Origin of the sequence: Thalassovita mediterranea, from assembly GCF_001458435.1 — a bacterium.
Lineage (GTDB): Bacteria > Pseudomonadota > Alphaproteobacteria > Rhodobacterales > Rhodobacteraceae > Thalassobius > Thalassobius mediterraneus.
On sequence record NZ_CYSF01000006.1, the window covers coordinates 630836 to 688506 of the forward strand.

The following is a 57671-nucleotide window of genomic DNA, read 5'->3' on the forward strand; positions in this document are numbered from 1 at the left end:
ATGGATATGGAGAAACCCGAAGAGTTCTTCATGATCCACAACGGTGAAAAGACCGATCTGATGGACCGCGTTGCGCCTGCGATCTTCAAAGGCAAAGAAAACGAAGCTGCTGCTTTCACTGCATCGGTTCCGGTCAAGCGGTCGGGCGACTACGTCGTCGTCACCAAACCCGCGCCTTATTACGAGGAAAGCGAAGATATCTACATCCAGCAGATCACCAAATCGGTTCTGAACCGCAACACGCTGCCCACCGACTGGGACCAGCCCGTTGGCCTGCCGACCGAAATTCTGCCGCTGAACAAACCCTATAACGTCATCGTCGGCTCCACCTTCTCGGGTGTGGTTCTGTCCGAAGGCAAACCCGTTGCTGGTGCTGAGATTGAGATCGAGTACATGGCCGCCGAACCCGATCTGGCGGCCTTCGCCACCACCGAATCCACTGTTCAGCCGATGGCGGGTGGGTCGATCGTTGCGATCACTGATGCAAACGGCGTCTTCACCTTCGGCATCCCTGCTGCTGGTCACTGGGGTTTCGCCGCGCTGGGATCCGGTCCTGTGACCGAACACAACGGCAAAGAGCTGAGCCAGGACGCGGTCCTGTGGATCCACGCGACTGAGCTGAAGTAAGCCACCAAACTAAGGAAGCAGACCCGATGCATATCGTAGACGGAGCATTGTCAAACCCGGTTGTGATCGGCGGCGCGGTAGCTGCCGTCGGCGGTATTGCAATGGGCCTGCGCAACCTGCCGCTGGAACGTATTCCGGCGGCGGGTGTTCTTTCGGCCAGCTTCTTTGTGGCCTCGCTGATCCACGTGCCCATCGGCCCCAGTTCGGTTCACCTGATCCTGAACGGTCTGGCCGGTCTGGTGCTGGGCTGGGCCGCCTTCCCTGCGCTCTTTGTCGGCCTGTTGTTGCAGGCCGTTTTCTTCGGCTTCGGTGGCCTGACGGTGCTGGGCGTCAATGCAGTGAACATCGCCTTGCCTGCGGTTCTGGTTGGCCTTGCCTTCCGCCCAATGGTGGCACGCGGCAGCCCGATGCAGGGCGCGATCTGGGGCGGCATTGGCGGCGGTCTGGCGATTGCCGCAACCACGCTGGCCGTCGCCCTGTCGCTGGCCCTGACCGGCGATGAGTTCTTGCTGGCGGCCAAACTGGTCTTCTTCGCGCATATCCCCGTCATGGTGATCGAGGCATTGCTGACTGGCGCCGCCGTCATGCTGGCCCGCCGCGTGAAGCCAGAATTGTTTATCAATACCCCTGCGGGAGGTCTGTCATGATCCGCACCCGAGTTTTAATCCTAACCCTCGCCACCGCGCTGATGGCCCCGCTGCCCGCGCTGGCGCACAAGGTTATCTCCTCCGTCTTCCCCTCTGGTGACGCGATCGAGGGCGAAGTGGGCTTCTCCAACGGCGATATGGCCGTGGACCTGCAAATCGACGTTTTCAATGAGGCTGGCGAAAAACTGGGCGAGGCCCGCACTGATGCGGACGGTTTCTTCATCTACACCCCGACCACACCCGTCACCCACATCTTTCGCGGTGATCTGGGCGCAGGCCATGTGGCCGAGATGACCATGCCCGCTGACGAAGTGGCCGACATCATGGGCGTCGCTGCCGAAGCCACGCCGACTGTCGCGCCCACAGCAGACACCTCCGCCACCGGCCTGTCGCAAGATGCAGAGGCCGAGATAGCCAAAATGTTGCGCCGTGAACTGCGCCCGTTGCGTCAGGAAATCACCGCGCTGAAAAACGAAACGAATCTGCAGTCGATCCTTGGCGGGATCGGCTATATCGTCGGCCTGTTCGGGTTCGGCTTCTACATCGCGGCCCGCCGCCAGATCGGAGAGCAGAAATGACCCATGTGCTGACCCCGGATCACGTCACCAACCACGGGCTCAGCGCCCTTGGCCCCAAGGTGACGTCGCTTGATCCGCGCCTGCGCATTGTTCTCACAGCCCTCTTTGCGATTGTAACCGTGGCCCTCAGCCACCTCGGCGCGCTAACGCTGGCGCTGTTGCTGTCGATGACGCTGCTGACCGTTTCCGGCCTGCCCGCCCGCAAAACCCTGAAACGCATGGCGATGATGGACAGTTTCATCATCTTTATGCTGGTTCTGCTGCCCTTCACCATGCCCGGCACGCCGATCTTCACCCTTTGGGGGGTGGAGGCCAGCTGGGAAGGCCTGTGGCGCGCAGTCGAAATCGGCTTGACCGCCAATGCCGTCATCCTGATGGTGCTGACCCTGACCGGCACGATGGAACCGGTGACGCTGGGCCACGCCCTGCACGCGCTGAAAACGCCGGAACGTCTGGTGCATCTGATCATGTTCACCATCCGCTACATCGATGTCCTGCGCGAAGAATACATGCGCCTGCGCACCTCGATGAAACTGCGCGGCTTCCGCCCCGGAACCAACTGGCACACCTACCGCAGCTTCGGCTATCTGGTCGGCATGATGCTGGTGCGCGCGATGGAACGGTCTGAACGCATTCTGGCGGCGATGAAATGCCGGGGCTTTTCCGGCCGTATCATCCTGCTGGAAGAATTCCGCCTGCGCCGCAGCGACATCAGCTTTGCCGTGCTGTTCGCCCTTGCCCTCGTGGCGCTGGTGCTGATCGAGGTCACCCATGGCGCTGCTTGAGCTAAACGATATCCACTTCGCCTACCCCGGTCATGATCCAGTGCTTTCGGGCGCATCGATGCAACTGAATGCGGGTGAACGCCTGTCCATCGTCGGCCCCAATGGCGCCGGCAAGTCCACCTTGCTGAAGATCATAATGGGCCTGCTGCCCCCCACCAGCGGCCAGATGACCGCCTTTGGCAAACCCTGCCGGGTTGAAGGGGATTTCCACGAAGTGCGCCGCCGTATCGGGCTGGTGTTTCAAGACGCCGACGATCAACTGTTCTGCCCTACCGTCGCCGAAGACATCGCCTTTGGCCCACTGAACCTAGGTAAATCCAAGGCCGAGGCGTTGGAGATTGTGGACCGTGTACTAACCCAAATCGGCCTGATGCGCCTGCGCGATCGGGTGACGCACAAACTGTCAGGCGGCGAAAAGCGCCTAATCTCCCTCGCCGCCGTGCTGGCGATGGAACCCGAAGTACTGATTTTGGATGAGCCGACAAATGCGCTCGACCCCGAAAACTACGCCCGCCTGATCGACATCCTGCAAGGTCTGGACCAATCCATCCTACTGGTCAGCCACGACCCCGAGTTTCGCGCCAAGATCGCGCCAGAAGGCTATCAGCTGGTAAAGGGCGTGCTGACGCGGCTGTGATCCGCCAAGCGAGTAGGCCCCTCAAAGAGGCGCGCAAACAACCCCTGATCGAACGAAATGCGACAAAAAACAATCTTGATCTAAATTCGGCCCAAGGCGTTTATCCCCCACAGAGATCGCACGACGGCTGGGGATCGGTCGGGCGTCGGTCTATCGGATACTGAATGCTCCACAGGTAGAAGCTGGTTAGGCGGCGCGCACAACCGCTCTTGCGCCGCATTGACGCTCTGAAAGAGGAATTTTCGCGTATCATCTCCGTTGGAGAGCTTGGTGATGATGAAGATCCACTCGTAACTGTTATTTCTCTGCGGGAATGCAAGCAAGACGTGAAGAAAACTTTACCTATTCTCATCGCAAAGCATTTTTACGAGCGGCATAGAAGCGTCGTGACAAGCCCACCTTCGACTACTCTCCATCTGATCGTCGATGAGGCGCACAACATACTTTCACAGCAATCAAATCGCGAAGCGGAAAGCTGGAAAGACTATCGCTTAGAACTGTTCGGAGAGATCATCAAAGAAGGTCGGAAATTTGGTGTTTTCCTTACGCTTGCCAGCCAAAGACCAGCGGACATCTCCCCGACTGTCGTCTCGCAACTGCATAACTATTTCATTCATCGCCTTGTGAATGACAGAGATCTTGCGCTTTTGGAAAACACCATATCGACGTTGGACAGCCTTTCTCGAGGGCAGATACCGACGCTTCCCCAAGGTGCTTGCGTTGTAACTGGAACCAGTTTTGACATTCCGATGCTCATGCAAGTTGACAAGCTGCCGAAAGAGCAAGCACCGGACAGCAGTGATGAAAACCTCGTCGAACTTTGGGGCGGTGTTGATGGCTGACCTTCAATCTCTGGCGCCGATCTCACTAACTGCGGGCTCCAGCCTATTTAGTTGCCTTTAGATGGTACCTTCACAATATCCGGGTTGGGCCGTTTTGACTTTGCAAAGTCCGCTTCTTGCGCGTCTCTGACGTTCCGGCAAGATGCGGCGAAGGTCTACTTCCCGCCCGTACTGCAGATGGCGCCAAAGTATGCATCCGTAGAATGAAGGTCCAAATCGGACTGAAAGCAGTCATCTGGCGTGATCATCGTAACCGGCAGCTTCGGGCAGCCCCTACTAGATCGCACGATTTGGCGGCCCTTCATCCACGATTTTTGGAAGCACCGCTTTCCCTTCTCGGCCCCACTACACGAGCGGGCAGATCCCCACTTGCTGGCTGTCCTCGCTTGTGTGCCCGAACCCGCACTACTTTCCCATTGGAATACCGTCTTTCATGTTCAGCCACCCAGTGCTCAGTTGGCGCGGCTCGATTTTTGACATGTGACTGCTCAAAACGAAGCCTCGCCCTTTGCTCGGTCAAATGTCGTTTTCCTGCCGGTCCAATTCGCATAGTGACGTGGGACTTCAGCACTTCGGTCATCCAACCCTTGCCAAATTTCTGGGCTGTTTTGACCTGAGATCTCGATAGGCTTGCAACCTTTTGCGGCGTCAAATCATCCTCTCCCGCTGCAAGTGCAGCGAAGAGCATTACCTGCATTCCATGGAGTTCGCTTTGCGGAAACCGCGCTGCAGCAACCCCAAACACAACAAACGGCAGATTTGGGCCGTTTCAGCCACGACGGGCGGAAGCACTTTGCAGTTTGCAGGATCCGCTCTCTGCGCAAGAACTGAAAGATCTAACTAGACATCGGGTACTGAGCGCCCAAAAGGTGCCGCACACAGAAAAACGTGTGGTGATAACGTGTGGTGATCGGGAAAATCACACCCGCACAACATATTGTTTCTAAATGAAAAACCGCCATAGTATGGTGATGGCGGAGACGAAGGGAAGCGAACCCGTTTGGCAAATTCTCTTAAATAAACTGCAAAATATAGCTTACATCGCCCAAACGTGGGTGGTAACCGTGGGTGGTAGTCTGCACTTTTACGGGTCACAACATGCCTAAGTATCTAACTAAACGACGTAGGCGATGGTACGCCGTGCTGGAAATCCCTAAGCAACTACGAACCACCTTTGGCAAAAGTCGCTTCAAACAAAGCCTTCAGACTGAAAGCTTGTCGACTGCTGAAAGGCGGGTGATGCCAGTAATTGCTGAATGGAAGGCTTGGATAGAGTCTGCAAGGCTAGGGGATGCTAGTCTAAATTCCCGAGTGGCTGAATGGCGCGTTTTGGCAGAAGAGTCGCGTCAACAAGGTATGACCGACGAGGAAATCCGTAATATGTCGTTAGACCTCTCCATCCTGTCCCGACATGAAGACCCTGATCTATACGATGTTCACAAGATCACGTTTGGCGAGTGGATTGTGCTCACGGACCATATCGAAGCTTGGGTCGCAACACTGGAGAACGAACAGAAAACAATAGATATGAAGCGGACAGACGTCACACGTTTTGCCAAAAACTTTAGATATGCCCACGACGCTACCAACCGTGCAGTGATTGAATGGGTCGAGATGGATTTGATAGATCAAAGCAACCTGAGCTACGCCACCTGCCGACGTATTGTTTCTGCCTGTCGCGGTTACTGGACGTTCCTGCAAAGACGCCACAAACTCGACTGCCCAGCGCCCTTTGAAAACGTGGTCCCTAAGTCAAACAGTAAGTCAGGGAAAAAGGCGCATTCAGAGGCACGGAAGGGCTTTGACTTGCAGGACTACCGGAACCTCTTAAGTGGCGCTCAGGGCGGCTCACAGGACCTCTCACAGCTAATTCAGCTCGGGGCTTATACTGGAGCCAGAATTGAAGAGTTATGCTCACTTCCACTCACGAATGTAGCTTCTGATCGGCTGCATATTGAAGATGCCAAGACCGAAGCTGGTTGGCGGATCATACCGATACACCCTCACATCAGTGACCTTGTGGCGAACCTTAGTGAAAATAGCACAGATGGCTTTCTCCTTTCAGGCCTCACCTTCAATAAATACGACGACAGATCGAATGCTATCGGCAAACGCTTTGGGCGACTCAAAACCAAACTGGGCTATGGCTCCGACCACGTATTTCATTCACTAAGAAAGGGTGTGGCCTCCCAACTGGAAGCAGCAGGCATCCCCGAAAATGTGGCCGCTCGGTTACTGGGCCATGAGTTCAAAACAATGACCTATGGGCTTTACGCAGGGGGTAAGTTACCGTTTGCAGTCCTCAATGACGCACTGTGCAAGGTTGATTGGACCTGAGAGATTTCCAGTAGATAAATTCAATTTTTTCACATCCCTTTGGAGCAAACTATTCAGATGAACCGCGCCCAGCTGACCAGTTCGAAAACCAAGAGCAACAACGAAAACCCCGATCCGTTTTATACTCACCCTGTATTCAAACAGATTCTGTCACCGGTAGTAGAACCAGCAACAGATGCCACGGAAGCCAAGGTTGATCAGCTGTTAGAGGGTCTGGGATGTCTAAAGGATAGGCCCTCAACTAACGCAAAATTGCGAGTGTTGCTGTCTAGCTTCCTGTTACAGGCCCAGCGCCTACAGGATCGAATAGACCTTAAGGGTGGTAGTTTATTGATAGGCTGGCCGCACAATGAAGCCTATTGGCGGATACGCTCTAAGGTGGGCTACAAGGTGGCTAAGCAGCTCAGAGAGGCGATGATCGAACACGGATGGATTACTCACACGATACAGGCTGAGAGGGATGTCTATAACGGCACAGGGAATGCACATGGGTATCTTATCGCGGATGAAGTCCCAGCTAAAGCTAGAGGGCTTGAGTTCCAATCTAACGACAGCCTGATCTATGCCACCAAAGTAAAGGACAGTAACAAAAAGACTGTCGACAGCGTGGTTGATAACCGCACCAAGGCTTTATGGTCTCTCTGGAAGTCATCACCACTAACGTATGGTGATCTAAAGATGTGGACGGCTCAGAGATCATTCAGCGATGAGGCTTTGACCAAAGGTGGCAGGTTCTATGGGCCTTGGACATCGATGAAGCCGCAGTATCGGTTGCATTGCACGATAGATGACCAGCCTGTTGCCGAGGTAGATGTCAGCGGGATGTATCTCACGTTGCTATTTGCGATATCTGGTAAGTCGCCATTCCAAGACAAGTTCGCTGACCCGTATCAAATACCTGATCTGGATGGCATCACTAGGAAAGAGATCAAGGCTGTTATCCTCTCAGCTATTGGCGGTGGTACGACCCATCAAACCCAACCAACCAAGATGATCAAAGATGCTGGTATTGACCAAGACAGGCTGACCGAAATCCGCCGTGCTATAATCCCAGCTTACGAATGCTTGGATGCCCTCTGGAAAAGGGGAGCACCGAGAGAGTTCTACAGCGAGAACCTAGCCGTGCATGAGACCGAGATCATGATGCGGGTGGTCGAGACGCTACAGCAGCCAATCTTTATTCTGCACGACTGTCTGATCTGTCAGAGGGATGTCGCCAAGGATGTTGGGTTGGCTCTTCAGGATACGTTTTTAAGCTACTGTCAGGAGAACGGCTGGACGCCCACCAAACCAGCTTTCACCATTGAGTATTTGGCTGGAGATGCAGTCGATGAAGAGGTGGTGGAAGGCTGTTTCAATCCATATAAATAAGGTCTTTTAGAGAAAAGGCTTGCTATACCCCCTAATGGTCCCCCCCCCTAGGTATTAATCCCTCATAGTAATATACTCATAATAATTATCTTACATGAGTATTCGAAAGATAACTCTGACTGTCATCTGGTTCAGTTATTCAGGATTAGGACCAAGAGGTTGAGAACCAATCAGGGATAGCTCTCTAGGCTGAAATTCCTATCGGGGCATCTGTAGCAGCATGGGTGGTTTGATAGGGGTCGCTCTCTCTTGTTCCGAACGCACACTTTCCAGACGTGCGACTTCGACCACCTCACAAGCAGAACAGTTGACTGTTAATCAATTGGTCGTAGGTTTGATTGGCACCTATCTCATCAAGTAATTAGTCAATATTGTTTGTTTCATCAAAACAAGTTTGTGCCCTAATCATTTGGTCACCAGAAAACGTTCTATCTAGCCCCACTGAACAATAATAAAGCTTTTGATCATAGCGAATAACAAGCTCGAACCCCGCGTTTGGCTTTAAAAAGGCACGAGAGCCTATCACCTCCCCTAAAATTATAATCTCTCTGGATTCTTCATCATCGATCTCGGCAGCAAAAGCTGAAGTTGAAATTGATAAGTAAGTAATCAGTGATAAAACGAGTAATTTCATTGAGATTTTGCAGCCTTCTAAATGCCTTGAATGATTGCGGGGAAAAATACGGCTTAAGCCAGAAAGTTTCAATCGTATAGATCATCGATACTGAGGCGTCACATCAGGGTGTAGCCTAGTGACGCTGTTACCGTGTTACCGGTTTTGGGGTAACATATGACTCATTTTACTTCCTGTTGTTACCGAATCATTGTAGTCTAGTGTCAGATGTTACCAATGGAGAATGTTATGGCTACTATCGGATATCGTCGCGTCAGTTCAGAAGGTCAGAACCTTGATCGCCAAGACTTGGGTGAACTGGATAAGGTGTTTGAGGAAAAGCTCTCAGGCAAGTCCGCCAAGGACCGCCCAGCACTTCAAGCAATGATCGACTATGCCCGCGAAGGCGATAGCGTGGTTGTCTATTCAATCGACCGGCTTGCCCGTGACTTGCGCGACCTTCAGGACATTATCAGCACTCTGAACGACAAGGGTGTAGAGATTACCTTCAAGACTGAGCATCTGACCTTCAGCGCAGATGCAGATGATGCCTTTGCCAAGCTACAGCTTCAGATGATGGGGGCTTTTGCTGAATTTGAGCGTAATATCATCAGGCGCAGGCAGGCAGAGGGCATCGCAAAGGCAAAGGCGCAGGGTAAATTCAAAGGTGGTAAGCGCAGGATTAACCGCGACAAGGTTCAGCAGCTTCGCGATGATGGTCTCAGCACCTACAAGATCGCAGAAGAGATGGGTATCAGCCGCATGAGTGTCCACCGCATCCTAAATGGGTAAACCCTACTGACATACCGGCTTAGAGGCAAGCTTAGGTTGGGACCCCTAGAATTCTGAGGATACAACTTTGTAGCCGGCTGTTTTCATCTGGGAATCCAAAAGAACGTTTTTCGTTGCAGGGCGAATCCTTCGTCCCTTCACTTGGGGGAATTTGTGAAGATATTCATCTAGATGATCGCCGCGCTATTTTCCCCATGACGCCTTTCCAGATAAATTTCAGCAACTTGCGTAAGGTGAAGCTGCACTAAAAAATATGGGTCCAGCTCCAGTTCTATCGGCTGTTATTCATAGCGAAGTAAGGTCCGATTATAGTTCGTGCTTTCCATTACTTGCATACATTTTCTTGTAACCTGTTAAAATTGCCCTCCTCCTCATGTAACAATATGATTTTGTAGGTTGATACTACTCGCCGAAAACGCGTCACATACTGGCATTGGTAGCTAGGAAGTGGGGGTAGCCAGTTCAGTGGTCCATTAGCCCCTTTCTCGCGGTTTGCCCCTCGGTCAACAACCATTAGGTTGGCCTTATCGTTTGCAAAAGCCTCTCGTTTTTCAGCGGTCCAAGAATGAGCGCCCCGATCCCAGGCCCATTTCAGCGGCACCAAGTGATCAACGTCAACCTCGCGAGCATCCGTAAAGGTCTTTCCAGTGTAAGGATCATACCACTTACCTCGAACAACGGTGCAGTTGTTGCGAGCCAAAATTGTCGCGCCTGTAGACAGCTCTTGCAGAAGCTCTTGTCGGGTGTTTTGGCAGTCGTTATCAAAATCTGCCCATCCGCCGAATAGAGATCTGTCATAGCGGGCTATCTTGGCTTCCGCCTCGATCTCTTCCAGAAGAGACTGCCGGTTGGGTGTCGCGCTGAACACAACTCTGCGGGATGCTGCACGATCCTCTTCCCCATTTGCCAAGACGGGGCGCACTGATGAGTACCCGACCGCGATCAGGTGTTTGCGTGACCAATCCAGCAGATCGGGGTCCTTCACGTAATAAAGGCACGATCTCAATACCGCCTGAGACCTCAGTTGGCTCAAGTTAAGATTTCCCAGATATGCCGCGCGCGGTGACGATCCGGACCGCCACTCTGATGACGCGTGGCCTTCAATCTTCACTTCAGAAATGTCGACGCCTGACTGCTTCAATGTTGACAGCCACGGCTGACACGCTTGGGCCAAGAATTGTTTGAGACTAGGTCTGATCGTAGCGCTACCCTGCTGGAACAGAACGCCGTCCGGCAGGATAATGGCGCCGGTATCATCGATGTGCCCCCCCATACTAGAGACGATGCCGCCGAGCTCAGATCGTAGGGTGCCGACCAAAGCGGCCTCCTGCGCCTCGGCGTCTCTAATCTTTTCAGAGATTCCCTCTAAGCTCTGACCAGCTTTCTCTAGATCTTCAAGAGCAGCAGCGGTCGCGATCAATTCTTCAACGGATTTACCGCTAGCCGCCAATGACTCAAGGATTTGGGCTGTCTTCAAAATCTCATTTAGGTCATGACCGGCTTCATTTACCGCATCGATTGCGTCAGAAGCCGCCAGAATGTCATCCATCGATTTGCCGGAGTTTTCCAGAGATTCGATTATCTGTGCCGTCTGCAAGAGTTCCTCGACAGACTTCCCACTCTTATCGATAAGTTCGGATACCTGACTTGACGCGATCAGCTCCTCCACAGACTTCCCTGCATCGACAAGGTCCTCCAGGATCGCCATCTCACTCAGCATGTCTTTGGCCTTATCAGCCTCGACCATGTCCGCCAAATCACGCTGCATGTCTTCGGGAAGCTTCTGGGCCGCATCTATAAGACGTAGAACCTCATCCTGATCTACAAAACGCCACTTATCTTTTGGGTTCTCAACAGAAGCCGGAGTTGCGAAATCGACCCCCTGCTCCTTCAAATGAATGAATGCTTCGATGGAGCCATCTTGCGCCGACACTAGTACGGTCTGCCTCTGCTCATATGTCAGCTCTTTGAAAGCCACTACTTCTGGCGTGTTTTGCTTCTCCACTTCCCATTGCCAAAATGCAAACAATAGCAGAAGTGCAAAGGCAATCAGAATGAAAGCCTCAGCAATGGTCAGCCCCATAATGGCGCCACGGCGATAATTCCGATCAGAGTGTTGAACGTCAGACATTAGGTCTCAGACTTTGTATTGTTCCACGGACCAGAAGGACGTTTGACAGTTAACGGCTTATCTATAACCGACTGGAGGCTTTCTAGGGTATCCAAAGGCGGGGCAACGCCAGCCTCAAAGGGCGCATCCGCTGGAAGTCCATCGGTAGAGAAGCTTGGAAGCGCATCCAAACGTTCTTTTAGTGCGTCAAGCGCCGGGCCCATCCGTTTCGACATGGCATCCGCAGATCGCCTGGTGACCTTGATGTGTTCCAACATAGCTTCGGTGTGATTTTTGACCTGGGTCTCTGCGGAGGCCAATTCGGCGTTGAGCTGTTTTCGGCGTGCCGCCAGCTCCTCATAGGACTCAGTTTCCTGTTCGTTAAGGAGGTTTTTGAGGGCCTTAATGTCGGCTACCAATTCCTGAATTGCCTTCTGAGACTCTTTGTTGGATTCCACCATTGACGCCGTGATTTCGCCAATCGCCTTTTTAGACACCTCAGTAAAGGCTGTCTCTATATTCTTGGAAAGCTGATCCGCCGCAGCTTGAAGGGCTGCCTGATGGTCTTCCACGAAGCTCTCTGTCGATTCGCGAAGGCGCTTGTCGCGTTCGGCTGCATATTGAATTGATTCCGTGGAGAATGCCTTCATCTGCGACAGCACTCCTGAGAGGTTCTTGCGGAAAGCACCGTAGGACTTATTGAGATCAGAGCGAACAGCTCTGTCCTTGGCGACGAAATCCGGGCGCATCTGCATCATCAGGACGCGCAAAAACACTCCAAAAATTGTAGATGACAACGCCACACCGAAACCGGAAATCACTTCCGGTATATCTACCGGTTTCCCACCTGTCTTTGATGGGTCAGCCATTTGATAAAGGGTGAAGGAAAGGCTTGCCAATGTGAATAAAAATCCCAAGTAATAGCAGTTGTCCCCAATAGCCTCCGGCTCAATCTGAACCCGGCCTCCAGCCCATGCGACAAGCGCATAGGAAACTAAGACAATTGCAGAGAAACCTGCTGCAAGAAATGGATGGGCCCCAGCGAGTTTCAGTATGATCCCGCCAACGATCCCAACGCCGAAAGCAATAATAAAGGCAGCCCTGTCTAGATTCTCCCGAGGGCTGACGGCATGCATCTTTTTGTCTCGAATGGCCATGTTACAGATCTCCCAGAGAGCTGACAGATGGAGGCCGGCTTCCCTGTTTGTCAAAATAGCGGGTCCAGAAGCCTTCGGTGATCTCGTTGGATGGCGTTCTTCCTGAACGAGGGATACGCAAGATTTCTATGGTGACGCCGGCCAAGTTACCAGCCATACGCCTCTCCCCATTTTTCTCGACAAAGTAATCCCATCCCTGACCACGATAAAAACTCAGATTATCGCTGTGTTGCAGCATATCAGACACAATGATGATCTTACGGTGGCCTCTGGCTTGAGTGAAACTCGGTGTTGTAGAAACCAATGACTGGAGAGCTTCCATAATCGGAGACTGGTTTTCAGAAGCGCCGGTCAACATAGCTTGCAATGTAGACTGAATGGGCGCCGTGAATTCACGGTCGTAACGTGCCGCGATAATTGCCGGGTTTTCGTAGAGACCGTTGGCATCTTGTCCAGATGCCGGCTTACATTTGGCAAACATCGCACCCCAGCGTGAAGGGTCTTCACTAACGATCCCCAGCGCAATCATAGTGTCCACAGAAGAGCCGGACACTTCATTTGCGATAATTGTCTTGAGACGCGCTTGCTGGGTTGCACTCAGGGGGTCCGTCAGGTCCAACAGGACGGACGTGACATTTTGTGGACCACCCGAATGACATAAGGTGACTTCATCAATTTTGCCCTTCGCAATTAAATTCTGTGCGACAACCGCCACTCCCACGACCAGTCCCAGACAGCCTATGATGGTGATAATCCACAGCACATTGTTGTTGGACTGCCTGCCGCGTCCGCCAGAACGACGCGAAGGCTTGCGACGGGTACGGCGTTTTGCCATCAATCAGTCTCCTTCTTGTTGATGGTCTCGGGTTTCCCGTTTGTTCCAAAACGCGCAGCGCGGTCTATGTGGGTTCCTTCCAATTCGTCGATTTCGTAGTGCGCCTTTACGGCTTCATGAAAAACCTCAAAGATCTCCTGGATCGATGTGTTCACCAACTCACTAACCTCTTTGGCCTGCTCCTCTGCTTCCTGGCGACGTTCAATTTCTTCATCAGGAACTTTAAAAGGTTCGAAGGTGTACGAGGTGTTAAAGTATGCTGGCGGATTGTCGGTACGGGCGGCTTTGTTTGAATCGCGATAGACAGCGAGGATATAATTAGCCGCGATGTTGCACTGCTCCAAGAACGGATTCAAATTTGATTGAAGGGCCTTCTGGCCATAAAGGGCATCCACAGAGTCGTTGATGTTGCGATGAACTTCGTCATTAGCAGCACGAAGTCCGTTGACTGCGTCATCGCGATGCTCTGCCAGCGTCTCGATTGAGTCTTCCAAGTAATTTACATACTCTTCTCTGGCATCCACGACATCAGCCGCGACCTTGGAGTAGCCAGGATATGGGTCCGAGTGGTTATATCCCTTCAAAAAAGAAATGATTGAAATGAAGAGGCCCAGGAGGAATAAAACGTAGGACTCCATGGTATAGAGACCGAAAGGGCTTGATTGGATTGTCTGAATCGCGGTCGTTCCCGCTTCACGCCATTCACCATTTCGCTCAACTGCATCCCTGAAGTGGGCGACTCCAAGGTTGTAGACTAATGCAAACCCCAGCCAGGTCAGAAAGAATCCTAAGCCCACCAACTTTTTGAAAAAATTCACAAAGCCACGGCAATTGATGTACCGGCTTGCCATACCGAAAATGGTTGAGAGAGCAACATTACCAAGAGAAACTAAGAATGCTGCCATCAGGCCACCAAGCAGACCTAGAGTGTTCTTCTGCGCGAACAGATAAGCGTTTCCGGCCGACTCCAGAATGACCATCAAAAATGCCAGACCAAACAGGGCGATTAGGCTGCCCGCTTCTTTAGCGGGCCGCTCCAACTTGTTTATTTCTCTGAATCGATTGCGCCAGCGATAAGTCTCCTGAACCCGTTCACGAGGTGTGACCATCATGGATTTCCATTTTGTCACTTCCTCTGCGAATTTTGCCTTGGAATCGTTGGCTTCGGTCTCCACAAGCATTCGGGCTGAGACGGCCTTGTTTAACCGTTCAGCATATACGCGGCGATTTGTTTCGTAGTTCTCCAACCCCCGACGTCGTAGATCCTCAACCCGGGAAACAGCCTTCAACTCCATATGATCGAGTGTTTCGGCCGAAGTCTCGGGCTGGTTCGCTGCCCCTCTGGAGGCGGCTTCCTTTTTAAGGTCAAGGTCTTTGACTAAACGGTCCTTGTCGATATCGGGAAACACGGCCGAGCTCGGAAGGAACTCATCAGACCGAAACAAATCGCTTATCGGCTTCAACATCGATTTATCCATTCCCAATTCTATCGACAAACTTTTTGGCTAGGTTCATTCTTCAATCCTTACAGTAGCATCACTTCCTACCAGCACCATATTCCCGGTAGGTTCGGGAGTTTGGAAAAAATATTCAAGATCATCCCTACGCTATTTTCCCCATTAAACCAACTTGGCGAGTGCTTCATCCCAAGAAAGGTCGGGGTCTTCAGAAAGCATCTCAGCAATTGTGTCCCTTAAACCATACGGCGCTCTGGGCGAAGGTTCTGCTCTTAATTTACGTTCGTATTCTGCAACTCGCTTCCTCACACTAGCTTCTGCATACAAATCCTGCAGGTCCTTTGGAACAACCTTTGGCCCACTTACACCTTCTTCAATAATGTCCAGCAATTCGCGTGAGGTGAAGGCGTTTAGTTCCACGCGCATCGGCTGTTCATTGAACTCGTCCCAGTGCCTCCCCAGAAGGAAATCTATCGCTGTTTTCTCTATTCCATAACCTGCCAAAGTCTCGGCATAAGATACTCGTGTGTTGTATTTTTCTAACTCGACAGGCTCGGATTTCATTTGCCGATGTAGCTCCTGCGCTTGATCCCATGTCACACCCAGCTTCGTAGTATTCACTTCATTAGCGAATTGATAACGGTCTCGGTCGGTGACTAGGCTGTCAGCTAGAACACACCCATTAACATCGAAATCAGCCAGAACGTACAGCTGGAACCCATCAACAGTCCCGGCCAGATGATCAATCAAAGCCCGCGCGGCGACAACGGGCAACCCTTTCGAAGAAGCCATAGCCATGTCGTACCGCTCTAGAATCCCAGACTCCCGAATAAGCTGATTGAAACCCTCTTTTTCAACGAATAGCAGCTTGTTGAACCTCCCCTCCGCAGGCATGTTGCCGAAAACCATCGAAGGCCGCGCAGCCCTATCAAACCCGATATTCGCTGTTCTGCCCCTGTAGTTCTCAATCTCAACTGTCCCGAGCCCTACAGTCTGGCCAGTATGTGGTTCCTCCAGCGCGCCACGGTTATCATACGCAATTTTCCATTCCGGTCGTTGGAATATCGGGAGGTATTTTTGCGTCACGGTAGCGTCATCAAATTTGTCAATCTTGCACAGACGCAGGATGTCAGGCCGCATGGCATACATTAACTGGCGCGCGTTGGCCCAATATCGTCCACCCTCGGACACTTTTTCGTAGGCATCAGGCAGGAGCTGCTCGACAGCATCTTTAATCGTAATCCGCTTCTCTTTCGGCTTTCTCTTGCTGAGAGCAGTCTTGGCCTTTTTCCCAGCTGTCACGAATACGCGTATCAGGTCATAAACGAACTCTTCCATGTCGATAGCTTTGCCGGAGCTCACAATCGGGAAATATGGACTGCTGATCGAAAGTATCACGCGATAGTCAACGTTCTGACTTAGCGTAAATTTGTCACGATCTGATCCGCCTAGGTGAAATCTGTAGTTCTGCGTTACAAAGTTCACGCGCCCCTTCTTTTCTACATTCGCATTAACGCCAGTGAGGCTGACTGCCCTGTTAGTAACCAGCGTTTCAACACTTATGCTCCCGCTGCCCTTAGGTGTCGCTTTGACCCACGCCTCAACCACGTAAGGGATATTCTCGCGCTCTCCTCTTAACTGGGCATATTCCCAACCGGGCATTAAACCAGCGCCAACCTCACGAACTTTCGGCGTCCGCTCAAGGGTATGCTTTTGCATCTTGGCAAGCAGTTCGACCGCGTTAACACCTGTGAAAAGCTCATGAGGTTTGCAGGGCTGATAGCCAGTGCGGAATTGTCCAACGATCTCACTGACAGTTAAACCTTCCGCACTTCTCTGAATGTCCAGAATAGCCTCATCGTCAAACCACTCAGGTATCGCCTTGCTGGACTTTACCACTGGCCCCGCCATTTGCTCCGTTAACTTGAAGCTCAGTAGATCCGGCGTGTTTCCGATTTCATCACAATATACTCGCACCTTTGTGTCTGTGGTTTCACCTTGATCGACGTAAACGGTTTCCCCGTCATTTCCCACAAATACCTTGGTAGCTTTACCCTTGGCATGAACGACAAGGTGTCCGCCCAAACAGTATAGCGCCCCCATCACGGCCCTGAGACCATTGCCCAGCGCCCCACGCTCGCCTAGCCTCCAGTGTTTTGATGATATCAGTGCCCTTTTTATCGACAGCGCCTCAAGGGGAATGCCCGGACCATCGTCGTAGAACTCAAGCAGGTCACTGTCGACCAACCGCAAGCGCCCACCGCCGACGTCACAAGCATTGTCGATCAATTCCTTGATGATCATTTTTCTGAAGTGGTGCTTCGGCACACCCGCCTTTTCAGACAGGCCCTCTGGCGTCATAAAACGCTTCCAGTCCTCTTGGACCAAAGTAATCGGGGGCATCAGACACCTCAGAAATCAGCATGCGTAGAAGCAGCCTAGGATTTCGGTGAGATCGTTGCAAATCTGTGGTGCAGCCCGAGTTTCTCCAACAGGCAGTCTACAGTTTCATGCGCGAGGTATCTACTTAACCCGTTTGGGTCCCTCCAGATTATGTCATCTGGTCGGTCTAGGGCCTAATAGCTGGTCCTGAACTCGGGACAAAAACTACTTTATCCGCATGCGCTGTGGATTGAAGGTCAATGTAATTTCACGCCAGTGTTCGTACTTTTCTTTCGGCAAATTATACCCATTCGCGCCACAACGGATAATCGCTCTACGTGCCGCTTCGTAGGCCTGCCTTGCCGCCGCACCATTACCACCGGATGATTTTAATAGTTCAATCGAACTGGCAACCGGCCTTGCATCTTCGTCTAGTTGGAAACCAACGGTCACGGTCGTCCGAAGTGCCTCAGCACTCATCGAACCCACGTTCCAGCAGTGCTGAACTGATGCGCGCAAAGCAATTTTTTCACCAGCCGTGAGTGGCGCAGAAACTGTGGATCCTGAACCTAATGCTTTCTCAAGAGCTTGATTCACATCGTCTTCTGCTGAAACTGACGGGAAATTATGACTGCGTTCACTTTCTGGCTTGGCTTCGGTGTCTTGGTCAGTCACCCGGTTACTCTCTTGAGCATCCTCTCCCGAGTCGGCAAAATCACCGCGTTGTTGCATCGAGAGCAGAATGCCCAAGCTAGCAGCTAACGGTCCCGGCTGATATGGCTCTGTTGCTGGGGTAGGTGCATCCCAATCCAACAATTTGGTTACCATCACTCGTTCTTGGCATGAAATACGCGCATGTACCTTTTCACCATCAACCATAAGCCTGAATGTCGTGGTAGCAGCCCCAGCAATTTCTTCCGTCCAGACACTAGAAAATGGCATCAAGTCTGAAACCACTACCGCAGCATTGATGAACAATTGTAGTTCACTCAAACATGCTCGCTCAGTGTCATATTCTTTGATGTCTGACCCAACTTTGATGTCTGACCCAACTAAGTCGGAAAATCGCTCAGGGACCGCTTCAAGAAACTCCTCGGCAGACTTGGCGCTTTCTCTCGCAATACCTCCAAAAACACCACTACCGAGCTCCTGAGCGGTTACTTCGGTAACGCTTAAGAACAATCCAACCGACAAGGCTGTGACAAGTTTGATCATTCCTCAATTCTCACAGCAGTTCCACTGGCCACCAGCAATATCATATTCCCAGCGGCACTTAATTCCACATAATCCAAATCGACACCCACCACAGCGTTAGCGCCGACCTCGTAGGCTTCCTTCTTAAGTTCGTAGAGGGCGGTGCGCCTACTATCCCTAAGCGTCTTCTGGACCGCCTCTGAGCGCCCACCAACGATATCCCTGACACCAGCAAAAAGGTCTTTGAAGATATTCATACCGAAAGCACATTCAGCCGTTACTACTTCTATCCGCTTGGTGATCTTGAGGCCCTCAGGATAGGTTTCGGTGGTAAGGATAATCGCCTCAACCTGCTCATTGAACGCGCGCACGGCATTTTGTTGTTCTTCCTTTTCAGTGGCCGATTTGGCTCGCCTTAACTCTTCCTCAAGACGCCACGCGCAATCCATGCAAAGGCCATCTCCGCCTTTGTTAAGGAAGGTCAATTTCTTTCCACACTCTTCGCAATTCGCCAAACCGAAACCCCTCTAGCCCTTGCCGGTGCGTGGTGTTACCGCTTGGCATTCACCACATAAGTGATGACGAAAGACGCTTTGCCTTTCGCGCCACAGCTTGAGCACTTCAGCGTTTTGACTGCATTATGAACATTGATCTCATGTCCAAGCCTCTCGATCAACATTTTAACCGCCAACAGTGAGTTATGCCCACACATCTCACAGTGTAGCCCAAGATGGTTGTGCGTGATGCTGTCTAGTCGGATCATTAAGTGATTCACCTACAAACCTGTTCGACGTGGCCGAGTGGTCGAAGGCGCTCCCCTGCTAACGGGTATTGCTAGCGGCGCGTGGGTGGTTTCCGTGGGTGGTTGGCAAAAACACTCATTGCCTACATCTTTGATAGTAAAGATATTTTTTACGTCAAAAGAAAATGGCGGAGACGAAGGGATTCGAACCCTCGAGACCCTTCCGGGCCTACTCCCTTAGCAGGGGAGCGCCTTCGACCACTCGGCCACGTCTCCGCTGACCCGTTTATCTAGGCTTGGCGGCAGGGACAAGAGGAAAAACGCATCAATCTGCACAAAGCACCTCTGCGGCGCATCCCTGACATCGCAGAACCTATCAGACGACGCAACGATGGGATCTCGCAACAGAAAAGGGCCGCGATGATGCGGCCCTCTTGACGATACGACGGTGGGTTTCGCCCAAATCAGGTGTTGAACAGGAAGTGCATCACGTCGCCGTCCTGCACCTCGTACCCTTTGCCTTCAGCGCGCATCTTGCCCGCTTCTTTGGCACCCTGTTCACCGTTATTGGCAACATAGTCGTCAAAGGCGATGGTTTCGGCCCGGATGAAGCCGCGCTCAAAGTCACCGTGGATAACGCCAGCGGCCTGCGGGGCCATGGTGCCGACCTTGATGGTCCATGCACGCGCCTCTTTGGGGCCGACGGTGAAATAGGTTTCCAGATGCAACAGGCCGTATCCGGCACGGATCAGACGGTCCAGACCCGGCTCTTCCAGACCCATTTCGCCCAGGAACATCTCTGCCTCTTCGCCGTCGAGCTGGCTGATCTCTTCCTCGATGCGGGCGGAGATGATGACGTGGCTGTTGCCTTGCTCGGCGGCCATTTCAGCGACGCGGGCGGAATGAGCGTTACCCTCAGCCGACTCGTCCTCAGCCACGTTGCAGACATACAGAACCGGCTTGGTCGTCAGCAGCTGCAACAGCTTCCACGCCTTCTGGTCTTCGTCGTCAACTTCGACCAAACGGGCAGGCTTGCCATCTTCCAGCATCGCCTGTGCGGCGGCCAGCAGGCGATCCTGCTGCTGGGCTTCTTTGTCATTGCCCTTCAGTTTGCGCACCAGATTGGCGCGACGCTTTTCGATCGATTCCAGATCGGCCAGCATCAGCTCGGTTTCAATCGTTTCGGCGTCCATCACCGGATCAACGCGGCCCTCAACGTGGGTCACATCACCGTCCTCAAAACAGCGCAGCACATGGGCGATGGCGTCCACCTCGCGGATGTTGGCAAGGAACTGGTTGCCCAGACCTTCGCCCTTTGACGCGCCCTTCACCAGACCGGCGATGTCCACAAAGGTCATCCGCGCCGGAATGATGCTGGCCGATTTGGCGATCCCTGCCAGCGTGTCCAGACGCTGATCCGGCACGTTCACCTCACCCACGTTGGGTTCGATGGTGCAGAAGGGGAAGTTTGCCGCCTGCGCCGCAGCGGTTTTCGTCAGCGCGTTGAACAGGGTCGATTTGCCCACGTTCGGCAGACCCACGATACCCATCTTGAAGCCCATAGCCGGCCCTTTCTGAAATCCATGTTTTACGGGGCTTCTAGGCAGTTGCTGACGCCGTGGCAAGATGCGTGTTACCCTAACCCCCATCGCCTGACGGTGATGAGCGCGGATTACCGCGGCACACCCGCCCCTGAGGCCCAACCGGAGGAATGACTGTGACCTTTACCCCCTACTTATATTTCGACGGCCAAGCCGAAGCGGCCCTGCGCTATTATGCTGAGGTGTTTGGCGCCACAGATCTGACCCTGATGCCCTATCACGAAGCGCCCGAGCCAGAGGGGCTGCCGAAATCAGACCACATCATGTACGGCCATATCATGCTGGGCGATGCATGCCTAATGGCGTCCGATGTCATGCCGGGCACCAAGGCCGGGCCGCAGCAGGCTGTTGCGATCAACTTTCCCGTTGAAACCGTCGAAGAGGGACAGCACCTATTTGACCGTCTGTGCGAAGGTGGTGCGGTGACAATGCCCTATGGCCCAGTGTTCTATTCCAAGGCGTTTGGCATGGTGAAGGACCGGTTCGGCACCCATTGGATGATCGGCGTCCCACCCGAAGAGCCTGACGCATAATAAACGCAACACCAAGGCACGCCCAAGCGGCATTGATTTTCCGTCCCAAAGCAGGCACATGCAGGGGAGTGATTTTGAAGGACAGCCGCATGACCCGCATCGACGCCAAGTTCGCCGCCCTGAAAGCCGAAGGCAAAAAGGCCTTTGTCTCTTATGTCATGGCGGGCGACCCCGACTACGCCACCTCTTTGGAAATCGTGAAAGCCCTGCCCAAAGCGGGTGTGGACATCATCGAGCTGGGCCTGCCCTTCACCGATCCGATGGCTGATGGCCCGACCATCCAGCTGGCCGGTCAACGCGCGCTGGACGCAGGCCAGACCCTGCAGTCCACGCTGGATCTGGCGGCAGAGTTCCGCAAAGAGGATGACACTACCCCGATCGTGTTGATGGGCTACTACAACCCGATCTACAGCCGTGGCGTAGACAAATTTCTGGCCGACGCCAAAGAGGCGGGCATTGACGGCTTGATCGTGGTGGACCTACCGCCCGAAGAGGATGACGAACTGTGCATTCCCGCCCAGAAAGCTGGATTGAACTTCATTCGTCTGGCCACGCCGACCACCGATGAAAAACGCCTGCCCACCGTGCTGCAGAACACCAGCGGCTTTGTGTACTACGTCTCCGTCACCGGCATCACCGGTTCGGCAGAGGCGCAGGCTGGCAACGTTGGCCCAGAGGTCGCGCGCATCAAGGCCGCGACTGATCTGCCCGTCATCGTGGGCTTTGGCATCAACACGCCCGAGGCGGCGGAAAACATCGCCTCCGTAGCAGATGGCTGCGTTGTCGGCTCCGCCATCGTGAAGGAAATCGGTGAGGGCAAATCGGTCGAAGAAGTCAGCGCCTTTGTCGCCTCTCTGGCCGATGGTGCGCACCGCGCCTAAGCCCCTACCCTATCTATGAATGCTAGAAAACGCGCCCTCGTGGCGCGTTTTTCTTTGTCGCGCGCACTGATCACACAAACAAACCGAACCAATTCACCCTCAAAAACACGCAATTTCCATTGAATTGGTCACATTTTCAGGGAAAGGGATTGCCGCAAGGTCGCTCAGTCGGTAAAGAAACCTAACCAAAACTCAAGGTTTCGACTCATCATGCCTGTTATTACAAATATCGAAGACCTGAAACGGATCTACAAACGCCGCGCCCCGCGGATGTTCTACGACTACGCCGAAAGCGGCAGCTGGACAGAACAGACCTTCCGCGAAAACTGCTCTGACTTTGATCAATTGTATCTGCGTCAGCGCGTTGCCGTGGACATGTCGGGCCGTTCCACCGCGACACAGATGATCGGCCAGGATGTGTCGATGCCCGTTGCGCTGGCACCAGTGGGCCTGACCGGCATGCAGCATGCGGATGGTGAAATTAAGGCCGCCCGCGCCGCAGAAAAATTCGGCGTGCCCTTCACCCTGTCCACCATGTCCATCAACTCGATCGAAGACGTGGCAGAGGCAACAACCAAACCTTTCTGGTTCCAGCTCTACACCATGAAGGATCAGGATTTCGTTAGCCGCCTGATTCAGCGCGCCAAAGCGGCGAATTGTTCGGCACTAGTGATCACGCTGGACCTGCAGATCCTTGGCCAGCGCCATAAGGATCTGAAAAACGGCCTGTCCGCCCCGCCGAAACTGACCCCGTCGACAATCGCCAACCTGATGACCAAATGGACATGGGGCCTGCAGATGCTGGGCGCGAAGCGTCGCAACTTCGGCAACATCGTTGGCCATGTTGAGGGCGTATCTGACGCCGCGAACCTTGGCGCATGGACTGCGGAACAGTTCGACCCGACGCTGGACTGGGGCAAGATTGCCAAGATCAAGGAAGAATGGGGCGGCCCTGTGATCCTCAAGGGTATTCTGGATGCCGAAGACGCGAAAATGGCCATGTCCGTTGGCGCCGATGCAATCGTTGTGTCCAACCACGGCGGTCGTCAGCTGGATGGCGCGATGAGCTCAATCAAGGCGCTACCGTCCATTCTGGACGCTGTTGGCGATCAGGTGGAGGTGCATCTGGACAGCGGCATCCGCTCCGGTCAGGACGTGCTGAAGGCACTGGCAATGGGCGCCAAGGGCACCTACATCGGCCGCGCCTTTGTCTACGGTCTGGGCGCGATGGGTGAGGCAGGCGTGACCAAAGCGCTGGAAGTCATCCACAAAGAACTGGACACCTCGATGGCGCTGTGCGGGCGTCGTCGTGTGGATGAGCTGGACCGCGATATCCTGCTGATCCCCGAAGATTTCGAAGGCCGCTGGCAATAGCCGGCACCACCACTCACGGCCTAAGAACGGGAAGGCCCGGGGTTTTGACACCCCGGGCCTTTTTGGTGCAGGGTGCCCGCATAAGACAAAACACACTAAGAGGCTGGGCATGTTGGTTTTTGTTGACGCGAATATCGCGCTGTTTGCGGTGCCGAAAACCGGTTCCACCGCCTATCATCTGGCGCTGAAAAGCAAAGCAGACATTGCGCTAGTCGGCAAACAGGCGCTGAAACATATGCCCCTGCGCAAATACGATCAGCACTTCGCCCCTTTCCTGAAAGGGGCCTATGGCCTGACCCCTGAACGGGTCGCTGTGATGCGCCACCCCGTCGAACAGATCCGCAGCTGGTACAAATACCGTAGCCGCGACAAGGTACGTGGCGCCAACGCCGTGCCAGAGGGCATGAGTTTTGATGATTTCGTCGCTGAAGTGATTTCCCGCAATCCAGCACCTTGCGCCAAGGTGGGCAGTCAGTTCACCTTTCTCACCAATGACGCGGGCGAATTGCGCACGGACCACCTCTTTGCCTATGAACGGCCCGTGCAGCTCATCCGCTTCTTGCAGAACCGGATCGGCAAACCCTTTGAAACGCAGAAAAAAAACGTCTCCCCCCACCGCGACGCACCGTTGAGTTCCGCGATGGAGGCCGACCTGCGCGCTGCCCGGGCAGACGAATTTGCCCTTTATGATCGGGTGATGGAGGCCGGCGGGCATCTGGAAACCCCGCAGATAGATTGACGCCGAAGCCAATTTTTCACCTCCGGCGCAAGCGCTGAATTTTCCGAGTAATACCTTTGACGACGTCCAATTTCATTCCCCTTACGCAGATAGCGCGCATCAAAAGCACCCTGATCGAGACCCTGCGCTTTCTGGCGATCCTACTGCCCGGCTTCCTGGCCCTTTTTCTGGTTGTCCGCGCCTTTGTGAACGGCCACGTCAGCGACATCACCTTTGCCCTGTGGTTGCTGCCCATTCAGGCGGCGTCGCTCTTGGTTCCAAATCCGATCCTTGAAACCCCGACCGAACGCAGAAGGTTTCTGCTGAAACTGGCAGGGCTACTGCCACCGATCGCCGCCTTGTTCCCATTAACTGTTGTGCTGCTGATCTTTGGTCAACTCGACAGCGCAGCTTTTGTATTTCATCTGGTGTTCGGGATTGACGGGACGCCGCTGGCGGGTTTCACCCCCTATATCGTGACCGTTGCGATTTACTGGGCATCTATCCTGATCACCCTCTACAGGCTACGCAGATGGATCCGCCATGTCCCCTTCTGGTGGTCGCTAAGCGTTGCGGTGATGGTATTGGGCAATCCCGTGCTGCACGAAATTGTCTTTAACGAGGTCCAGGCAAAATACAGCAGGCTGGAAAGCCTGATGCCCGAATTTCAGGAACCGACGTTGATCGCCCCCACACAGGGCGAGAACCCCGATCTGATCATTCTCTATCTGGAAGGGTTGGAAGGGACCTATGGTATCGACGCCGCATTCGGCGACATTTACGATCCGATCGAACGCCTGTCAGAACAGGGCGTCGCGTTCACGAACGTCGGGCAGATCCGCGGCACCGGATGGAGTTTGGCCGGCATGACCGCCACGCAATGCGGCATGCCGCTGATGCCACTGGGATCGCGCCCGCTGGGGCGCACCGCCGATATCAAGTCCATCGCCCCCAATCTGACCTGCCTTACCGATGTCTTGCACGCGCGCGGCTATCATTCGACCTATGCCTCTACCACAGAAATCATCGGCAGTGATCGTGGCCACTACGGGTTCGACAATTTCTATGGCAGCCACCAACTGAACCAGATCATCGATCTGAACAATGCAACGACACCCGGCGCAATTGCCGCCAGAAACTCCGGCGTTGTCGACAGTTGGGGCCTACGCGATGCCGAAGGATTTGCCATTGCACTAGCCCATGTAAAAGAACGCCTGCAAAGCGACCAGCCCTATGCGCTGATCCTATCGACAATGGATACCCACGGCCCCAAAGGCTACACCTCGCCGCAATGCCAGCATCAGGGATTACCGGCCATCGACGACGATCTGACTCACGCAATCAAATGCACCACCGCGCTGACCGAAGAGTTCATCGCCGACCTGCAAACGTTGACCGCTGATCGCGACACCCGCATCATCGTGACCAGTGACCATCTGGCACATCAAAACAACCTTACCCCAATCCTAAACCAGTTTGAGCGCCGCAACCGCGTTATCCTGCTGAACGGCCCAGAGGCCCCGCAGGTGATCGACACGCCAGCCGCGATGCCGGATATTTATCCGACGCTCTTGAACTGGCTGGGCTGGCTGGCACCGGATGTGCCCCAACAGGCGGGCATTGGTACATCACTGCTGCAAAACCAGCCTACACTCACCCAGCGTTTGGGCATGGATGCCATCGATGATCGGCTACGTCTGGATGTGGAACTATCGCATCACTTCTGGCATCAGGCGCCCCGCAGGGCGCAACAGTGAAATCGTCGGACGGGTTAATAAAATAAGCCCTTTCAAAATTCCCCTAGCTGGTCTATACGCGCGGCTTCATGCGGGCATACAGCCTTGGAGGATGTCCGCGATTCTAACTTATTTATGGAGAATTCCAAATGGCTGGAACTATTCCTGACCTTCACGCAGAGGTCCGCACGGGGACAGGCAAGGGCGCCGCTCGTCAAGCACGCCGCGAAGGCAAAGTACCCGGTGTTGTATTCGGTGGCGAAGCAGAGCCGCTGGCAATCAACGTTCCCTTCAACGACCTGCTGAAGCGCCTGAAAGCTGGCCGCTTCAAGTCGACCCTGTTCAACCTGAAAGTTGAAGGTCAAGAAGACGTTCGCGTGATCTGCCGCGACGTTCAGCGTGACGTTGTCAAAGACCTGCCGACCCACATCGACCTGATGCGTCTGCGTCGCACCACCCGCATCAACCTGTTCATCAACGTGAACTTCGAAAACCAAGACGACTGCCCCGGCATCAAAAAAGGCGGCGTTCTGACTGTTGTTCGTCCCGAAGTTGAGCTGGAAGTTCTGGCCGGTGATATCCCTGAGTCGATCACCGTTGATCTGGCAAACGCCAACGTTGGTGACGTTCTGCACATCTCCGACGTGACCCTGCCCGAAGGCGCCAAGCCGACCATCGACCGTGACTTCGTGATTGCGAACATCTCGGCTCCGTCGGGTCTGCGTTCGGAAGAGAACGAAGAAGGCGAAGCAGAAGGCGGCGAAGAGTAATCTTCACCCGACTTTTGGTCGTTACAAAAAGAAACGCGGGACAGATCTCTGTCCCGCGTTTTTCTTTTCTAAACCACTGAATGCGAACCTCTAAGCATCAGACACTTTCGTGCAGTACGGTCTGGAACCCTTCGAATTGCGGCGGGCCCGCCATCAGGCCTTTGGTGCCGCTGTTGCCTGCGTTTTTATGGGCATCACGGAACTGCTGGGATTTGGTCCAGGCGATGAAATCTTCTTCGCTCGCCCATGTCGTATGCGACGAGTAGAGGCGATAGTCATCCGTTGCGGGGCCTTTCAGCATGCGAAACTCCTGATAGCCCTTCATTTCGTTCAAACGGCCCTCGCGCTGGCGCCAGACCTCCTCAAACTCTTCTTCTTTGCCAAGAACCACCTTGAACCGGTTCATCGCGATATAGGACATGCCTTTTCCTTTGCTTGATATGGAGAGCAAGCTGGCATGAACGCGCCCGTTCGGCTGGCTGTCCGAGATTTGCGCCGAAGCAATGCAAAGGTCAACGGGGCACAGGTTGCTGCCGGGGCTTTTGTGCCGCTGTTCTTTGGCGTAAAACGCCCTCAAAGGCCCGAATGATCCGGCCGCCTGATCAGACCAACAAAGGAATGACCCCATGCTGCTCTTCGTCGGCCTCGGCAACCCGGGGGCAAAATACGCCGGGAACCGCCACAACATCGGCTTCATGGCGCTGGACGAAATCGCCCGCGATCACAACTTCGCCCCATGGCGTGGCAAGTTTCAGGGACAGGTGTGCGAAGGCCGTTTGGGCCGTGAAAAGGTCATCTTGCTGAAACCGGAAACCTTCATGAACCTGTCGGGTCAGTCGGTTGGTGAGGCGATGCGGTTTTACAAGCTGACCCATGAGGATGTGGTGGTCTTTCACGACGAACTGGATCTGGCGCCGGGCAAATGTCGGGTGAAACAGGGCGGCGGTCATGCAGGCCACAACGGGCTGCGGTCTATCCACCAACATATCAGCCCTGATTACACCCGCGTGCGTCTGGGCATTGGCCATCCGGGGCACAAAGACCGCGTGGCAGGCTATGTACTGGCCGATTTTGCCAAGGCGGAACAGAACTGGCTGGACGATCTGATGCGCGGCATTTCCGATGGCGCGGCGCATCTGGCCGAGGGGGATAATGGCAAGTTTCAAAACGCCGTTGCCCTGCGGGTGAACCCACCGCGCAGCTCTGGCGGGCAAAAAGGTGCCCAGACCAAGGCGGGCAAATCGCAGGGCGCGCAGGCCAAACCGGATGCGCCCAAGTCGGACAAATCTACAGCCAAAGCTGCCACCAAGCCCACCACAGACCAACCCGACACCCGTTCCGCCATGGAACGGCTCTTGGACAAGTTCAAGTAGCCTGCCCCTACGGCATCTGCCCTGCCCCTTGCCCTGCGTCCCTGTGCCATGATCATCTGACGCTGGGAGGATAGATCATGCGTGCAGTGTTCAAATGGGTCGCGCGGCTGGCGCTGATGTTGTGTCTGGCCGTGGCGCTTGTCGGAATTTGGAAACGGGAAGAAGTCAGCCGACTATTAGCGGTGAACAGCCTGTTTGCGCCCGACAAGATTGTCCACAATTTTTCCAACATGGATCAACTGTTCTGGACCACGCCCGTGTCACGCGGCGACGGCCCTGTCAGCCCCCTGCCCCAAGGCACGGCAATGACACTGCCCACCAGCACAGACGACTGGATCGAACGACGCGCGCTTACAGGTCTGTTGGTACTGAAAGGTAGTGAGATCCGCCATGAGGCCTATTACCTAGACACCACGCCTGAGGATCGTCGCATCAGTTGGTCGATGGCGAAATCCTACATCTCCGCTCTGTTAGGCATTCTGGTCGACGAAGGCGCGCTGGCGCTGGAGGATCCGCTGATCAAACACGTGCCCGCGCTGAAAGGATCGGCCTATGAAAACACGCGGGTGATTGACGCGCTGCACATGTCCAGCGGCATCTCCTTTAACGAGGACTATCTGGATTTCCATTCCGACATCAATAAAATGGGCCGCGTTCTGGCGCTAGGGGGATCTATGGATGCCTTTGCCGCTGGTCAGGACCAAATCCGCGACACCCCCGGTGCCAGCTGGCATTATGTGTCCATCGACACCCATGTGATCGGCATGGCCATTCGCGGCGCCACGGGCCGCAGCATTCCCGATCTGATGCAGGAGAAACTGATTGCCCCCTTGGGCATGGAAGAGGATGCGCTGATGATCACCGATGGTGCTGGCGTCAGCTTTGTCCTTGGGGGGCTGAACATCCGACTGCGGGACTATGGCCGGTTTGGCCAGATGGTGCTGCAGGACGGTATGTGGCAGGGCAAACGCATCCTGCCTGAGGGGTGGGTCAAACGATCCGGCACCTTCACGGCACCTACTGCGGCGGGCAAACACGCCTATGGTCTGCATTGGTGGGGCGCCCATGACCCACGCGAAGGTGAGTTTTTTGCGCGCGGCGTTTATGGTCAATATATCTACATCAACACGCCGCTTGATGTGGTGATTGTTGTCACCTCGGCGGACCGCCTGTTTCGACAGAAGGGCGTCAGCCGTGAAATGGTCGATATGTTGCGCAACATCGCCGCAGCCGCACAGAACTGATCGCCTGAATACGCGGGTGGGCTAAGTGATGTCAGGCGCACACACGAAGGAGAATACGCCATGGTCCACCCCCTGCCCGCCATCAACGTTCTGGGTGAAACCCTTGCGCCTTGTTCGGCTGACCCTGTGACAGGTTTCTTTCGTGATGGCCACTGCAACACCTGCGCCGAAGATCATGGTTCGCACACGGTCTGCGCTGTCATGACCGCAGAGTTTTTGGCGTTCTCCAAATATCTAGGCAATGATCTTAGTACACCAGTGCCTGACTATAACTTTCCCGGATTGAAACCCGGCGATCAGTGGTGCCTGTGCGCGGGCCGTTTTATGCAGGCGCATATCGAAGACTGCGCACCTAAAATTCGCCTATCTTCGACCCACCAAAAGGCGCTGGAAATTGTTCCTTTGGAAATCCTGCAGCGTTACGCAATCGATTGAACCGGTTCCCTGTCGGCCTGCGCACCCTCCCCAGGGTCTAACGAACCGTCCAATAGATCCTCGATAAACAGGCTCAATAGCTGCGCCCGATTGCTGACCTGTGCCTTGCGATAGATCGCATTGCTTTGCGCCTTGACCGTCCCGGGTGAGGTATTACGCAGACTGGCGATCTCTTCGATACCGCAGCCCTTGAGTGAAAACAGTGCCACCTCGCGTTCTGCCGGTGTCAGCGACCACTGACGAAACCTCTCCTCCAGATGGTCATGAAATGCGCCTTGCACCACGCGCAGGCTTGCCTCTGCCTGTTCGGTGCGCTGCATGGAACGACGAAACGCAATCCACCCCAGCACCACACCAAGGACCAGGCCAACGGCTGCCCCCACCTCCAGAAACTCGCGGGTTTGCCAACTGATCGGAGAGGCGCGCAGGCCAATCACGGTGGCCAGGATATCCGATACAAAAAACACAGCGCAGATGGCCTGCAGCAGGATCAGAATGATCAACGGAACGGATTTGGTCACAACACACCTCCGGTCATGGGGCTAGGACTGACAGCCTTAGGTAACTCAAGAATCATCTTCGTCGTCATCCTCATCATCTGAGCCATCGTCGTCGTTGTCGTTGTCATCGCCGTCATCATCATCATCGTCGTCATGGTCATCGTGATGGTCATCGTGATGGTCGTCGTCATCCGAAGTATTGTGATCTTCGTCATCGTCGGCGACGTCTTCATCATCCCGCCCTGATTGGATTGCATACCGATCAAGGTCGTCGTCATCTTCATCTTCCCAATGGTCGCGCAGGATCTGGCCTGTGCGCGGGTTCACGATAACCTCTCTCTCGGAACCATTGGCGTAGGCTTCGATGCGGATGCGCCCGAGGAAAGTGCGCGATACCTCGAAACGACTATAACCCTGATCGGCCAATTGTTGCGTCACACGGTCGACGATCGGATTTGCATTGGCCTGCGACGCAAAGGCGGCAAACACTGCGATGACAAGGGTTCTACGGATCATGTGTCACTCCTCTTTGTCGGGTGATCAGGGGCTTTTACAGTCCACACTCGCTGGGACAGAACGGCGTTGCAAGGGGCTACCCCAATCAGGGCAGCCCAGCGTCAGGATCAAGACGCCAAAGCGTGGTGGTGATTAGACGTCATCTTGGGCGTCGTCATCTTCGTCATCCCCATCGCCGTCATCGTCGTCATCTTCATCCTCGTCATCTTCATCTTCATCTTCATCTTCATCCTCGTCATCGTCACCATCGTCGTCGTCATCCCCCTCATCCTCTTCGCCGTCGTCGATGTGGCCCTCTTCTTCCTCGTCATCATCATCGTCATGCTCTTCCACCTCATGGAACAACACTTCGCCGCTGCTCGCGTCATAGACCGTCTCGATGACATAGCCATCGCGCAAGGCCTCTACGGTCACCTCAACACCATCTGCGCTGACCTCAATCGCGTCGTAGCCTTCGCGGGTAAAATGATCGACGACCGCCGCTACAAAATCATCAACAGGCGCGGTTGTCTGGGCGTGAACCTGTGCTGCGAACCCAAAGGCAATGGTCGTGGTGGTGATCAAAATACGTTTCATGTCTGCTCCTGCATTTTGCTGTCCGGCCAGCTGCCGGCGCGTGTCATTGTCAGCAGGCGGCCTATGCACCACCTGCCATGCCAGCAACAAAGCCTCCGTCCACGTCAGGGTATATTGACCAATAGATTAAACCCGCGCTCTCAGAACGCGGGTTTAGGGGGATAAACCGTGGTTTATGTCGGTTTTTCGACCTAGAGAGAGCCCCCAGGACTAGAGCTGCTTTTCCATCTTACGCAGGTGATCCTCAAATTCAGAGCAGAAGACCACTTCACGCGCTTGCGGATCATAAAAAGCGTTTGCCTCTCCGCAGCTCTCTTCGCGCACGACCAGCGTGTCAGACAGAGACAACTCTGCATTCAGCGCCTTAACCTCTTCGGCAATGATCTGCGCAGTCAGACTGTCGCTATCGCCTTGGAACTGGATCGTGTTGCCTGTGCCACGACCTGCCATCTCTTCCAGCACGGCACCCCAGCTGGCATTGGCTTGCTCAAACTCAAACGGGCAGTATTCGGCGCGCTCTTCTGGCAGATCAAACTCCTTGGCGAAATCTTCACGCTCTTCAGGGTTGGCGCCATAGAACAGGCAGACTGTGTTATAAAACCGCTGCTCATCTGGGCCGTGAGTGTCCCACCAGGCGATATCCTCCACCCCGCCGTCGCGCATCTCTGCCTCACCGATGAAGCCCCACGCCGCATCATAGGCCAACGCCTGCGCCGCCTCTTCCTCAAACAGGGTGTGGATCATCAGGATGGAAAACACATCCGCCGCATCCTCTTCCTGACCAAAGATCGGAACCTGTTCCAGATCGATCAGCGCGTGGGCCAGTTCGTGATAAAAGATGCCAATGATATTGGCCTCAACAAAACTGCTCTCGGCCTCGTCGGCGGCGGCGGCAAATGGCATCAAAGCGGCCAGCGCGGCGGGAATGAAACGGTTCATGATGTTACTCCTTCAGAACGTAGCCGGACTATGCCAAGCGCCGGGCGCGGGACGCAAGCGGGTGACACACAAAAACGGCCCGAGGTCTCCCCCGGGCCGTTGGTCATATAACGATCGTTTAACCGATCAGTCCGCGTCGCGACCTTCCAGACCGGAGAGGTCCACGCCAAGATGGCGCGCCACGGTAAAGATATCCTTGTCGCCGCGGCCACACATGTTCATCACGATGATATGGTCCTTGGGCAGATCGCCCGCGATTTTCATCACATGGGCCAGCGCGTGGCAGGGTTCCAGCGCGGGAATGATGCCTTCGCTTTCACAAGAGAACTGGAACGCCTCCAGCGCCTCCTTGTCGGTGATCGACACATACTGCGCACGGCCGATGTCATGCAGCCAGCTGTGCTCCGGCCCAATGCCCGGATAGTCCAGACCAGCCGAGATCGAGTAGCCATCAAGGATCTGACCATCCTCATCCTGCAACAGGAAGGTACGGTTGCCATGCAGCACGCCCGGACGCCCACCGGTGAGCGAAGCACAGTGTTCCATGTCGTCATTCACGCCCTTACCGCCGGCCTCAACACCGATGATGTTGACGCTTTCGTCGTCAAGGAAGGGGTGGAACAGACCGATGGCGTTCGACCCGCCGCCGATTGCCGCGATCACGGTGTCGGGCAGACGGCCCTCACCCTCTTGTTCCTGCAGCTGGGTGCGGACCTCTTTGCCGATGATCGACTGGAAATCGCGGACCATCGCCGGATAGGGGTGCGGACCTGCGGCGGTGCCGATGCAGTAGAAGGTGTCCTCTACGTTGGTCACCCAGTCACGCAGCGCGTCGTTCATCGCGTCTTTCAGCGTACCACGGCCAGAGTCCACGGCCACAACTTCGGCACCCAGCAGCTTCATGCGGAACACGTTGGGTTTCTGACGCGCCACGTCATGCGCGCCCATGTAGACCACACACTTCAGGCCAAACTTGGCACAGACGGTGGCGGTGGCCACACCGTGCTGACCAGCGCCGGTTTCCGCGATGATGCGGGTCTTGCCCATGCGGCGGGCCAGCAGGATCTGACCCAGCACGTTGTTGATCTTGTGCGCGCCGGTGTGGTTCAGCTCATCCCGTTTCAGGTAGATCTTGGCGCCACCCAGACGTTCAGTCATGCCTTCGGCAAAGTACAGCGGCGACGGACGGCCAACATAGTGTTTCCACAGATCGTCCATCTCAGCCCAGAAGCTGGGATCCTCTTTGGCGCGCTCATACTCTTCTTCCAGCGAAAGGATCAGCGGCATCAGCGTTTCAGACACGAAACGTCCGCCAAAAATCCCGAACCGGCCCTTGTCGTCAGGGCCGTTCATGAAGCTGTTGAAAAGGTCGTTGGCCATCGGTGGCTCCTCAGCTCAGAAGGTCGTTGTTCCCATGTGCATAGGGCGCACGGGGGCATTTTACCAGCCTGTTTTGGCTGTGATGATCCGGCAAGGTAACGCTGTTCGGCATCAGGGCAAGGGATCAAAGGCAGCGCACGCAGGTAACGCTGCGCTGCGTTTGCTCTCCGGTAGCCCGATCAGGCCAACGCGGCGTTGATAAACGCCTCCATCAACGCGGGATCCTTGACGCCCGGTGCGCTTTCCACGCCCGAGCTGACGTCGACTTGACGGGCACCCGTAAGGTTCTGCGCACGACCCACGTTTTCAGGGGTCAGCCCACCGGCCAGCATCCACGGCAGCGCCCAATACTTACGCTTCACCAACTGCCAGTCAAAGGACAGCCCGTTGCCCCCCGGCAAATCAGCACCTTTGGGCGCCTTGGCGTCGATCAGCAGTTGGTCGGCCACACCGGCATAGGCGTCGATCTGTGGCACGTCATCTGCGGTCGCGATGCCCACGGCCTTCATCACCGGCAGGCCATAGCGGGCCTTGATTTCAGCCACACGCTCGGGGCTTTCACTGCCGTGCATTTGCCACATGTCGATGGCGACAGAGTCATTGATCGCATCCAGCGTCGCATCGTCGGCATTCACCACCAGCGCCACCTTGGCCAGCCCGACAGGGGCGGCCCAGGCCAGTTCACGCGCCTCTGCGACGCTGACATTGCGGGGGGATTTGGGGAAAAAGACAAAGCCGACATAGGCCGCGCCCAAACGGCCGGCCAGCTCAACATGTTCAGGCTGGCGCAGCCCGCAGATCTTTACCTTGCTGTCTTGGGGCATCGTCGCCTCAGGACGCCTTGTCGAGCAGGGCCAGCACATCGTCCTTCTGGGCCGACGGTGCCTCTGCCTCATTGCGGCGCTTTTCGCGTTTCAGCTGACGGTTCAGCACCTGAACCTCTTGGGTCTTACGGGCCGCTTCGGCGCGGTGTTTATATTCACGCAGCCATTCCCAAACAAACCCGATCAACAAACCAGAAATGATCGCGCCAAAGATCACCACAAACAGAGGCAGCTCGATCGAATAGCTCAGACCAATCGCACGCTCGAACGCTTCGGGCATCAGCGACAGGTTCACCGAACCACGGTTGGCAAAGGCAACAGACACCAGAACAAAGCCCAGCGTCGCAAGGAAGGCATAGCGAATATAACGCATCGGTTTCTTACTTTCCGTTCAGTCGGTCACGCAGCAGTTTGCCCGTCTTGAAGAAAGGCACGTGCTTTTCTTCTACCTCAACAGATTCGCCGGTGCGCGGATTACGTCCCGTTCTCGCATCCCGTTTCTTGACCGAGAATGCGCCAAAGCCGCGCAGTTCCACACGATCTCCGCGCGACATGGCGCCCGTGATCTCGTCAAAAATCGTATTCACGATCTTTTCCACGTCCCGCTGAAACAGGTGTGGGTTTTCGTCTGCAATCTTCTGGATCAGTTCCGAACGGATCATCGGCAAGTCCTCCCCCGGCAAAATGCTCTGGCTAAATGCAGCCCAATTCATTGGACTATAGAAAGAAATTCCTTCGACGAAAACATACCTTTACGGTCTATGGCAAGTTTTCGCGGTAGGTTGATCAACATCTGACACCTCAATTCACCGAAAAAGCGGCCGCAAGGCGCTGCTGCGGCTTCCACGGTAAAATTACGGATTCTGCGATCACCTGATTCGCGTGCATCAACCCGCTATCACGCAGGGAGCAAATTCTATCCAACCGGCGCGGCCCACTTGGGCTTGTGGTCTTTGTCGACCAGCAACGCCCGCACGCCTTCGACCAGATCAGGATGGCGCAGCGCGCGGCGCATAGCGTCAAACTCTTGTTGCAGGCATTCGGCAAGGGTCAGGAACCTACCCTCGCGCAGCAACGTCAGCGTTTCCTTCAGACTACGCGGCGAAGCTTTGCGCAATGCTGCCAACGCATCTTGGGGCGGTTTCACCCGACTGCGCCCAAGACAGTCTACGATACTGTCCAACGTCGGCTGCTCAAAACACAGCGTCGTGTCGGCCAAGGCCAATATGCTGGCCTGATACCCGAGAGATGCGCACAATGCCGATAGCACCTGCTCGATCGACTGCGTGGCAAAGCACAATTCATCCAGCAGCTGAGGTGCCATTTCGGCCGCCATCATGTGCGTAGAGATACGCAGTCCATGCGCATCAAACCCACGCACCGATGCGCCTGTCAGCCCCAGCCACATGCCAGATGAATGCGGCATACGGGGCAGGAAATAGCTGCCACCCACATCAGGGATGAACCCAATAGACGTTTCCGGCATCGCAAAAACCGCCCGCTCAGTGGCGATGCGGTATTTGCCGTGCATCGACAGGCCCATACCGCCGCCCATACACAGCCCGTCGATCAGCGAAATATAGGGTTTGGGAAAGCGCGCGATCTTGTCGATGAGCGCATATTCTTCTTGGAAGAACTGTTCGGCTTCATCAATTTGACCAGCCAGCAGCAAATGGCGGGTCCGGCGCATATCACAGCCGGCACAGAATGCCCTATCTGTGGCCGATTGCATCAGGACGAATTCGACCGCTGGGTCAGCCTGAAACTGATCCAGCGCCCGATCAATGGCGCGTGTCATCGTCAGATCAATCGCATTCATCGCCTGAGGGCGGTTCAGGCTGATGATACCAGCCCGACCGCGCCTTTCAGCGAAAATGTGACCTTCCGATTGCACGCGCTTGGCACCTTAACGATTACGGAAAACCGGTGCGCGCTTGGCGATAAAGGCCGCCATGCCTTCCTTTTGCCCGTCGGTGGCAAAGGCGGCTTGGAACAGGCGACGTTCGTGTTGCACACCCGGCGTCAGGGTGGATTCCAGCGCGTAGTTCACCGCCTCTTTGGCCATGGTCACGGCGGGGGCGTTGTGGCCTGCGATCTGATGGGCCGCTTCTAGTGCAGTTTGCAGCAGATCTTCGGTCGGGACCACACGGGCAACGATGCCGGACTCTTTCGCTTCATCCGCACCGATGGTGCGGCCGGTCAGGATCAGGTCCATCGCCAGTGCCTTACCGATGGATTTGGTCAGACGCTGCGAACCACCGATGCCCGGCAGGATGCCCAGACGAATTTCCGGCAGGCCGAACTGCGCGTCGTTGCTGGCGATGATGAAATCGCACATCAGCGCCAGTTCGAAACCACCACCTAGGGCAAAGCCGCTTACCGCAGCGATCACTGGCTTCTTGATAAACCGCATCTGATCCCAGTCAGCGAAGATGTCGCCGGCCAGCAGATCCACCAGATGCTTTTCCGCCATTTCTTCAATGTCAGCACCCGCTGCAAAGGCACGCGGGCTGCCGGTGATGACAACAGCGCCGATACGGTCATCCGCATCAAACTCTTTCAGGGTCTGCATCACCTCTGCTGCCAGTTGCAGGTTCAGGGCGTTCAGGCTCTTGGGGCGGTTCAGCGTGATCAGGCCAACGCTTTCGCGGCGCTCAACTATGATCTCTTCCAGTGCGGTACGCTCGGGCGCGGCGGCAGTGGCTTTGGCGTCAGTGTTGGCGCTTTCGGGGGAGGTCTTGGCTTTCGCCTTGCTGGTCGTCATATGTCTTCTCCTGGAATGTGCTTCAGCTTTTCAGACCAAACTCGGTCCAGATCGTACCCTCTGCGGGCGCTTCGGTTTCCTGACGTTTCTGCGCCGAGGCATTGTGATCATAGGCTTCGTAACCAGCCATCTTTTCAGCCAGAATGGCCTCACGATGCTGGTTTAGGCCTGGTGCAACACGTGGTTCTGCCGGATCCATGTCCTTGTAGGCGGACAGCTTGATCGGGTTACCGGCGGTGCGGAACGGTTTTTTGCCCTCGCCTTCGACCTGCACGATCATGTTGCGTGACAAGAGCTGCGGATGTTCAAGGATACGGTCGATGGTGTTGATCGGCGCACAGGGCACGCCCGCCTCGTTCAGCGCGTCCAGCCAGTGTTGTACCGGCTTTTGCGAGGTGACGGCATCAATCGCCTTTACCATCTTGGGACGGTTGCGCACCCGCAGATCGTTAGAGGCAAAATCAGGGTCCAGTGCCAGTTCCGGCGCATTCAACGCATCGGCCATCAACAGGAACAGCTGGTCATTGCCTGCGGCAATAACGAAGCGCTCATCCTGACCTTGGAACGTCTCAAACGGGGCCAGCGACGGGTGGCAATCGCCGGTACGGGTCGGCACGATCTTTTCCACGTCATAACGGGCCAGCGCCGTTTCCATCAGCGCGGCCTGACAATCCAACATGCCGATGTCCACACGTTCGCCCTGCGCGTTCTTGGTCCGTTTATAGAGCGCCGATAGAATGCCGATCACACCAAACAACGCTGCGCCAAGATCCCCAAAGCTGGTGCCAACACGGGCCGGTTGTTCGCCTGGCCAGCCGGTCAGGCTCATAACGCCGCCCATCGCCTGCACAACCATGTCATAGCCCGGCAGGTCGGTCATCGGACCAGAATGCCCAAAGCCCGAGATCGAGGTGTAGATCAGATGCGGGTGTGTTTTGGCCAAACGTTCTGCACCATAGCCCAAACGGTCCATCACACCGGGGCGGAAGTTTTCCACCAGCACATCAGCAGTGTCCAAAAGCCGTTCCAGCAATTCACGGTCGCGCGGCGATTTCACATCCAGAACGATGCTTTCCTTGCCGCGGTTGAAGCACATGAAGTAGGCGCTTTCCGCGTCCACAAACGGCGGGAAGGCACGGGTGTCATCACCGGTGCCGAATTTCTCCACCTTAATCACACGCGCGCCCAGATCCGCGAGGACCATGGTGCAATACGGGCCAGCCAGAACGCGCGAGAAGTCCAGCACTGTAATTCCGGAGAGCGGGCCACCCTCTAACTTTTCATCTTCAGGCTTCTGCATGGAACTCCCTCCTCCCGTCGATCAGGCTTTGTGCAACAGCCGTGACGAAGCAGACCTCTAGCGAGGGCTCCAACCGCTGTTGCGTGATGGATTGTGTTGGGCGTCAATCTGCCCCGCATCTCTGGCGGGAACGTCACCGAACAGCTTTTCAATAACCGCAGCCCCAAAACTGAGCGTCAGCGGCAGAGGAGAAAGCATCCCGGTTAGCGCTACAGATACCAAAGACCATCCTACCATTTACGAAATGGCCGAATGCGGTCGTGGTTCTGGGTGCCTCCTCCTTGGCTGCCATGATCTTCGTCAAGAGGGCGACAGAAATCCAATGACTAATCGAATGGTGTGATATAAAATCCGTTTATATGAGACCTATTTCCGACATTCGTATCCTGAACGCCTTTGTCGCCGTTGCCCAGGAAGGCAACATTTCACGCGCGGCAAAACGCCTGCACCTCACCCAGCCGGCAGTCAGTCTACAGCTGAAACGTCTGGCGCAGGACACTGGACTGGACCTGTTCCGCCGCACCCCGCAGGGCGTCGAATTAACCCGCGACGGCGAAGCGCTGGTCGCCAAGGCCGAAAAAATCCAAGCCGCAGTTGCGGAGTTCGGACAGACCGCGCGTCGCATCAACGGCAATGTTCGTGGCACACTACGCCTGGGCACAATTGTGGACCCGGATTTCATTCGCCTAGGCGCCTTTCTGGCGGCATTGGTAGATGGTTTCCCAGACCTGCAAACCAAACTGGTCCATGGGATCAGCGGCGACGTCGTGACCCGCCTGCTGGATGGGCAGGTCGACGCTGGTTTCTTTTTGGGCGAACTCGATGGCTTCGAACCTGGTGGACCGGATCAGACAGAATCTGTCTTTCATGACCGCGAACTGACGAAATTCACCTACCGCGTCATCGCCCCCGCCGGCTGGGGCCGGCGGATCGCAGGCAAAGACTGGACAGAGCTGGCACAAATGCCCTGGATCGGCACGCCTAGAAATTCAGTTCATCACCGTCTGCTGGCACAAATATATGCTGACAAGGACTGCAGCCCAGACCCCGTGTGTCTGGTTGATCAGGAACCATCCATGCTAGCGATGGTTCAGTCCGGCATCGGGTTAAGCCTGTGCCGAGAATCCATCGCACTAGAAGAAATGCAGTCGCGGGGTCTGGCCGTGTCTGAAACGGTGAAGATCGAAACTTGTCTGCGCTTTGTAACTCTGGCGTCGCGTCGTACGGACCCGAATGTTGTCGCCGCCTTTGACGCGCTTAGCACCACGTGGACATAGCGACCCTCAGAGGCATAGTTACTGCCTCACCCGCACCATCAGATAAACAAAAAAGGCCCCGCAAATCTGCGGGGCCTCTCTTATTTCACAGGGTGAGACGATTACTCGTCGCCGCCTTTCAGCGCTGCACCCAGGATGTCGCCCAGCGACGCACCGGAGTCGGAGGAACCGTACTGTTCCACGGCCTCTTTCTCTTCGGCGATTTCGCGTGCTTTGATCGACAGGCCCAGACGACGGGTCTTGTTGTCCACGTTGGTCACGCGCACATCAACCTTGTCACCAACCGAGAAACGCTCGGGGCGCTGTTCGGCACGGTCACGGGACAGATCGGAACGACGGATGAAGGATTTCATGCCTTCGTATTCCACTTCGATGCCGCCATCTTCGATTGCGGTCACTTCAACGGTTACGATCGAGCCACGCTTAACGCCACCGGTTGCTTCGGCGAACTTGTCACCACCCAGGGCTTTGATCGACAGCGAGATGCGCTCTTTTTCAACATCCACTTCGGAGACAACGGCCGAAACCATGTCGCCTTTGCGGTAGTTCTGGATCGCGTCTTCGCCACGCTCGTCCCAGGACAGGTCGGACAGGTGAACCATGCCGTCGATTTCGCCGGGCAGGCCGATGAACAGACCGAATTCGGTGATGTTCTTGACTTCGCCTTCGACTTCGGTGCCCTCGGGGTGAGTTTCCGAGAAGACTTCCCACGGGTTGCGCATGGTTTGCTTCAGGCCCAGCGACACGCGGCGCTTGCCGGCGTCGATTTCCAGAACCATGACGTCCACTTCCTGCGAGGTCGAAACGATCTTGCCGGGGTGTACGTTTTTCTTGGTCCAGGACATTTCGGACACGTGAACCAGACCTTCAACGCCGGGCTCCAGCTCAACAAATGCACCGTAATCGGTGATGTTGGTGACGCGACCTTTGTGAACCGATTCCAGCGGGTACTTCGCAGCAACCAGATCCCACGGATCTTCTTGCAGTTGCTTCATGCCCAGGCTGATGCGGTGGGTGTCTTTGTTGATCTTGATGACCTGAACCTTAACGGTTTCACTGATCGACAGGATCTCGGACGGGTGGTTCACACGGCGCCATGCCATGTCGGTGACGTGCAGCAGGCCGTCTACGCCGCCCAGGTCAACGAATGCACCGTATTCGGTGATGTTCTTAACAACACCGTCAACCGAATCGCCTTCGGCCAGCTTACCGATAACTTCGGCACGCTGTTCGGCACGCGACTCTTCCAGGATGGCGCGACGCGAAACAACGATGTTGCCACGACGACGGTCCATTTTCAGGATTTGGAACGGCTGCTTCAGACCCATCAGCGGGCCAGCGTCACGTACGGGACGTACGTCAACTTGCGAACCGGGCAGGAAGGCTACTGCACCACCCAGATCAACGGTGAAGCCACCTTTGACGCGGCCGAAGATGGCACCGTCAACACGCTGCTCGTCAGCGTAGGCTTTTTCCAGACGATCCCAGGCTTCTTCACGACGTGCCATCTCGCGCGAGATAACAGCTTCGCCACGGGCGTTTTCAGCAGCGCGCAGGTATACTTCAACATCGTCGCCAACAGCGATTTCAGGAGCTTCACCCGGGTTTGCGAATTCTTTCAGCTCAACGCGGCCTTCCATTTTGTAGCCTACGTCGATAATGGCCTGGCCCGCTTCAATCGCGATTACCTTGCCTTTAACAACGGAACCCTCGGTCGGGGTGTCCATTTCGAAGCTTTCGTTCAAGAGTGCTTCAAACTCTTCCATCGAGGTCATAGCCATCTGGCGTATCAATCCTTTACAAGTCGTTTTAACTGGCCGACGGTTGTCTCCGCAGGTCTTGGGTTCATGATATCTTGCGCCGCAGCAACCGAGCAGTGGCATGAGGCGACACACAAACAAAGAACAAGGGCCTGAGTGTTCCTCAAACCCTCCTCACCTCATCCGCGACTCTTTACGGTCACAAGATTGATCGCGCGTATAGGCCCTGACAGCCAATATAGCAAGGAAAATTGACTCTGATCACGGTCACGATGCCCTGCCCTGTACGCATGAAAAAGCCGCGACAGATCTGCCGCGGCTTTCGTCCTGTTCCCGCAGGAGGACTTAGTTCACTTCGGTGATGAACTGGTCACGGGGACGGCGGACCTTTTTCAGGTTCACCAGCCAGTCACCCTCTTCCGCGCGATAGCCCAGCGGCAGCAGGATAACAGACCGCAGACCGCGCTCTTTCAGGCCCAGAATCTCATCCACTGCCTCGGGATCGAACCCTTCCATCGGGGTGCTGTCGACCTTTTGCTCCGCCGCAGCAGCCAGTGCAAAGCCCAGTGCGATATAGGCCTGACGGGCGGCGTGTTCATAGTTCACCTGCGCATCGCGCGGCAGGTACATGTTTTTGAGGTTGGTGTAGTACCCATCCAACAGCTCGCTCCGGCCACCGCGCTCATCCGCCATCTGGTCGGTCACCGCATCAACACGCGCCTCGGAATAGTTGTCCCACGCGGCGAACACCAGCAGGTGCGAGCCATCGGTGATCTGTTCCTGATTCCACGCAACCGGTTTGATTTTCTGGCGCAATTCGTTGTTGGTCACAACCAGCACTTCAAACGGCTGCAACCCGCTGGAGGTCGGCGCCAGTTCGATCGCTTCAAGGATCTTTTCCAGTTTCTCAGCAGGCACCGCTTTGGCGGGGTCCATTTTCTTGGTTGCGTAGCGCCATTTGAGGTCGTCGTTCAGCATCTGTGCTATCCTTTTACACACGAGGTTTGCACCCGGGAGGAGGGTGGTATAAATTTGTGACTGGTATCTATTCGACACCACCTAGATTGCAAGAGGGCACATTCCTGTGCCTCAGTCACATCGCTGAAACCACCCAAGGGGACGCCGCCCATGCCCAAGGACCAATCGCAAGAGTCACACACCGCTCCAGCAGTACAGGACGGCCAGCAATGCGACCGCATCAAAGAGGTGCTGTCGCGCGTCGGGGATCGGTGGAGTGTGATGATCATCTTTTCGCTGGGCCGTGGCACCATGCGATTTAACGAGATGAAGCGTTACCTTGGCATCTCTCAGCGGATGCTCAGCCTGACGCTGAAGGCGCTGGAACGCGATGGGCTGGTGCAGCGCACGCTGCACCCGACAGTGCCGCCACGGGTGGATTATGACCTGACCGATCTGGGCCGATCCTTTTGCGAACCCGTCTATGCTATGGGCCGCTGGGCGCTGGACAATCTGGACAACATCGACAGATCACGCGCCGCCTATGATGCTGCGCAGGAGGATTAAGCGCGACGTTTAGGCGCCTGCCGCCTCGATCGCCGCCACAGCCGCCGCAATCGCCGCCTCGATCGACAGATCAGAGGTATCAACAATCACCGCATCCTCTGCCGGCTTCAGCGGCGCGGTGGCACGTTCGCTGTCACGTTTATCGCGCGCAATCACATCGGCCAGCACATCGTCATAGCTCTGATCACTGCCCTTTTCCGACAGCTCCTTGAACCGGCGGGTGGCGCGCACCTCGGCACTGGCGGTGACGAACAGCTTGGCCTCTGCCTCGGGGCAGATCACCGTACCAATGTCGCGCCCATCCAGCACCGCGCCGCCATCACGGCGGGCAAAAGCCACCTGAAAATCCACCAGCGCCGACCGCACCTCTGGGATCACCGCAACCTTGCTCGCGGCCTGAGCCACCTCCGCAGTGCGCAGATCACCGTTTTCCAGATCCTCTGCCTGCAACGCTTGCGCGGCCTCGATCGCATCAGCGCCCGCCAGAACCTTCGCCCCCACCGCACGATAGAGCAGCCCCGTGTCCAAATGTGCGTAACCGAAATGCGCGGCCACAGCCTTGGAAATGGTGCCCTTGCCTGCAGCAGCGGGTCCGTCGATTGCGATGGTGAATGGCATGTCTCGCTCCTCTTCCTCAGCCAGAGGGGTACTGCACCCCCTGCCCTGCCTCAAGGTGGAATTATGGCGCACCCCGGCCTTACCCCCAAAAACGCGAAAACCCGGCCACTCAGGACCGGGTTCTCACTTTAAACAAACCAGCGATCAATCGCGGCGCAGATCGGCGCCAAGGCCGCCCATCAGATCCTCAAAAATCGGGAAAGAGGTGGCAATCGGGCTGCCATCATCCACCGACACCGGCGCATTTGCCGCCATGCCCATCACCATGAAGCTCATGGCGATGCGGTGGTCCAGATGACTCTCACAGGTGGCGCCACCGGGCACATTGCCGTGACCGCGCCCTTTGACGATCCACCAATCTTCGCCCTCATCCACCTCAACACCGTTCAGACGCAGACCCTTGGCCATCGCGTCGATCCGGTCACTTTCCTTCACGCGCAGCTCTTTCACACCGCGCATCACCGTGTCCCCCTCGGCAAAGGCCGCGACAACGGACAGCACAGGGTATTCATCGATCATGCTGGCCGCACCTTCGGGGTCAATTTCGGCCCCTTTCAGGTCGGGCGAGAAACGTGCGCGCAGATCGGCGACCGGCTCCCCCCCCTCTTCGCGCTCGTTCTCAAACGTCAGGTCCGCGCCCATGGATTGCAGCGCATAGAACAGACCGGCGCGGGTCGGGTTCAGACCGATGTTGGGCACCAGAACGTCCGAACCGGGCGTGATGATCGCCGCACAAACAGGGAAAGCGGCCGAGGACGGATCGCGCGGCACCACAATGGTTTGCGGCTTCAGCTCAGGCCGCCCTTTCAGGGTGATGACACGGCCCTCTTCGGTCACTTCGGTGCGGATATCGGCACCGAAACCGGCCAGCATCCGTTCGGTGTGATCGCGGGTCGCTTCCTTTTCGATCACTACAGTCTCGCCCGGCGCATTCAGACCCGCCAGCAGCACCGCCGATTTCACCTGCGCCGACGGCATCGGCACCTCATAGCGCACCGGCACCGGATCAGCCGCGCCAACAATGGTCATCGGCAGACGGCCACCAGAGCGGCCATAGGACTGCGCCCCAAACAGCGCAATCGGATCCGTCACCCGCGCCATCGGACGCCCGTTGAGCGACGCATCCCCCGTGAAAGTCACCGTGATCGGCGTCGTCGCCATCGCGCCCATGATCAGGCGCACACCGGTGCCAGAGTTGCCGCAATCAATCACATTGTCAGGTTCGGCAAAGCCACCCACGCCGACGCCATGCACATGCCATGTGCCATCCTCGTCGCGCGTGATCTCTGCCCCGAAGGCGCGCATCGCCTTGGCGGTGTCCAGTACGTCCTCACCTTCCAGCAGGCCGGTGACTACGGTCTCACCCACCGCCATCGCGCCGAACAACAGCGACCGGTGGCTGATGGATTTATCGCCGGGCACATGGGCCTCACCCTTCAGCGGGCCGCATTTGTGCGATGACATCGGAATGGGGGTGCCGTGGCCGGACATGGTGCGCTCTCCTCAAAGTCTTCCCCGCTGATAGCGCAAACCCAAAGGTGCGTCCATATAGACCCGCCGACAAAAGGAAAGAGGCGCCGCGATCCACCACAGCGCCCCTTTCAATGTTCTGATAAATACTCAATCCACACCGCTCACACGCGGCGGAAGGTCAGGTAATGCGGCGTCCGCCCTTCGCGCAGTGCTTTCTGCTCATAGCGGGTGGAAATCCAGTCCTCCCACGACTGACGCCAATCCTCCGGCCCCTCGGCCAGCCATTCAAAACCGGCCTTCGGCACCTCTTGCAAGGTCTGGCGCACATAGTCGGGAATATCGGTCGCCACGCGGAAAATCGCACCGGGCTTCAGCACGCGGGCCAGTGGTTGCAGGTGTTCCTGCGTCACAAAGCGGCGGCGGTGGTGGCGTTTTTTCGGCCACGGATCGGGGTAGAGGAGGAAGGCACGGCTGATCGACGCTTCTGGCAACACATCAAACATATCGCGCGCATCGCCGGGGTGGACCTTGACGTTCTCAACACCCGCGTCACGGATTTTGCCCAACAGCATCGCAACCCCGTTGATATAGGGTTCACAGCCGATGATGCCGACATCGCGGTTGCTAGCTGCCTGATGCACCATATGTTCGCCGCCGCCAAATCCGACCTCCAGCCAGACGTCTTTGCCGGGGAACATCTGTTCCAGATCCAGCGGGGTGCGGTCGGGGTTTTCCTCCCAACCGACAGCGCCGGGCGACAGGGCGGCCAGATCTTCGTCCAGATACTTCTGCTGGCTATCGCGCAGACCCTTACCTTTGAAACGGCCATAGAAATTGCGCCACGGCGCGCCCGAGGGGTGGCCTTTCGGGTGATCTGCACCGGATGTATCGTCAGGAGTATCTGCCATGGTCTCTCACGCATTTGGTTGGCCAGAGCCTTTGCCGCAAGGCGTGCGCGGCGTCAAGGGGTGCAGCTATTTCCCTATTCGACGTACCGCCCGACCGATAGGTCGGGCTGCGCCTGCCTGCCGCTCGGCAGGCGCATTCGCGCCTACCCAGGCAGACGCCGCCCTAAGCTCTTAAAACGAAAATAGCCGCAATACCGATGGGTGTCGCGACTATTAAATATGTAATTCGACGTCAGCCCTTAGGCGGTCGCAAAGGCGATCTTGCCAACCTCTTTCTTCAGCTGCTCTACCAGATCAACCGCTTCCCACGAGAAGCCGCCGTCCGCATCCGGTGTACGGCCGAAGTGGCCGTAAGCGGCTGTGCGGGCATAGATCGGGCGGTTCAGGCCCAGATGGGTGCGGATGCCGCGCGGGGTCAGGTCCATCACATGTGGAATCGCCGCCTCAATCTCTGCCGCGTCCACCTGACCTGTGCCGTGCAGATCCGCATAGATCGACAGCGGGTGGGATACCCCAATCGCATAGCTCAACTGAATGGTGCAACGATCGGCCAGACCGGCTGCCACAACGTTTTTCGCCAGATAGCGTGCCGCATAGGCTGCGGAACGGTCCACTTTGGTCGGATCTTTACCGGAAAACGCACCGCCACCGTGCGGTGCGGCACCGCCGTAAGTGTCCACGATGATCTTGCGCCCAGTCAGACCCGCGTCCCCATCAGGGCCGCCGATTACGAACTTGCCGGTCGGGTTCACGTGCCAGATGGTATCGGCGCTGATCCAGCCCTCGGGCAGGGTGTCGCGGATGTAAGGCTCTACAATGTCGCGAATATCTGCGCTGGTCTGGGTTTCGTCCGCATGCTGGGTCGACAACACGATAGAGGACACGCCAACCGGCTTGCCATCCACATAGTTGACCGAGATTTGCGATTTCGCATCAGGGCGCAGGGTCGGCTCGGCACCGGATTTGCGCGCATTTGCCAGGCGACGCAGGATCGCGTGGCTATACTGGATCGGCGCAGGCATCAGTGCATCGGTTTCATTGGTGGCGTAGCCAAACATGATCCCCTGATCGCCAGCGCCCTCTTCCTTGTCCGCCGCAGCATCAACACCCTGGGCAATGTGGGCGGATTGTTCGTGCAAGAGGTTGGTGATTTCCACAGTTTCGTGGTGGAACTTGTCCTGCTCATAGCCGATGTCTTTGATACAGGCGCGGGCGATCTCGTCAATCTTGCCCATGTATTCGGTCAGTTTGCTCTGATCCGACAGGCCCACTTCACCGCCGATCACAACGCGGTTGGTGGTGGCAAAGGTTTCAGCGGCAACGCGCGCTTCGGGTTCTTCGGCCAGAAAGGCATCCAGCACAGCGTCAGAGATGCGGTCACACACCTTATCGGGATGGCCCTCTGAAACGGACTCAGAGGTGAAGGTGTAGGTCGATCGTGTCATGGGATATTGCTCCATTAAGGTCTGCCCGCCACGTCAGGAAGCCGTTGTGACGGGGAATTCCAAACTCGTTACGCGTCACGCAATGTGAGGTCAATCAGCAAAACGGCGCAAAACAGCGCGCTGATAGGCCCAAATCGCGAAAAACAGCGTAATCAGGGCAGATAGCGCCAATAGATCGCCTGTCACGCTATAAATTGTTCGTGAGGCAGGCGCGGGCAGCGGGTGATCCACATGGCCGGCCACACCCAGCGGTAGGGCGGCCAGCACGCGGCCTTTGGAATCAATCACCGCCGATACGCCTGTGTTGGCCGCCCGCACCATCGGCAGGCCCTGTTCAATCGCCCGCAACCGCGCCTGCGCCAGATGCTGATAAGGGCCGGAGATTTGGCCAAACCATGCATCATTCGTCAGTTGCATCAAAAACGCCGGACGCTCTGGCGCCGCGCCCACATCATTGGGGAACACCGCCTCATAACAGATCAACGGCAATGCACGCCCCAAAGCGCCCAAATCCATCAGGCGCGGACCCGGACCTGCGGAAAACCCATCGCCTTGCGTGGTCGCCATGCCATGAATGCCAAAGCGCGCCATCACATTGCCAAAGGGCACATATTCACCAAAGGGCACGAGGTGGTATTTATCGTAGATCTGGCTAACGCGGCCTTCGCTATCTAGCAGCGCCGCGCTGTTATAGATCTGCCGCCCTTCAAACCGCTGAATGCCAAACACCAGCGGCACGCCCTTTGCCGCATCTGCCATCACCGCCAATGTGCGATCCGCACGGTCCAGCGCCACAGGCACCGATGTTTCAGGCCAGATGATCAGATCAGGGCGCGGGTTTGCCTCGCTCGCCGCAATCGCACGGCGGAAAAACGTTGGAATATGCGCCGGATCCCATTTTTGATGCTGCGGCGCATTGGGCTGCACCAGCCGAACCACAGGCCGATCTGTCAGATCCTCAGGCGCGCCTTGCAAGGCGTTGCCAGTGATCCAAAACAGCGCAAAACCCAACCCCACCAGCGCACCGCGCCAGTCACGCTGACCTGCCATCACGATCGCCGCCCCAAACAGCAGCGCCAACAGCGTCAGCCCTTGTGGGCCAATGATCGCCGCCCATTGCGCCACAGGCGTTTCAATCCAGATGTGCCCAATCAGCGCCCAGGGAAAACCGGTGAAGATATAGCTGCGCAAAAACTCCGCCGCCGCCAGCAGCACCGCCGCGCCCCACAGCCCCATACGCAAGCGTACAGAAATACCGCCCGCCGCGCCCCAGAACAGCGCCATACCGCCCGCCATCCCGATGAGGGCAAAGGGCGCCATCCAACCATGGCGCGCCAGATCGACCAGAAAGGGCTCAATGATCCACGACAGCGCCAGCGCAAAATAACCAAAGCCAAAGGCCCAGCCGCGCCAAAACCCTTGCCGTGCGGTTCCGGCCAATGACACCCGCAACAGACCCAGCCCCAAGCCGATCAGCGACAGAAACCACAGATCAAACGGCGCCTGTCCGGTGGCCGCAATCACCCCCGCGCCAACAGACACCAAGAGGCCACGCCACCCCTCAGCCCGCACCCAGCGCCAGCTTGCTACCTCGGCCACGCCCGCGCCGCTCAGCCGGTTTTCAGCCGCACGCGCAGCCGCTTGATCCGGCGCGGATCAGCGTCCACCACCATGATCTCATGCCCCGCAGGGTGCTGAACCACCTCGCCGCGCACGGGCACACGCCCACACAGCAGGAAGACCAAACCGCCTAAAGTGTCGATCTCTTCTTCGTCGATCTCGGCACTGTCGGTCAGCGACAGGCCGATCTCTTCCTCGAACTCATCCAGCGGGGTTTTGGATAGCGCCAGATACTCACCGGGTTTCTCAGCGATCCAGAACTTGTCATCCTCGGCGTCGTGTTCATCCTCGATCTCACCGACGACCTGTTCGATCAGATCCTCGATGGTCAGCAGGCCATCCACGCCACCAAATTCGTCAATCACCAGCGCCATATGCCGCCGTTCGGTCTGCATCTTCTGCAACAAGACGCCCAACGACATCGACGGCGGCACGTATAGCAGCGGGCGCAGCATCGCCTTCAGCGAAAACTCCTCGCCCTCACCGCCATTGAAGCCAAAGCGCAGGGCAAAATCCTTCAGGTGAACCATGCCCAGCGGCGTGTCCAAGGTGCCGCTGTAAACCGGCAGACGGGTGAACCCCGTTTCGCGCAGCACCTGCACCAGTTCCTCACGGCTGGTGGTTTCCGCCACGGCGATAATATCAGCCTTGGGAATGGCGACGTCGCGCACCCGTACCCGTGCAAGGGCATTCATCAATGTCTGATGCTGGCGTTGCGTGTTGGCCTGCGTCAGGGGCGCGGTCTGATCCTCCGCCGTTTGCGCAGTGCCTTTGGCCCCGAAAAGCCGCTTAAAAATACCCGGTTTCGGGTGCTCCAGTGTCAGTGGCGCGCTGTGCGCCGCCGTAGAAGAGCCGTCAGGTCCGTCGCCCATCTTACCTTTCCAAATTGTTCAGGACCCAATGTGGGTCCTTCAGTCTAACGACACAAGCCGTTCAATCTATATTATATGGGTCAGAGATACCCATTTTGCCAAGTATCTCGACCTCGATCCCTTCCATCAACGTGGCATCCTTGTCACGAATGTGATCAAAGCCCAGCAAATGCAGGGTTGCGTGGATCAACAGATGGGTGATGTGATCGGCGGCTGGCTTGCCCGCCTCCGCCGCTTCGCGCAGGCAGGTGTCATAGGAAATCGCGATATCGCCCAGTTCGGGATCAAATCCTTCGGGCGCCTCGGGCAAGGCGCCCTCTTCCTCGGCGCCGCGCTCCTCAGACGGCCAGGACAACACGTTGGTCGCCTTGCCTTTGTCGCGGAACTCTTCGTTCAGCTCTGCAATGCGCGCATCATCGCAACCCATAACGCAGACCTCCCACGCCTCCGGATCATAGCCGAAATGTGCGAGCGTCGCCGCAACCGCCACATCAGCGCGCGCCTCCAGATCCTGCGCCTGCCAACGGGGGTCTTCGTATATCACATCAACTGTCATACCTGCGCCCTTAGACCATCATGCCACCAATGAAAATGGGGCACGAAACCGCGCCCCTTTCAATGTTCCAAAAATACTCCCGCCGGAGGCGATCCATACGCTGCCGTATGGCGCAACGTCGAACAGACACATAGGGAAGCGCTTACTTCCCGCGCGCCTCTTCTTCCTCATAGGCCTCGATGATTGCAGCCACCAGCGGGTGACGCACCACATCCTTGGAGGTGAAGTAGTTGAAGCTGATCTTGGGGATCTGTTTCAGCAGCCGCTCCGCATCATGCAGGCCAGAGGAGACACCGCGCGGCAGGTCCACCTGCGACCGGTCACCTGTGATCACCATACGCGACCCTTCGCCCAGACGGGTCAGGAACATCTTCATCTGCATGGAGGTGGCGTTCTGCGCCTCATCCAGCACGACGAAGGCATTGGCCAGCGTGCGCCCGCGCATAAACGCCAGCGGCGCAATCTCGATCCGCTTTTCCTCGATCAGTTTGGCCACCTGTTTCGCGGGCAGGAAGTCGTTCAGCGCATCGTAAAGCGGCTGCATGTATGGATCGACCTTATCCTTCATGTCGCCGGGCAGATAGCCCAGCTTCTCACCCGCCTCGACCGCCGGGCGGCTCAGGATGATGCGATCCACCGCGCCATCAATGAACATCGACACGCCGACAGCAACTGCCAGATAGGTCTTGCCGGTGCCCGCAGGGCCAATGCCAAAGGCCAATTCGTTCTTGAACAGGTTTTCAACATAGGCCTGCTGCGCCTCGGTGCGCGGCTCCACCCGTTTCTTGCGGGTCTTAATCTCAACACGACCGCCACGGAACATTTCCAGCTGGTTGCCATCGCGGGTGCCTTCCTCCGCATCCGTGTCCGATGGGCCCATGCGGATTTCGCGGTCAATGTCGCCGCTTTCCACATCGCGCCCCTCTTCCAGCCGTTCGTAAAGGCCGCGCAGAACGGTTTCGCATTCCGCAACCGCCTCGGTGCCGCCATGTACAGACAGTTGGTTGCCGCGGCGCAGGATGTGCACGCCCATCTTCTGTTCAATCGCTGCGAGGTTGCGGTCATATTCACCGCACAAATCGATCAGCAGTCGATTGTCAGGAAATTCCAATACCGCTTCGCTGAGGCTGTCAGGATCGATGGGCGGGGTCAGAACGCTGGTAGGCAAACAGATCTCCTTGTTTCGGCCACCCTCAAAAATTGAGGCTCACTTGAGTCGGGGCCATGTAGCTATGGTGCCAAACACGCCCCCTCTCCGCAAGATATAGTGCTATTTTGTGACAATCCCCGTACATACCGAAACAAAAAAGCCGCCGGCGTGATCACCTGCGGCTTTCTTAGATCGATTATCAGGCGCGTTTTACAGCGGATCGACGATGAACGTGCCCTTTTTGAACGGACCCACAGCGGTTTCAGGCGGGGCCACGTTGGAACAGACCGGAACGCCATATTTGTCGCGGCGCGCGTCAGCGTAGCCTTCGACACCATCGTCGATGATCCAGTGATCACAGCCGTTCGGGTCAACCCAGATGCCAGCGACCAGCTGGCTGAGGTGTTTTTTATCTGTACCGCGGTCGCGGGTTTTGTCCCCTTGCACGGGCGCATGGCCGCCGGTGGCGCAGGCGGACAGCATCCCGACAGTTGCGAGGGCCAGTGTGGCTTTTACCAAAGTCATTTGTTCGATCCCTCGATTACTGGAAACACAAAATTTCAACGCGGCGGTTTTTCTGCATGCCCGCTGCGGTGGAGTTGGACGCAATCGGCATCCGTTCACCAAAACCACGCACGTCCGAAACCTGAACACCTGCCGCGCTCGCCACTTTGGCGACTGCGTTAGCACGATTGAAGCTGAGCTTCATGTTATAGGCGTCAGACGCTCGGCTGTCGGTATGCCCCACGATGACAAAAGCGCGCGCCGAAGCAGAGGCAAAGAATTCCGCCAGACGCTTACGACCTGCAGAATTGATCCGATAGCTGTCCGTCGCAAACAGCTGGTCGGTGTTCACCGAGCCACACAGGTTCAAATCACGACAGACCGGCAATCCTTTGCGGGTCAGGTGCGGTGTCATGTAACCTTCGGCGCCATCATCCATCACCCAGTGTTCACACCCGTCCGGGTCGATCCAAATGGTGGGGATATACCGTTCACCCTGAACAGTTGTTGTTTGCTGTTGTGCGACTGCCGACTGCGCAAGTGCGGTCAGCCCCAATGCTGACACAGCTGCACAGGCCATTGCAGTACGAAATGCCTTGATCATCATTTGTGCCAGCCCTGTTTCTATATGGTTCATATGATCGGTGCCATAATACCATCTTCAGACGGAAGGGTGCGAAACGGGCATCATGACAAACAAACTAGCCTTAAGTTTAACAGGTTTGCACGCTAAAGGAAGAATAAACAGCGCGTTATTACGCAAGATTTGGAAACAGGGGGTGCCGATAGCACAAATTGATGTGGTAAATACAACAGTTCGGGCAAGTTTGACACAACTGCTGGGCAAATTGGCGAGCGCAACAGGTCGCGATAAAAACGGCCTATCCCACTGGACAGGCCGCACGCACACTTTTGCATTGAAAATGCAAAGTGTGATTACACCCTAGAGGCCATCAAAGGATTAGCGGATCAATTCACCCTTCAGCGAATTGGGGCCACTTTCAACGATACGCACACGGGCAATATCGCCCACCTCAGCGCCCGCATCAGCCACGTGAACGGCATGCAGGTAGTCAGATTTGCCCACCATCTGCCCCTCAAAGCGGCCCGCCTTTTCAAACAGCACCGACACGTCACGGCCCACCATACTGTCCTGAATGCCGCGCTGTTGCTCGGCAATCAGCGCCTGCAAACGATACAGGCGCTCGCTGGCCACGGCGTCATCTACCAGCGCACGCTCCGCCGCAGGTGTGCCCGGGCGGGTCGAATATTTGAAGCTGAACGCCTGCCCGTAATTCACCTCACGGATCAACGCCATCGTGTCCTCAAAGTCCTGATCATCCTCTTCGGGGAAGCCGACGATGAAATCACCGGAAATCAGAATGTCAGGCCGCGCGGCGCGAATACGCTCGATCAGGCGCAGGTAACTTTCGGCGGTATGGCTGCGGTTCATCCGTTTCAGGATCTTGTCGCTGCCCGACTGCACCGGCAGGTGCAGATAAGGCATCAGCTTCTCACACTCGCCATGGGCGGCGATCAGGTCGTCGTCCATATCGTTGGGGTGGGACGTGGTGAAACGGATACGTTCCAGCCCGTCCACATCGTTGAGCGCCCAGATCAGTTGCGCCAATGACCAGGTGCCGTTTGGACCCTGACCGTGGTAGGCGTTGACGTTCTGACCCAGCAGGGTGATTTCGCGCACGCCACGTTCGACCAGATCGCGCGCCTCGGACAGGACACGCTCCACCGGACGGCTGACCTCAGCACCACGGGTATAGGGCACCACGCAGAAGGCGCAGAATTTATCACAGCCTTCCTGCACCGTCAGAAACGCAGCAGGGGCACGGCGCGCCTTGGGGCGGCTTTTCAGCAGGGCAAATTTGTCTTCTTCCGGGAAGTCGGTGTCCAGCGCCTTTTCACCGGTGCGAGTCTTGGCCTCCATCTCGGGCAGGCGGTGATAGGCTTGCGGGCCAACCACCAGATCGACCAGCGGCTGACGGCGCATGATCTCTTCACCCTCGGCCTGCGCAACACAGCCCGCAACGCCGATTTTCAAATCTGGCTTTTCGGCCTTCAGCCCCTTAAAGCGGCCCAGCTCGGAATAGACCTTTTCCGCCGCTTTTTCACGAATGTGGCAGGTGTTCAGCAGGATCATATCCGCATCATCAGGGCTGTCGGTTTCGACGTATCCCTTGCCGCCCAGCGCCTCGGCCATGCGTTCACTGTCATAAACGTTCATCTGACAGCCGTAGGTCTTGATAAACAGTTTCTTGGGATCGCTGTTCTTCGCTTCACTCATGAGCTTGTCCTGATCTGATCTTGCGCGCGCTGGGTCATGTTTCAAGGCGCTTCCCTACACCACAACGCGCACGACTTGCAATGCGCCGCGATTTCGCCGAATTTGGAGCCAAAACAGGCAGGACACGACAAATGGCAGAAATAGAGCAGGATCAGGCGCAGGCGCTGCGACAGTACGACAGCCTAGCCGCATTTGTAAAATCCGGCACTGCGGCCCTCAGCAAAGGGCCAATTGCGATGATCTTTGCCGAAGATGAGGCAGAAATCGACACGACCCTGCGACACCATCTGAACACGGGCTTTCAAAGCGTTCTGGTTTTTATGCCGATCGAGTTCAAACTGGCCGACGATGTCGCCGCGGCAGTGCATCGCATCACCTACGACACGATGGCCCAAGACGCGGTTCAAACGGCGGTCAATGCTGTGAATGATATCGCCACAGGGCAATGGTTGTTTTATTGTTATAACGCTGAATATCTATTCTATCCGTTCTGCGAAACGCGCACGGTTGGTGAAATGCTGGCTTTCCACACCGAAGAACGCCGATTTTCTATGCTGACCTATGTGGTCGATCTTTACGCGGAAAATCTGGAACGCCACCCGAACGCAGTATCGCTCGACAGCGCGCATCTGGATAAATCCGGCTATTATGCCCTCGCCCGCCCCGATCCAGACAATCACAACTACCCCAAGGAACGGCAACTTGATTTCTTTGGCGGCCTGCGCTGGCGCTATGAAGAACATATTCCCGCCAAACGGCGCAAAATCGATCGCATAGCGCTGTTCCGCGCCAAAGACGGCCTGCGCCTGCGCGAGGATCACACCTTCAATGACGAAGAATACAACACCTACGCCTGCCCCTGGCACCATAACCTGACTGCATCATTGTGTTCGTTCCGCACCGCCAAGGCGCTGAAACGCAATCCCGGTTCGACCTTTGAAATCGACACCTTCCGCTGGCACAACTCTGCCCCGTTTGAATGGCATTCTCGTCAGCTGTTGGATTTGGGACTGATGGAACCCGGTCAATGGTTCTGACACCTTCGGAACCAACAAAGAAAAAGAGCGCCCCTCGGGCGCTCTTTCTTGTTTCGCAGCAGTGGTAATGATCAGCCGCGATATTTCGACAGCAGCATCGACCCGTTTGTACCACCAAAGCCGAAGCTGTTGGTCATCAACGTATCCAGACCTGCGTTTTCCACCAGCGAAGTGGCAATCTCAGCAGGGTTCAGCGCCGGATCAAGGGTTTCAACGTTGATCGACGGGATGATGAAATCATGTTCCAGCGCCAGCAGGCAGTAGACCGCCTCTTGTGCGCCAGTGGCGCCCTGGCTGTGGCCTGTCATCGACTTGGTCGAGGAGATCACCGGTGTGTTGCCTTCGCCAAAGACGCGGCGCACGGCCTCTACCTCACCCACATCACCCACGGGGGTCGAGGTGCCATGCGCGTTGATGTAGCCAACCTTGCGGCCCTCTTCCAGCGTCGACAGCGCCACGCGCATCGCACGCTCACCGCCCTCACCCGAGGGGGCCACCATGTCCGCACCGTCAGAGGTCGCACCGTAACCAGTCACTTCGGCGTAGATCTTGGCGCCACGGGCTTTGGCGTGCTCCAGCTCTTCCAGAACCAGAATACCGCCGCCGCCGCCGATGACGAAACCGTCGCGGTTGGCATCAAACGCACGCGACGCTTTTTCCGGCGTGTCGTTATATTTCGACGACATCGCGCCCATCGCGTCAAACAGGCAGCTCAGCGTCCAGTCCAGCTCTTCGCCGCCGCCCGCAAACATCACGTCCTGCTTGCCCATCATGATCTGCTCTGCCGCGTTGCCGATGCAGTGCAGCGAGGTCGAACAGGCCGAGGTGATCGAGTAGTTGATGCCCTTGATCTGGAACGCGGTTGCCAGGTTTGCCGACACGGTCGAACACATGGTCTTGGGCACGGCAAACGGGCCAATCCGCTTGGTCGCGCCGGATTTCAGCACGGTCTGGTGCGCCGCCAGCATCGCGCTGGTCGACGGCCCGCCAGAGCCCGCAACCAAACCGGTGCGCGGGTTGATGATGTCGCTTTCTTCCAGACCGGAATCGGCAATCGCCTGCTGCATGGCGATATAGGCATAGGCCGCACCCGGCCCCATGAAGCGTAGGGTCCGTTTGTCAACGTGATCGGCAACATTCAGTTTGATGTCACCAGCAATCTGACTGCGGAACCCGTGTTCCTTCATCGCCTCATTGGCGGTGATGCCGGACTTACCAGCTTTGAGCGAGGCCAGAACCTCTTCGGCATTGTTCCCGATGGACGAAACCACGCCCAGACCAGTGACGACGACACGGCGCATACGTGCACTCCCTTATTAGCTTAAGCCTTAGTAGGACATTGCGGTGGGAAGGTGCAAGGTGGGTTGGGGGATTGGGGCGAAACAGCGCGACCCATCCGTTGATTGCCTGCCTTCGGGCGCGCCATTGACAGAGACGTCAATGAAAATGCAATCTGGGGGCGCATTTTTGAAAAGTTTTCATCCGTCGAGTTATGGAAACCTTATTTTTTGTACTGATGGTCACGGTGCTTCTTGCGGTTCGCCTTGGACGCATACGCCCACGCTCCACCCGACGCACCACACCTATCAAGGAAGAGCCCTACCGCTCAGCCCGTCGGGGCAGACCCGTCCAACCGAAACCCTTTGATGCCGAAACAGCCCATCCCGCGCCGACACCGAAAGTTTTGCGCGGACCCGCATATGTTGTGGATGGCGACACCATCAAAATACAGAAAACACAGATACGGCTTTTTGGTATCGACGCGCCCGAAATGAACCATCCCTATGGGAAGAAAGCCAAATGGGCGATGGTCAAGCTATGCAAGGGACAGGTCATCTCTGCCGAGGTGACAGACACCGATGACCATGGCCGTACGGTTGCGAAATGCGCCCTGCCTGATGGGCGCGATCTGTCAGCGGAACTGGTCAAGCTGGGGCTGGCGATTGACTGGCCAAAATTTTCCGGTGGGATTTATAGGCATCTGGAACCTGACGGTGTGCGCAAAAAGTTATGGCTGGCCGACGCCCGTCAAAAGGGGCGCATGCACGTCTGGGAAAG

The 57671-nt window shown here is 56.2% G+C and carries 58 protein-coding genes, 1 tRNA gene, 1 pseudogene and 1 riboswitch (2 of these 61 running past the window's edge); of the genes and pseudogenes, 24 read left to right on the forward strand and 36 right to left on the reverse strand.

The window, feature by feature from the left end:
• The 9 genes and pseudogenes from TM5383_RS06965 to TM5383_RS07000 form a co-directional block, all read left to right on the forward strand.
• Positions 1-627: the 3' portion of a DUF4198 domain-containing protein gene (locus tag TM5383_RS06965; RefSeq protein ID WP_058318282.1), read on the forward strand. It extends 159 nt beyond the left edge of the window; only the last 627 of its 786 coding nucleotides appear in the window; the start codon falls outside the window, past its left edge; its stop codon occupies positions 625-627.
• A 26-nt stretch (positions 628-653) separates the two neighbouring features.
• A complete protein-coding gene (cbiM, locus tag TM5383_RS06970; RefSeq protein WP_058318283.1) occupies positions 654-1274 on the forward strand; it encodes a cobalt transporter CbiM in 621 nt (206 codons plus the stop codon).
• Positions 1271-1852, forward strand: coding sequence for a NikL family nickel/cobalt ECF transporter subunit (locus tag TM5383_RS06975; protein WP_058318284.1), 582 nt, complete (start codon positions 1271-1273; stop codon positions 1850-1852). Before cbiM ends, TM5383_RS06975 begins: the two co-directional genes overlap by 4 nt.
• On the forward strand, positions 1849-2637 hold the full coding sequence (gene cbiQ, locus TM5383_RS06980) for a cobalt ECF transporter T component CbiQ (RefSeq protein ID WP_058318285.1): 789 nt from the start codon (positions 1849-1851) through the stop codon (positions 2635-2637). The genes TM5383_RS06975 and cbiQ overlap by 4 nt, the downstream gene beginning before the upstream one ends.
• Positions 2624-3274, forward strand: coding sequence for an energy-coupling factor ABC transporter ATP-binding protein (locus TM5383_RS06985; RefSeq protein WP_058318286.1), 651 nt, complete (start codon positions 2624-2626; stop codon positions 3272-3274). The genes cbiQ and TM5383_RS06985 overlap by 14 nt, the downstream gene beginning before the upstream one ends.
• Before the next feature lie 100 nt (positions 3275-3374).
• A pseudogene (locus TM5383_RS17170) lies at positions 3375-3464 on the forward strand (helix-turn-helix domain-containing protein); the annotation flags it as partial.
• Positions 3465-3483: 19 nt separating this feature from the next.
• Positions 3484-4116: an ATP-binding protein gene (locus tag TM5383_RS06990; protein ID WP_197407372.1), complete on the forward strand. Its 633-nt coding sequence runs from the start codon at positions 3484-3486 to the stop codon at positions 4114-4116.
• Positions 4117-5214: 1098 nt separating this feature from the next.
• Positions 5215-6453, forward strand: coding sequence for a DUF6538 domain-containing protein (locus TM5383_RS06995; protein ID WP_082645413.1), 1239 nt, complete (start codon positions 5215-5217; stop codon positions 6451-6453).
• Between the two features lie 57 nt (positions 6454-6510).
• Complete coding sequence (locus TM5383_RS07000) at positions 6511-7824, forward strand: hypothetical protein (protein ID WP_076399920.1); 1314 nt, start codon at positions 6511-6513, stop codon at positions 7822-7824.
• A gap of 361 nt (positions 7825-8185) precedes the next feature.
• Here the strand turns inward: TM5383_RS07000 and TM5383_RS16710 are convergent, their stop codons facing one another.
• Positions 8186-8458, reverse strand: coding sequence for a hypothetical protein (locus TM5383_RS16710; RefSeq protein WP_143570190.1), 273 nt, complete (start codon positions 8456-8458; stop codon positions 8186-8188).
• A 216-nt stretch (positions 8459-8674) separates the two neighbouring features.
• Here TM5383_RS16710 and TM5383_RS07005 point away from each other — a divergent pair, with 216 nt between their 5' ends.
• A complete protein-coding gene (locus TM5383_RS07005) occupies positions 8675-9229 on the forward strand; it encodes a recombinase family protein (RefSeq protein ID WP_231725058.1) in 555 nt (184 codons plus the stop codon).
• Between the two features lie 325 nt (positions 9230-9554).
• Here TM5383_RS07005 and TM5383_RS07010 read toward each other — a convergent pair whose 3' ends face one another.
• The 9 genes from TM5383_RS07010 to ychF all read right to left on the reverse strand — a co-directional run bounded on the left by TM5383_RS07010 (position 9555) and on the right by ychF (position 20668).
• A complete protein-coding gene (locus TM5383_RS07010; RefSeq protein ID WP_082645414.1) occupies positions 9555-11360 on the reverse strand; it encodes a GmrSD restriction endonuclease domain-containing protein in 1806 nt (601 codons plus the stop codon).
• The gene (locus TM5383_RS07015) at positions 11360-12496 is read right to left on the reverse strand and encodes a hypothetical protein (RefSeq protein ID WP_058318291.1); all 1137 of its coding nucleotides are present in this window, start codon (positions 12494-12496) and stop codon (positions 11360-11362) included. The genes TM5383_RS07010 and TM5383_RS07015 overlap by 1 nt, the downstream gene beginning before the upstream one ends.
• 1 nt (position 12497) lies before the next feature.
• Positions 12498-13331, reverse strand: a complete 834-nt coding sequence (locus TM5383_RS07020; RefSeq protein ID WP_058318292.1) for a hypothetical protein — start codon at positions 13329-13331, stop codon at positions 12498-12500.
• A complete protein-coding gene (locus TM5383_RS07025; protein ID WP_143570189.1) occupies positions 13331-14809 on the reverse strand; it encodes a hypothetical protein in 1479 nt (492 codons plus the stop codon). The genes TM5383_RS07020 and TM5383_RS07025 overlap by 1 nt, the downstream gene beginning before the upstream one ends.
• 141 nt (positions 14810-14950) lie before the next feature.
• Positions 14951-17191, reverse strand: a complete 2241-nt coding sequence (locus TM5383_RS07030) for a hypothetical protein (protein ID WP_058318294.1) — start codon at positions 17189-17191, stop codon at positions 14951-14953.
• A gap of 204 nt (positions 17192-17395) precedes the next feature.
• Entirely contained in the window at positions 17396-18385 is a 990-nt protein-coding gene (gene tolA / locus TM5383_RS16850) for a cell envelope integrity protein TolA (protein WP_058318295.1), read from the reverse strand.
• Entirely contained in the window at positions 18382-18849 is a 468-nt protein-coding gene (locus TM5383_RS07040) for a YbjQ family protein (protein WP_231725059.1), read from the reverse strand. The genes tolA and TM5383_RS07040 overlap by 4 nt, the downstream gene beginning before the upstream one ends.
• Positions 18850-19292: 443 nt before the next feature.
• Positions 19293-19382, reverse strand: a tRNA-Ser gene (locus TM5383_RS07045).
• A 188-nt stretch (positions 19383-19570) separates the two neighbouring features.
• Positions 19571-20668, reverse strand: coding sequence for a redox-regulated ATPase YchF (ychF, locus tag TM5383_RS07050; RefSeq protein ID WP_058318297.1), 1098 nt, complete (start codon positions 20666-20668; stop codon positions 19571-19573).
• A 149-nt stretch (positions 20669-20817) separates the two neighbouring features.
• On the opposite strand from ychF, the gene TM5383_RS07055 reads away from it, so the two are divergent.
• From TM5383_RS07055 to TM5383_RS07080, 6 genes are all read left to right on the forward strand, one after another.
• Complete coding sequence (locus tag TM5383_RS07055) at positions 20818-21240, forward strand: VOC family protein (protein ID WP_058318298.1); 423 nt, start codon at positions 20818-20820, stop codon at positions 21238-21240.
• An 89-nt stretch (positions 21241-21329) separates the two neighbouring features.
• Positions 21330-22121 (forward strand): tryptophan synthase subunit alpha, encoded by a 792-nt coding sequence (gene trpA / locus TM5383_RS07060; protein ID WP_058318299.1) that lies wholly within the window; start codon positions 21330-21332, stop codon positions 22119-22121.
• Between the two features lie 210 nt (positions 22122-22331).
• Positions 22332-23495, forward strand: coding sequence for an alpha-hydroxy acid oxidase (locus TM5383_RS07065; RefSeq protein WP_058318300.1), 1164 nt, complete (start codon positions 22332-22334; stop codon positions 23493-23495).
• Between the two features lie 109 nt (positions 23496-23604).
• Complete coding sequence (locus tag TM5383_RS07070; RefSeq protein WP_058318301.1) at positions 23605-24234, forward strand: hypothetical protein; 630 nt, start codon at positions 23605-23607, stop codon at positions 24232-24234.
• A 56-nt stretch (positions 24235-24290) separates the two neighbouring features.
• Entirely contained in the window at positions 24291-25970 is a 1680-nt protein-coding gene (locus TM5383_RS07075; RefSeq protein WP_058318302.1) for a sulfatase-like hydrolase/transferase, read from the forward strand.
• A 128-nt stretch (positions 25971-26098) separates the two neighbouring features.
• Complete coding sequence (locus tag TM5383_RS07080) at positions 26099-26719, forward strand: 50S ribosomal protein L25/general stress protein Ctc (protein ID WP_058318303.1); 621 nt, start codon at positions 26099-26101, stop codon at positions 26717-26719.
• A gap of 97 nt (positions 26720-26816) precedes the next feature.
• Here the strand turns inward: TM5383_RS07080 and hmuQ are convergent, their stop codons facing one another.
• Positions 26817-27140 (reverse strand): heme-degrading protein HmuQ, encoded by a 324-nt coding sequence (gene hmuQ, locus TM5383_RS07085; protein ID WP_058318304.1) that lies wholly within the window; start codon positions 27138-27140, stop codon positions 26817-26819.
• A gap of 205 nt (positions 27141-27345) precedes the next feature.
• Here hmuQ and pth point away from each other — a divergent pair, with 205 nt between their 5' ends.
• The 3 genes from pth (at position 27346) to TM5383_RS07100 (ending at position 29771) form a co-directional block, all read left to right on the forward strand.
• Entirely contained in the window at positions 27346-28092 is a 747-nt protein-coding gene (pth, locus tag TM5383_RS07090) for an aminoacyl-tRNA hydrolase (RefSeq protein ID WP_058318305.1), read from the forward strand.
• A gap of 77 nt (positions 28093-28169) precedes the next feature.
• Positions 28170-29336: a serine hydrolase domain-containing protein gene (locus TM5383_RS07095; protein WP_058318306.1), complete on the forward strand. Its 1167-nt coding sequence runs from the start codon at positions 28170-28172 to the stop codon at positions 29334-29336.
• A 60-nt stretch (positions 29337-29396) separates the two neighbouring features.
• Positions 29397-29771 carry a DUF2237 family protein gene (locus tag TM5383_RS07100; protein ID WP_058318307.1) on the forward strand — a complete coding sequence of 125 codons (375 nt, stop codon included), beginning with the start codon at positions 29397-29399 and terminating at the stop codon, positions 29769-29771.
• On the opposite strand, the gene TM5383_RS07105 is transcribed toward TM5383_RS07100, so the two are convergent.
• The 11 genes from TM5383_RS07105 to TM5383_RS07155 all read right to left on the reverse strand — a co-directional run bounded on the left by TM5383_RS07105 (position 29756) and on the right by TM5383_RS07155 (position 38570).
• Positions 29756-30292, reverse strand: a complete 537-nt coding sequence (locus TM5383_RS07105; protein ID WP_058318308.1) for a helix-turn-helix transcriptional regulator — start codon at positions 30290-30292, stop codon at positions 29756-29758. The two genes, TM5383_RS07100 and TM5383_RS07105, sit on opposite strands and share 16 nt — an antisense overlap.
• Before the next feature lie 45 nt (positions 30293-30337).
• On the reverse strand, positions 30338-30787 hold the full coding sequence (locus TM5383_RS16855) for a hypothetical protein (protein ID WP_058318309.1): 450 nt from the start codon (positions 30785-30787) through the stop codon (positions 30338-30340).
• A 132-nt stretch (positions 30788-30919) separates the two neighbouring features.
• The gene (locus TM5383_RS16860; RefSeq protein WP_058318310.1) at positions 30920-31363 is read right to left on the reverse strand and encodes a hypothetical protein; all 444 of its coding nucleotides are present in this window, start codon (positions 31361-31363) and stop codon (positions 30920-30922) included.
• Between the two features lie 210 nt (positions 31364-31573).
• Positions 31574-32302 (reverse strand): DUF4344 domain-containing metallopeptidase, encoded by a 729-nt coding sequence (locus TM5383_RS07120; protein WP_058318311.1) that lies wholly within the window; start codon positions 32300-32302, stop codon positions 31574-31576.
• A 126-nt stretch (positions 32303-32428) separates the two neighbouring features.
• On the reverse strand, positions 32429-33682 hold the full coding sequence (trpB, locus tag TM5383_RS07125; protein ID WP_058318312.1) for a tryptophan synthase subunit beta: 1254 nt from the start codon (positions 33680-33682) through the stop codon (positions 32429-32431).
• Between the two features lie 179 nt (positions 33683-33861).
• Positions 33862-34506, reverse strand: coding sequence for a phosphoribosylanthranilate isomerase (locus TM5383_RS07130; RefSeq protein WP_058318313.1), 645 nt, complete (start codon positions 34504-34506; stop codon positions 33862-33864).
• A 7-nt stretch (positions 34507-34513) separates the two neighbouring features.
• Positions 34514-34879, reverse strand: coding sequence for a lipopolysaccharide assembly protein LapA domain-containing protein (locus tag TM5383_RS07135; RefSeq protein ID WP_058318314.1), 366 nt, complete (start codon positions 34877-34879; stop codon positions 34514-34516).
• Positions 34880-34886: 7 nt separating this feature from the next.
• Positions 34887-35168: an integration host factor subunit beta gene (gene ihfB / locus TM5383_RS07140; protein ID WP_058318315.1), complete on the reverse strand. Its 282-nt coding sequence runs from the start codon at positions 35166-35168 to the stop codon at positions 34887-34889.
• A gap of 254 nt (positions 35169-35422) precedes the next feature.
• On the reverse strand, positions 35423-36400 hold the full coding sequence (locus tag TM5383_RS07145) for an enoyl-CoA hydratase/isomerase family protein (RefSeq protein ID WP_058318316.1): 978 nt from the start codon (positions 36398-36400) through the stop codon (positions 35423-35425).
• 12 nt (positions 36401-36412) lie between these two features.
• Positions 36413-37270 (reverse strand): enoyl-CoA hydratase-related protein, encoded by an 858-nt coding sequence (locus TM5383_RS07150; protein WP_082645415.1) that lies wholly within the window; start codon positions 37268-37270, stop codon positions 36413-36415.
• A 22-nt stretch (positions 37271-37292) separates the two neighbouring features.
• A complete protein-coding gene (locus TM5383_RS07155; protein WP_058318317.1) occupies positions 37293-38570 on the reverse strand; it encodes a CaiB/BaiF CoA transferase family protein in 1278 nt (425 codons plus the stop codon).
• 359 nt (positions 38571-38929) lie between these two features.
• On the opposite strand from TM5383_RS07155, the gene TM5383_RS07160 reads away from it, so the two are divergent.
• Entirely contained in the window at positions 38930-39847 is a 918-nt protein-coding gene (locus TM5383_RS07160; protein WP_058318318.1) for a LysR family transcriptional regulator, read from the forward strand.
• Between the two features lie 101 nt (positions 39848-39948).
• On the opposite strand, the gene rpsA is transcribed toward TM5383_RS07160, so the two are convergent.
• Positions 39949-41628, reverse strand: coding sequence for a 30S ribosomal protein S1 (rpsA, locus tag TM5383_RS07165; protein WP_058318319.1), 1680 nt, complete (start codon positions 41626-41628; stop codon positions 39949-39951).
• A gap of 324 nt (positions 41629-41952) precedes the next feature.
• Entirely contained in the window at positions 41953-42585 is a 633-nt protein-coding gene (locus tag TM5383_RS07170) for an NAD(P)H-dependent oxidoreductase (protein WP_058318320.1), read from the reverse strand.
• 150 nt (positions 42586-42735) lie between these two features.
• Here TM5383_RS07170 and TM5383_RS07175 point away from each other — a divergent pair, with 150 nt between their 5' ends.
• Complete coding sequence (locus tag TM5383_RS07175; protein WP_058318321.1) at positions 42736-43131, forward strand: winged helix-turn-helix transcriptional regulator; 396 nt, start codon at positions 42736-42738, stop codon at positions 43129-43131.
• A 9-nt stretch (positions 43132-43140) separates the two neighbouring features.
• Here the strand turns inward: TM5383_RS07175 and cmk are convergent, their stop codons facing one another.
• From cmk to TM5383_RS07225, 10 genes are all read right to left on the reverse strand, one after another.
• Positions 43141-43749, reverse strand: a complete 609-nt coding sequence (cmk, locus tag TM5383_RS07180; RefSeq protein ID WP_058318322.1) for a (d)CMP kinase — start codon at positions 43747-43749, stop codon at positions 43141-43143.
• Between the two features lie 144 nt (positions 43750-43893).
• Positions 43894-45240 (reverse strand): 3-phosphoshikimate 1-carboxyvinyltransferase, encoded by a 1347-nt coding sequence (gene aroA, locus TM5383_RS07185; protein WP_058318323.1) that lies wholly within the window; start codon positions 45238-45240, stop codon positions 43894-43896.
• A gap of 143 nt (positions 45241-45383) precedes the next feature.
• Positions 45384-46130 carry a tRNA (guanine(46)-N(7))-methyltransferase TrmB gene (gene trmB, locus TM5383_RS07190; protein ID WP_058318324.1) on the reverse strand — a complete coding sequence of 249 codons (747 nt, stop codon included), beginning with the start codon at positions 46128-46130 and terminating at the stop codon, positions 45384-45386.
• 239 nt (positions 46131-46369) lie between these two features.
• Positions 46370-47575, reverse strand: a complete 1206-nt coding sequence (gene metK / locus TM5383_RS07195; RefSeq protein ID WP_058318325.1) for a methionine adenosyltransferase — start codon at positions 47573-47575, stop codon at positions 46370-46372.
• A gap of 7 nt (positions 47576-47582) precedes the next feature.
• A riboswitch (SAM-SAH riboswitch) is annotated at positions 47583-47631 on the reverse strand.
• Positions 47632-47665: 34 nt separating this feature from the next.
• On the reverse strand, positions 47666-49174 hold the full coding sequence (lnt, locus tag TM5383_RS07200) for an apolipoprotein N-acyltransferase (RefSeq protein WP_058318326.1): 1509 nt from the start codon (positions 49172-49174) through the stop codon (positions 47666-47668).
• Positions 49175-49185: 11 nt separating this feature from the next.
• Positions 49186-50067 (reverse strand): hemolysin family protein, encoded by an 882-nt coding sequence (locus TM5383_RS07205; protein WP_058318327.1) that lies wholly within the window; start codon positions 50065-50067, stop codon positions 49186-49188.
• Positions 50068-50128: 61 nt separating this feature from the next.
• Positions 50129-50623: an rRNA maturation RNase YbeY gene (gene ybeY, locus TM5383_RS07210; RefSeq protein ID WP_058318328.1), complete on the reverse strand. Its 495-nt coding sequence runs from the start codon at positions 50621-50623 to the stop codon at positions 50129-50131.
• A gap of 142 nt (positions 50624-50765) precedes the next feature.
• Positions 50766-51791, reverse strand: a complete 1026-nt coding sequence (locus TM5383_RS07215; RefSeq protein WP_058318329.1) for a PhoH family protein — start codon at positions 51789-51791, stop codon at positions 50766-50768.
• Positions 51792-51983: 192 nt separating this feature from the next.
• The gene (locus TM5383_RS07220) at positions 51984-52298 is read right to left on the reverse strand and encodes a hypothetical protein (protein ID WP_076399916.1); all 315 of its coding nucleotides are present in this window, start codon (positions 52296-52298) and stop codon (positions 51984-51986) included.
• Between the two features lie 16 nt (positions 52299-52314).
• A complete protein-coding gene (locus TM5383_RS07225) occupies positions 52315-52881 on the reverse strand; it encodes an OmpA family protein (RefSeq protein WP_058318428.1) in 567 nt (188 codons plus the stop codon).
• Between the two features lie 85 nt (positions 52882-52966).
• On the opposite strand from TM5383_RS07225, the gene TM5383_RS16720 reads away from it, so the two are divergent.
• Positions 52967-53224 (forward strand): hypothetical protein, encoded by a 258-nt coding sequence (locus TM5383_RS16720; protein ID WP_143570188.1) that lies wholly within the window; start codon positions 52967-52969, stop codon positions 53222-53224.
• Positions 53225-53238: 14 nt separating this feature from the next.
• Here the strand turns inward: TM5383_RS16720 and miaB are convergent, their stop codons facing one another.
• Entirely contained in the window at positions 53239-54576 is a 1338-nt protein-coding gene (gene miaB, locus TM5383_RS07230; RefSeq protein WP_058318330.1) for a tRNA (N6-isopentenyl adenosine(37)-C2)-methylthiotransferase MiaB, read from the reverse strand.
• Positions 54577-54707: 131 nt separating this feature from the next.
• Here miaB and TM5383_RS07235 point away from each other — a divergent pair, with 131 nt between their 5' ends.
• Complete coding sequence (locus TM5383_RS07235) at positions 54708-55613, forward strand: glycosyltransferase family 2 protein (protein WP_058318331.1); 906 nt, start codon at positions 54708-54710, stop codon at positions 55611-55613.
• A 71-nt stretch (positions 55614-55684) separates the two neighbouring features.
• Here the strand turns inward: TM5383_RS07235 and fabB are convergent, their stop codons facing one another.
• On the reverse strand, positions 55685-56914 hold the full coding sequence (gene fabB / locus TM5383_RS07240; RefSeq protein WP_058318332.1) for a beta-ketoacyl-ACP synthase I: 1230 nt from the start codon (positions 56912-56914) through the stop codon (positions 55685-55687).
• Positions 56915-57297: 383 nt separating this feature from the next.
• Here fabB and TM5383_RS16540 point away from each other — a divergent pair, with 383 nt between their 5' ends.
• Positions 57298-57671, forward strand: the 5' portion of a protein-coding gene (locus tag TM5383_RS16540; protein ID WP_231725063.1) for a thermonuclease family protein. Its footprint extends 40 nt past the window's final position; 374 of the gene's 414 nt are visible here — the first part of the coding sequence; it begins with the start codon at positions 57298-57300; its stop codon lies beyond the right edge, outside the window.

Bases quoted from the DNA above. Each gene is read 5' to 3' on its own strand.
- TM5383_RS07100 (WP_058318307.1), top strand. From the start codon at position 29,397: ATGGTCCACCCCCTGCCCGCCATCAACGTTCTGGGTGAAACCCTTGCG.
- TM5383_RS06975 (WP_058318284.1), top strand. From the start codon at position 1,271: ATGATCCGCACCCGAGTTTTAATCCTAACCCTCGCCACCGCGCTGATG.
- TM5383_RS07135 (WP_058318314.1), bottom strand. From the start codon at position 34,879: ATGCGTTATATTCGCTATGCCTTCCTTGCGACGCTGGGCTTTGTTCTG.
- trpB (WP_058318312.1), bottom strand. From the start codon at position 33,682: ATGGCCAACGACCTTTTCAACAGCTTCATGAACGGCCCTGACGACAAG.
- TM5383_RS07220 (WP_076399916.1), bottom strand. From the start codon at position 52,298: ATGACTTTGGTAAAAGCCACACTGGCCCTCGCAACTGTCGGGATGCTG.
- TM5383_RS16860 (WP_058318310.1), bottom strand. From the start codon at position 31,363: ATGAAACGTATTTTGATCACCACCACGACCATTGCCTTTGGGTTCGCA.
- TM5383_RS07005 (WP_231725058.1), top strand. From the start codon at position 8,675: ATGGAGAATGTTATGGCTACTATCGGATATCGTCGCGTCAGTTCAGAA.
- TM5383_RS07235 (WP_058318331.1), top strand. From the start codon at position 54,708: ATGGCAGAAATAGAGCAGGATCAGGCGCAGGCGCTGCGACAGTACGAC.
- trmB (WP_058318324.1), bottom strand. From the start codon at position 46,130: ATGGCAGATACTCCTGACGATACATCCGGTGCAGATCACCCGAAAGGC.
- cbiQ (WP_058318285.1), top strand. From the start codon at position 1,849: ATGACCCATGTGCTGACCCCGGATCACGTCACCAACCACGGGCTCAGC.
- TM5383_RS07175 (WP_058318321.1), top strand. From the start codon at position 42,736: ATGCCCAAGGACCAATCGCAAGAGTCACACACCGCTCCAGCAGTACAG.
- TM5383_RS07010 (WP_082645414.1), bottom strand. From the start codon at position 11,360: ATGTCTGACGTTCAACACTCTGATCGGAATTATCGCCGTGGCGCCATT.
- TM5383_RS07150 (WP_082645415.1), bottom strand. From the start codon at position 37,270: ATGACGACCAGCAAGGCGAAAGCCAAGACCTCCCCCGAAAGCGCCAAC.
- TM5383_RS07020 (WP_058318292.1), bottom strand. From the start codon at position 13,331: ATGGCAAAACGCCGTACCCGTCGCAAGCCTTCGCGTCGTTCTGGCGGA.
- TM5383_RS07225 (WP_058318428.1), bottom strand. From the start codon at position 52,881: ATGATCAAGGCATTTCGTACTGCAATGGCCTGTGCAGCTGTGTCAGCA.
- pth (WP_058318305.1), top strand. From the start codon at position 27,346: ATGCTGCTCTTCGTCGGCCTCGGCAACCCGGGGGCAAAATACGCCGGG.
- TM5383_RS07015 (WP_058318291.1), bottom strand. From the start codon at position 12,496: ATGGCCATTCGAGACAAAAAGATGCATGCCGTCAGCCCTCGGGAGAAT.
- TM5383_RS07030 (WP_058318294.1), bottom strand. From the start codon at position 17,191: ATGCCCCCGATTACTTTGGTCCAAGAGGACTGGAAGCGTTTTATGACG.
- TM5383_RS07095 (WP_058318306.1), top strand. From the start codon at position 28,170: ATGCGTGCAGTGTTCAAATGGGTCGCGCGGCTGGCGCTGATGTTGTGT.
- TM5383_RS07170 (WP_058318320.1), bottom strand. From the start codon at position 42,585: ATGCTGAACGACGACCTCAAATGGCGCTACGCAACCAAGAAAATGGAC.
- TM5383_RS06985 (WP_058318286.1), top strand. From the start codon at position 2,624: ATGGCGCTGCTTGAGCTAAACGATATCCACTTCGCCTACCCCGGTCAT.
- aroA (WP_058318323.1), bottom strand. From the start codon at position 45,240: ATGTCCGGCCACGGCACCCCCATTCCGATGTCATCGCACAAATGCGGC.
- fabB (WP_058318332.1), bottom strand. From the start codon at position 56,914: ATGCGCCGTGTCGTCGTCACTGGTCTGGGCGTGGTTTCGTCCATCGGG.
- TM5383_RS07120 (WP_058318311.1), bottom strand. From the start codon at position 32,302: ATGAACCGTTTCATTCCCGCCGCGCTGGCCGCTTTGATGCCATTTGCC.
- cbiM (WP_058318283.1), top strand. From the start codon at position 654: ATGCATATCGTAGACGGAGCATTGTCAAACCCGGTTGTGATCGGCGGC.
- TM5383_RS07130 (WP_058318313.1), bottom strand. From the start codon at position 34,506: ATGCCCCAAGACAGCAAGGTAAAGATCTGCGGGCTGCGCCAGCCTGAA.
- metK (WP_058318325.1), bottom strand. From the start codon at position 47,575: ATGACACGATCGACCTACACCTTCACCTCTGAGTCCGTTTCAGAGGGC.
- TM5383_RS07055 (WP_058318298.1), top strand. From the start codon at position 20,818: ATGACTGTGACCTTTACCCCCTACTTATATTTCGACGGCCAAGCCGAA.
- TM5383_RS07155 (WP_058318317.1), bottom strand. From the start codon at position 38,570: ATGCAGAAGCCTGAAGATGAAAAGTTAGAGGGTGGCCCGCTCTCCGGA.
- TM5383_RS16855 (WP_058318309.1), bottom strand. From the start codon at position 30,787: ATGATCCGTAGAACCCTTGTCATCGCAGTGTTTGCCGCCTTTGCGTCG.
- TM5383_RS07205 (WP_058318327.1), bottom strand. From the start codon at position 50,067: ATGGGCGACGGACCTGACGGCTCTTCTACGGCGGCGCACAGCGCGCCA.
- TM5383_RS07160 (WP_058318318.1), top strand. From the start codon at position 38,930: ATGAGACCTATTTCCGACATTCGTATCCTGAACGCCTTTGTCGCCGTT.
- hmuQ (WP_058318304.1), bottom strand. From the start codon at position 27,140: ATGTCCTATATCGCGATGAACCGGTTCAAGGTGGTTCTTGGCAAAGAA.
- TM5383_RS07070 (WP_058318301.1), top strand. From the start codon at position 23,605: ATGTTGGTTTTTGTTGACGCGAATATCGCGCTGTTTGCGGTGCCGAAA.
- TM5383_RS06995 (WP_082645413.1), top strand. From the start codon at position 5,215: ATGCCTAAGTATCTAACTAAACGACGTAGGCGATGGTACGCCGTGCTG.
- cmk (WP_058318322.1), bottom strand. From the start codon at position 43,749: ATGCCATTCACCATCGCAATCGACGGACCCGCTGCTGCAGGCAAGGGC.
- miaB (WP_058318330.1), bottom strand. From the start codon at position 54,576: ATGAGTGAAGCGAAGAACAGCGATCCCAAGAAACTGTTTATCAAGACC.
- TM5383_RS07025 (WP_143570189.1), bottom strand. From the start codon at position 14,809: ATGGATAAATCGATGTTGAAGCCGATAAGCGATTTGTTTCGGTCTGAT.
- TM5383_RS16720 (WP_143570188.1), top strand. From the start codon at position 52,967: ATGACAAACAAACTAGCCTTAAGTTTAACAGGTTTGCACGCTAAAGGA.
- tolA (WP_058318295.1), bottom strand. From the start codon at position 18,385: ATGATCAAACTTGTCACAGCCTTGTCGGTTGGATTGTTCTTAAGCGTT.
- TM5383_RS16710 (WP_143570190.1), bottom strand. From the start codon at position 8,458: ATGAAATTACTCGTTTTATCACTGATTACTTACTTATCAATTTCAACT.
- ybeY (WP_058318328.1), bottom strand. From the start codon at position 50,623: ATGACAGTTGATGTGATATACGAAGACCCCCGTTGGCAGGCGCAGGAT.
- ychF (WP_058318297.1), bottom strand. From the start codon at position 20,668: ATGGGCTTCAAGATGGGTATCGTGGGTCTGCCGAACGTGGGCAAATCG.
- TM5383_RS07000 (WP_076399920.1), top strand. From the start codon at position 6,511: ATGAACCGCGCCCAGCTGACCAGTTCGAAAACCAAGAGCAACAACGAA.
- TM5383_RS07065 (WP_058318300.1), top strand. From the start codon at position 22,332: ATGCCTGTTATTACAAATATCGAAGACCTGAAACGGATCTACAAACGC.
- rpsA (WP_058318319.1), bottom strand. From the start codon at position 41,628: ATGGCTATGACCTCGATGGAAGAGTTTGAAGCACTCTTGAACGAAAGC.
- trpA (WP_058318299.1), top strand. From the start codon at position 21,330: ATGACCCGCATCGACGCCAAGTTCGCCGCCCTGAAAGCCGAAGGCAAA.
- TM5383_RS07080 (WP_058318303.1), top strand. From the start codon at position 26,099: ATGGCTGGAACTATTCCTGACCTTCACGCAGAGGTCCGCACGGGGACA.
- ihfB (WP_058318315.1), bottom strand. From the start codon at position 35,168: ATGATCCGTTCGGAACTGATCCAGAAGATTGCAGACGAAAACCCACAC.